General features: G+C 74.4%; 54 protein-coding genes (2 of these 54 only partly in view). 33 read left to right on the top strand and 21 right to left on the bottom strand.

All coding sequences use genetic code 11. From position 1 onward, the window contains the following. The 6 genes from K330_RS0107235 to K330_RS19815 form a co-directional block, all read left to right on the top strand. Nucleotides 1-55, top strand: partial view of an NAD(P)/FAD-dependent oxidoreductase gene (locus K330_RS0107235; RefSeq protein WP_022921172.1) — the final stretch only. The gene continues 1,148 nt to the left of window position 1, outside the view; 55 of the gene's 1,203 nt are visible here — the last part of the coding sequence; its start codon lies beyond the left edge, outside the window; its stop codon occupies nt 53-55. 302 nt (nt 56-357) lie between these two features. Beyond that, nucleotides 358-1,443, top strand: a complete 1,086-nt coding sequence (locus tag K330_RS0107230; protein WP_022921171.1) for a cell wall-binding repeat-containing protein — start codon at nt 358-360, stop codon at nt 1,441-1,443. A gap of 111 nt (nt 1,444-1,554) precedes the next feature. After that, nucleotides 1,555-3,066 carry a long-chain-fatty-acid--CoA ligase gene (locus tag K330_RS0107225; RefSeq protein ID WP_022921170.1) on the top strand — a complete coding sequence of 504 codons (1,512 nt, stop codon included), beginning with the start codon at nt 1,555-1,557 and terminating at the stop codon, nt 3,064-3,066. Nucleotides 3,067-3,187: 121 nt separating this feature from the next. Beyond that, a complete protein-coding gene (locus K330_RS0107220) occupies nt 3,188-4,132 on the top strand; it encodes a hypothetical protein (RefSeq protein ID WP_022921169.1) in 945 nt (314 codons plus the stop codon). Nucleotides 4,133-4,265: 133 nt separating this feature from the next. Then, nucleotides 4,266-5,549 carry a dicarboxylate/amino acid:cation symporter gene (locus K330_RS19820; RefSeq protein WP_084617271.1) on the top strand — a complete coding sequence of 428 codons (1,284 nt, stop codon included), beginning with the start codon at nt 4,266-4,268 and terminating at the stop codon, nt 5,547-5,549. A gap of 54 nt (nt 5,550-5,603) precedes the next feature. Further along, nucleotides 5,604-7,466, top strand: a complete 1,863-nt coding sequence (locus K330_RS19815) for a DUF429 domain-containing protein (RefSeq protein WP_022921167.1) — start codon at nt 5,604-5,606, stop codon at nt 7,464-7,466. Here K330_RS19815 and K330_RS19810 read toward each other — a convergent pair. From K330_RS19810 to K330_RS19800, 3 genes are all read right to left on the bottom strand, one after another. After that, nucleotides 7,463-8,737 carry a protoporphyrinogen/coproporphyrinogen oxidase gene (locus tag K330_RS19810; RefSeq protein WP_022921166.1) on the bottom strand — a complete coding sequence of 425 codons (1,275 nt, stop codon included), beginning with the start codon at nt 8,735-8,737 and terminating at the stop codon, nt 7,463-7,465. The two genes, K330_RS19815 and K330_RS19810, sit on opposite strands and share 4 nt — an antisense overlap. Nucleotides 8,738-8,837: 100 nt before the next feature. After that, nucleotides 8,838-10,208 (bottom strand): amidase, encoded by a 1,371-nt coding sequence (locus K330_RS19805; protein WP_022921165.1) that lies wholly within the window; start codon nt 10,206-10,208, stop codon nt 8,838-8,840. Continuing rightward, nucleotides 10,205-10,846: a helix-turn-helix transcriptional regulator gene (locus K330_RS19800; protein WP_022921164.1), complete on the bottom strand. Its 642-nt coding sequence runs from the start codon at nt 10,844-10,846 to the stop codon at nt 10,205-10,207. Before K330_RS19800 ends, K330_RS19805 begins: the two co-directional genes overlap by 4 nt. Before the next feature lie 88 nt (nt 10,847-10,934). Here K330_RS19800 and K330_RS0107190 point away from each other — a divergent pair, with 88 nt between their 5' ends. From K330_RS0107190 to K330_RS23630, 3 genes are read left to right on the top strand one after another with little or no spacing between them, the layout of a single operon-like run. Beyond that, nucleotides 10,935-12,119, top strand: a complete 1,185-nt coding sequence (locus tag K330_RS0107190) for a zinc-dependent alcohol dehydrogenase (protein WP_022921163.1) — start codon at nt 10,935-10,937, stop codon at nt 12,117-12,119. Beyond that, nucleotides 12,116-12,793, top strand: a complete 678-nt coding sequence (locus K330_RS23635) for a hypothetical protein (protein WP_022921162.1) — start codon at nt 12,116-12,118, stop codon at nt 12,791-12,793. Before K330_RS0107190 ends, K330_RS23635 begins: the two co-directional genes overlap by 4 nt. Continuing rightward, on the top strand, nt 12,790-13,323 hold the full coding sequence (locus K330_RS23630) for a pyridoxamine 5'-phosphate oxidase family protein (RefSeq protein WP_022921161.1): 534 nt from the start codon (nt 12,790-12,792) through the stop codon (nt 13,321-13,323). Before K330_RS23635 ends, K330_RS23630 begins: the two co-directional genes overlap by 4 nt. Nucleotides 13,324-13,371: 48 nt before the next feature. Here the strand turns inward: K330_RS23630 and K330_RS19790 are convergent, their stop codons facing one another. The 11 genes from K330_RS19790 to K330_RS19765 form a co-directional block, all read right to left on the bottom strand. Beyond that, on the bottom strand, nt 13,372-14,400 hold the full coding sequence (locus tag K330_RS19790; protein WP_022921160.1) for an SDR family NAD(P)-dependent oxidoreductase: 1,029 nt from the start codon (nt 14,398-14,400) through the stop codon (nt 13,372-13,374). A 9-nt stretch (nt 14,401-14,409) separates the two neighbouring features. Further along, a complete protein-coding gene (locus K330_RS22545) occupies nt 14,410-15,018 on the bottom strand; it encodes a CDP-alcohol phosphatidyltransferase family protein (protein WP_169448513.1) in 609 nt (202 codons plus the stop codon). A 70-nt stretch (nt 15,019-15,088) separates the two neighbouring features. Beyond that, nucleotides 15,089-15,664, bottom strand: coding sequence for an isopentenyl-diphosphate Delta-isomerase (gene idi, locus K330_RS0107165; protein WP_084617265.1), 576 nt, complete (start codon nt 15,662-15,664; stop codon nt 15,089-15,091). Then, nucleotides 15,661-16,422, bottom strand: coding sequence for a glycosyltransferase family 2 protein (locus K330_RS0107160; RefSeq protein WP_022921158.1), 762 nt, complete (start codon nt 16,420-16,422; stop codon nt 15,661-15,663). The genes idi and K330_RS0107160 overlap by 4 nt, the downstream gene beginning before the upstream one ends. Further along, nucleotides 16,415-16,930 carry a DUF2238 domain-containing protein gene (locus K330_RS19780; RefSeq protein WP_169448511.1) on the bottom strand — a complete coding sequence of 172 codons (516 nt, stop codon included), beginning with the start codon at nt 16,928-16,930 and terminating at the stop codon, nt 16,415-16,417. Before K330_RS19780 ends, K330_RS0107160 begins: the two co-directional genes overlap by 8 nt. Nucleotides 16,931-16,961: 31 nt before the next feature. After that, nucleotides 16,962-17,858: a prenyltransferase gene (locus tag K330_RS0107150; RefSeq protein WP_040657792.1), complete on the bottom strand. Its 897-nt coding sequence runs from the start codon at nt 17,856-17,858 to the stop codon at nt 16,962-16,964. A 2-nt stretch (nt 17,859-17,860) separates the two neighbouring features. Then, on the bottom strand, nt 17,861-18,172 hold the full coding sequence (locus K330_RS0107145; RefSeq protein WP_022921155.1) for a lycopene cyclase domain-containing protein: 312 nt from the start codon (nt 18,170-18,172) through the stop codon (nt 17,861-17,863). Then, the gene (locus K330_RS19775; RefSeq protein ID WP_022921154.1) at nt 18,169-18,501 is read right to left on the bottom strand and encodes a lycopene cyclase domain-containing protein; all 333 of its coding nucleotides are present in this window, start codon (nt 18,499-18,501) and stop codon (nt 18,169-18,171) included. The genes K330_RS0107145 and K330_RS19775 overlap by 4 nt, the downstream gene beginning before the upstream one ends. Further along, a complete protein-coding gene (gene crtI / locus K330_RS19770) occupies nt 18,498-20,183 on the bottom strand; it encodes a phytoene desaturase family protein (RefSeq protein WP_022921153.1) in 1,686 nt (561 codons plus the stop codon). Before crtI ends, K330_RS19775 begins: the two co-directional genes overlap by 4 nt. After that, nucleotides 20,180-21,055, bottom strand: coding sequence for a phytoene/squalene synthase family protein (locus K330_RS0107130; RefSeq protein WP_040657791.1), 876 nt, complete (start codon nt 21,053-21,055; stop codon nt 20,180-20,182). Before K330_RS0107130 ends, crtI begins: the two co-directional genes overlap by 4 nt. Then, nucleotides 21,055-22,230 carry a polyprenyl synthetase family protein gene (locus K330_RS19765; protein WP_022921151.1) on the bottom strand — a complete coding sequence of 392 codons (1,176 nt, stop codon included), beginning with the start codon at nt 22,228-22,230 and terminating at the stop codon, nt 21,055-21,057. The genes K330_RS0107130 and K330_RS19765 overlap by 1 nt, the downstream gene beginning before the upstream one ends. A gap of 234 nt (nt 22,231-22,464) precedes the next feature. Between K330_RS19765 and K330_RS0107120 the strand changes: the two genes are divergently transcribed. From K330_RS0107120 to K330_RS22540, 4 genes are read left to right on the top strand one after another with little or no spacing between them, the layout of a single operon-like run. Further along, a complete protein-coding gene (locus K330_RS0107120) occupies nt 22,465-23,439 on the top strand; it encodes a zinc-dependent alcohol dehydrogenase (protein WP_202804506.1) in 975 nt (324 codons plus the stop codon). A 43-nt stretch (nt 23,440-23,482) separates the two neighbouring features. Continuing rightward, entirely contained in the window at nt 23,483-23,866 is a 384-nt protein-coding gene (locus tag K330_RS0107115) for a 6-pyruvoyl trahydropterin synthase family protein (protein WP_022921149.1), read from the top strand. After that, complete coding sequence (locus K330_RS19760) at nt 23,863-24,936, top strand: glycosyltransferase family 4 protein (RefSeq protein ID WP_022921148.1); 1,074 nt, start codon at nt 23,863-23,865, stop codon at nt 24,934-24,936. Before K330_RS0107115 ends, K330_RS19760 begins: the two co-directional genes overlap by 4 nt. Continuing rightward, complete coding sequence (locus K330_RS22540) at nt 24,933-25,832, top strand: class I SAM-dependent methyltransferase (protein ID WP_022921147.1); 900 nt, start codon at nt 24,933-24,935, stop codon at nt 25,830-25,832. Before K330_RS19760 ends, K330_RS22540 begins: the two co-directional genes overlap by 4 nt. Here the strand turns inward: K330_RS22540 and ribA are convergent. Next, nucleotides 25,734-27,194, bottom strand: coding sequence for a GTP cyclohydrolase II (gene ribA, locus K330_RS19750; protein WP_022921146.1), 1,461 nt, complete (start codon nt 27,192-27,194; stop codon nt 25,734-25,736). The genes K330_RS22540 and ribA overlap by 99 nt on opposite strands. Before the next feature lie 191 nt (nt 27,195-27,385). On the opposite strand from ribA, the gene K330_RS0107095 reads away from it, so the two are divergent. The 6 genes from K330_RS0107095 to K330_RS0107070 are packed head-to-tail and all read left to right on the top strand — an operon-like array spanning nt 27,386 to nt 31,933. Then, entirely contained in the window at nt 27,386-28,450 is a 1,065-nt protein-coding gene (locus K330_RS0107095) for an ABC transporter ATP-binding protein (RefSeq protein ID WP_022921145.1), read from the top strand. After that, nucleotides 28,447-29,088, top strand: a complete 642-nt coding sequence (locus K330_RS0107090) for an ABC transporter permease (RefSeq protein ID WP_022921144.1) — start codon at nt 28,447-28,449, stop codon at nt 29,086-29,088. Before K330_RS0107095 ends, K330_RS0107090 begins: the two co-directional genes overlap by 4 nt. Then, nucleotides 29,085-29,774 (top strand): ABC transporter permease, encoded by a 690-nt coding sequence (locus K330_RS0107085; protein WP_029202418.1) that lies wholly within the window; start codon nt 29,085-29,087, stop codon nt 29,772-29,774. Before K330_RS0107090 ends, K330_RS0107085 begins: the two co-directional genes overlap by 4 nt. Before the next feature lie 20 nt (nt 29,775-29,794). Then, entirely contained in the window at nt 29,795-30,442 is a 648-nt protein-coding gene (locus K330_RS0107080; RefSeq protein ID WP_022921142.1) for an HAD family hydrolase, read from the top strand. 35 nt (nt 30,443-30,477) lie between these two features. Further along, nucleotides 30,478-31,440 (top strand): ABC transporter substrate-binding protein, encoded by a 963-nt coding sequence (locus K330_RS0107075; protein ID WP_022921141.1) that lies wholly within the window; start codon nt 30,478-30,480, stop codon nt 31,438-31,440. Between the two features lie 37 nt (nt 31,441-31,477). After that, nucleotides 31,478-31,933, top strand: a complete 456-nt coding sequence (locus tag K330_RS0107070; RefSeq protein WP_022921140.1) for a hypothetical protein — start codon at nt 31,478-31,480, stop codon at nt 31,931-31,933. 9 nt (nt 31,934-31,942) lie between these two features. On the opposite strand, the gene K330_RS0107065 is transcribed toward K330_RS0107070, so the two are convergent. Further along, complete coding sequence (locus tag K330_RS0107065; protein ID WP_022921139.1) at nt 31,943-33,304, bottom strand: cryptochrome/photolyase family protein; 1,362 nt, start codon at nt 33,302-33,304, stop codon at nt 31,943-31,945. Nucleotides 33,305-33,437: 133 nt separating this feature from the next. Between K330_RS0107065 and K330_RS0107060 the strand changes: the two genes are divergently transcribed. The 6 genes from K330_RS0107060 to K330_RS0107035 are packed head-to-tail and all read left to right on the top strand — an operon-like array spanning nt 33,438 to nt 37,606. Further along, complete coding sequence (locus K330_RS0107060) at nt 33,438-34,250, top strand: DUF4397 domain-containing protein (protein ID WP_022921138.1); 813 nt, start codon at nt 33,438-33,440, stop codon at nt 34,248-34,250. Between the two features lie 5 nt (nt 34,251-34,255). After that, nucleotides 34,256-35,062, top strand: a complete 807-nt coding sequence (locus K330_RS24510; RefSeq protein ID WP_268238265.1) for a class F sortase — start codon at nt 34,256-34,258, stop codon at nt 35,060-35,062. Continuing rightward, entirely contained in the window at nt 35,059-35,676 is a 618-nt protein-coding gene (locus K330_RS0107050) for an RNA polymerase sigma factor (protein WP_029202416.1), read from the top strand. The genes K330_RS24510 and K330_RS0107050 overlap by 4 nt, the downstream gene beginning before the upstream one ends. Continuing rightward, the gene (locus tag K330_RS22535; RefSeq protein ID WP_022921135.1) at nt 35,673-36,293 is read left to right on the top strand and encodes an anti-sigma factor; all 621 of its coding nucleotides are present in this window, start codon (nt 35,673-35,675) and stop codon (nt 36,291-36,293) included. Before K330_RS0107050 ends, K330_RS22535 begins: the two co-directional genes overlap by 4 nt. Nucleotides 36,294-36,322: 29 nt before the next feature. Continuing rightward, nucleotides 36,323-36,799 carry a DUF2867 domain-containing protein gene (locus K330_RS0107040; protein WP_022921134.1) on the top strand — a complete coding sequence of 159 codons (477 nt, stop codon included), beginning with the start codon at nt 36,323-36,325 and terminating at the stop codon, nt 36,797-36,799. 9 nt (nt 36,800-36,808) lie between these two features. Further along, nucleotides 36,809-37,606 carry a tryptophan-rich sensory protein gene (locus K330_RS0107035; RefSeq protein ID WP_022921133.1) on the top strand — a complete coding sequence of 266 codons (798 nt, stop codon included), beginning with the start codon at nt 36,809-36,811 and terminating at the stop codon, nt 37,604-37,606. Here K330_RS0107035 and K330_RS0107030 read toward each other — a convergent pair. After that, on the bottom strand, nt 37,575-38,072 hold the full coding sequence (locus K330_RS0107030; protein WP_229665725.1) for a DUF427 domain-containing protein: 498 nt from the start codon (nt 38,070-38,072) through the stop codon (nt 37,575-37,577). The genes K330_RS0107035 and K330_RS0107030 overlap by 32 nt on opposite strands. 277 nt (nt 38,073-38,349) lie before the next feature. On the opposite strand from K330_RS0107030, the gene K330_RS0107025 reads away from it, so the two are divergent. Both K330_RS0107025 and K330_RS19735 read left to right on the top strand, forming a co-directional pair. Further along, nucleotides 38,350-39,072 carry a CPBP family intramembrane glutamic endopeptidase gene (locus K330_RS0107025; RefSeq protein WP_029202414.1) on the top strand — a complete coding sequence of 241 codons (723 nt, stop codon included), beginning with the start codon at nt 38,350-38,352 and terminating at the stop codon, nt 39,070-39,072. Between the two features lie 7 nt (nt 39,073-39,079). Beyond that, nucleotides 39,080-40,096, top strand: a complete 1,017-nt coding sequence (locus K330_RS19735; protein WP_084617258.1) for an NAD(P)H-binding protein — start codon at nt 39,080-39,082, stop codon at nt 40,094-40,096. Here the strand turns inward: K330_RS19735 and K330_RS19730 are convergent. Both K330_RS19730 and K330_RS22530 read right to left on the bottom strand, forming a co-directional pair. Beyond that, complete coding sequence (locus K330_RS19730; protein WP_022921131.1) at nt 40,080-41,048, bottom strand: MerR family transcriptional regulator; 969 nt, start codon at nt 41,046-41,048, stop codon at nt 40,080-40,082. The genes K330_RS19735 and K330_RS19730 overlap by 17 nt on opposite strands. Before the next feature lie 132 nt (nt 41,049-41,180). Next, nucleotides 41,181-43,889, bottom strand: a complete 2,709-nt coding sequence (locus K330_RS22530) for a cell wall-binding repeat-containing protein (RefSeq protein WP_022921130.1) — start codon at nt 43,887-43,889, stop codon at nt 41,181-41,183. A 367-nt stretch (nt 43,890-44,256) separates the two neighbouring features. Here K330_RS22530 and K330_RS23625 point away from each other — a divergent pair, with 367 nt between their 5' ends. From K330_RS23625 to K330_RS0106990, 4 genes are all read left to right on the top strand, one after another. Further along, entirely contained in the window at nt 44,257-46,020 is a 1,764-nt protein-coding gene (locus tag K330_RS23625) for a peptidoglycan-binding domain-containing protein (RefSeq protein WP_022921129.1), read from the top strand. A 61-nt stretch (nt 46,021-46,081) separates the two neighbouring features. Next, nucleotides 46,082-47,182, top strand: a complete 1,101-nt coding sequence (locus K330_RS19725) for an App1 family protein (protein WP_022921128.1) — start codon at nt 46,082-46,084, stop codon at nt 47,180-47,182. After that, nucleotides 47,175-48,035, top strand: coding sequence for an Fpg/Nei family DNA glycosylase (locus K330_RS0106995; RefSeq protein ID WP_022921127.1), 861 nt, complete (start codon nt 47,175-47,177; stop codon nt 48,033-48,035). The genes K330_RS19725 and K330_RS0106995 overlap by 8 nt, the downstream gene beginning before the upstream one ends. Nucleotides 48,036-48,077: 42 nt before the next feature. Then, nucleotides 48,078-48,407, top strand: coding sequence for a rhodanese-like domain-containing protein (locus K330_RS0106990; protein ID WP_022921126.1), 330 nt, complete (start codon nt 48,078-48,080; stop codon nt 48,405-48,407). A 7-nt stretch (nt 48,408-48,414) separates the two neighbouring features. Here K330_RS0106990 and K330_RS24025 read toward each other — a convergent pair whose 3' ends face one another. After that, the gene (locus K330_RS24025; protein WP_022921125.1) at nt 48,415-49,017 is read right to left on the bottom strand and encodes a putative acetyltransferase; all 603 of its coding nucleotides are present in this window, start codon (nt 49,015-49,017) and stop codon (nt 48,415-48,417) included. A 191-nt stretch (nt 49,018-49,208) separates the two neighbouring features. Between K330_RS24025 and K330_RS0106980 the strand changes: the two genes are divergently transcribed. Further along, complete coding sequence (locus K330_RS0106980) at nt 49,209-50,417, top strand: ATP-binding protein (protein ID WP_022921124.1); 1,209 nt, start codon at nt 49,209-49,211, stop codon at nt 50,415-50,417. Here the strand turns inward: K330_RS0106980 and K330_RS24020 are convergent. Then, nucleotides 50,374-51,111 carry a FixH family protein gene (locus K330_RS24020; protein WP_156875719.1) on the bottom strand — a complete coding sequence of 246 codons (738 nt, stop codon included), beginning with the start codon at nt 51,109-51,111 and terminating at the stop codon, nt 50,374-50,376. The genes K330_RS0106980 and K330_RS24020 overlap by 44 nt on opposite strands. 159 nt (nt 51,112-51,270) lie before the next feature. Between K330_RS24020 and K330_RS0106970 the strand changes: the two genes are divergently transcribed. Then, nucleotides 51,271-55,832, top strand: the 5' portion of a protein-coding gene (locus tag K330_RS0106970; protein WP_156875718.1) for a cell wall-binding repeat-containing protein. Its footprint extends 2,827 nt past the window's final position; the window shows 4,562 of its 7,389 coding nt (coding positions 1-4,562); the start codon lies at nt 51,271-51,273; its stop codon lies off the right edge, out of view.

Genomic DNA, 55,832 nt, shown 5'->3' with positions numbered 1-55,832 from the left:
GGCGGCGCCGGAGCGGCTGCGCGACCCGGGTGTGCCGCTCGCCGACCTGGGCTGACGGTGCCGCGGAGGTCCGTGCGTCGAGCGTGACACGTGTTACGTCCGACACAAAGATTGGCCTGTGGGTCGGGCGAGCACGTACGCTGTCGGCCTCGCGGGGGCATGTCCCGGTCCCCGTGACACGTCCCCGTCCGGCGCCGAGCCGGTCGCAGCTCCAGGAGGCCGACGATCTCTTCTCGTCCCCGTTCCCGCTCCGTCCTGCTCGCCCTGGCTCTCCTGGCCGGAGGCAGCCTCACCCCCGCGGTCGCGCAAGAGGGCTCGCCCGCCCCGTCCGTCGCCACGGCCGGTGCCTCCGACGAGGTGGCCGTCCTGCCCCGGCTGGACCCCGGCCACGTGCAGCAGGTGCGCGACCGCGTCGAGCAGCTGCGTGACGCCCGGCCCTCGGGCCTGACCGTCACCGGCCCCGACGGGCCCGCCCTCCAGTCGGCCATGGAGAACCCCGAGGTGCTGCGCCATGCGGGGAGCGACCGCTACGCGACGGCCGCGGCGCTGGTCAACCACTGGTGGCGCGACTACCTGTGGGACGAGGACAACGTGCCGCTCGACTACGAGAAGGTCGTCTTCGTCGCCAGCGGGACGACCTTCGCCGACGCCCTCTCCGGTGGTGCCGCCGCGGCGGCGTGGGGCGGGCCGCTGCTCCTGACGAAGCCCGACCGGCTGTCTGCTGCGACCCACAAGACGCTGACCGACCTGAAGCCCGACGCGATCGTCCTGCTCGGCGGGACGGGGGCGGTCAGCACCGAGGTCGAGACGAGCCTGCAGGCGCTCGTCCCCCGCCCGGACAACGTGCACCGGGTCACGGGTGACAACCGCTACGAGGTGTCGGCCAACGTCGCCGCGATGAACGGCAAGGCGCCGGTGGCGGTGGTGGCCAGCGGCACCACCTTCGCCGACGGCCTGGCGGGCGGCTCGGTCGCCGGGGCGCAGGTGTCCCCGCTGCTGCTCACCCGCCCGGGCAGCGCCCCGGGACCCGTCCTCGCCGCGCTGCGCGACACCGTGCGACCCTCGCAGATCTACGTGCTCGGCGGCCCCAACGCCGTGAGCGACACGGTCATCGACCAGCTCGACGACCTCGCCCCCGTCACCCGGATCGACGGCCCCGACCGGTATGCCGTCGCCGAGAAGGTGGCGGGCCTGCTGCCGACCACCCACGGCGCGACGGTCGCCTCCGGCCAGGACTGGCCCGACGCGCTCGCGGGCAGCGCCTTCGCCGGCGTGATGCGCGACAAGCTGCTCCTGCTCAAGAAGGACGCCGTGCCCCTCGCGACCCAGCGCGCCGTGCACCAGCACGGGCTGGTCTACCTGGACGCCCTGGGCGGCCCGACCCCGCTGCCGGAGAGCGTCCTGGACACGTTGCGCAGCATGGAGATCGCCGTCGCGCAGTGACGTCCCCGCAGGCAGATCGCCGTGCGGGGGCCGTCTGGCCTTGTCGCGCGGGGCGCGACTGACCAAGATGAGGGGCGCACGCCATACCCCCGCTCCGGAGACGAGTCGACGATGACCAACCTCGCGCACAACCTGGCCCGCACCGCCGAGCAGCACCCCGACCGTCCGGCGGTCGTCCTCGACGACCTCAGGCTGACCTACGCCGAGATGGAGCACTCCGTGCGCCGGCTGGCGGGGTGGTTCCGCAGCCAGGGCGTCGGGGAGGGCGACCGGGTGGCGCTCATGCTGCCCAACGTCCCGTCGTTCCCGGTGGTCTACCACGCCGTGCTGCGCCTGGGCGGGGTCGTCGTGCCGATGAACCCGCTGTTCAGGCGACGCGAGATCGCGTTCTACCTGCAGGACTCCGGCGCCCGCCTCATCGTCGCGACGCCCGGTGAGGACGTGGAGTCGGCGGCCGCCGCGGAGGGCGCCCAGCTCATGGCGATCGGCCCGGAGGGGCTCAGCTCCTGGGTGCACGGCGCCGACGCCACCGAGCCGGTCACCGAGGTCGTCGAGCGCGCCGGCGACGACACCGCCGTCATCCTTTACACCTCCGGCACGACCGGCCGCCCCAAGGGCGCGGAGCTGACGTGCGACAACCTGCAGACCAACCTGGCGACCAGCACCGAGACCCTGCTGCACCTGGGCCCCGAGGACGTCGTCATGGGCTGCCTGCCGCTCTTCCATGTCTTCGGGATGACAGTGGCGCTCAACACCGCCGTCGCCACGGGAGCCGCCCTGACGCTGGTGCCCCGCTTCGACCCCACGAAGGTCCTGCAGGTCATGGAGCGCGACCGCGCCACCGTCTTCGCGGGCGTGCCCACGATGTATGGCGCGATGCTTGCCGCGGTCGGGGCCGTGCAGACCCGGCCCGACCTGTCGGCGCTGCGGGTGGCGGTCTCGGGCGGGGCCAGCCTGCCGCTGGAGGTCATGCGGCGGTTCGAGGAGACCTTCGGGTGCACCATCCTGGAGGGCTACGGGCTGTCCGAGACGAGCCCGGTCGCCTCCTTCAACCACCCCGACCGGGAGCGCAAGGCCGGCTCGATCGGCGTGCCCGTCCGCGGTGTGGAGATGAAGCTAGCGCTGCCGGAGGGCGGTGGCGACGTGCCGCCGGGGGACGGCGAGGCCATCGGCGAGATCTGCATCCGCGGCGAGAACATCATGAAGGGCTACTGGCGGCAGCCCGAGGCCACCGCCGCCGCGATCGACGAGGCCGGCTGGTTCCACTCCGGCGACCTGGCGCGGCGGGACGAGGACGGCTTCTACTTCATCGTCGACCGCACGAAGGACATGATTATCAGGGGCGGGCTCAACGTCTACCCGCGGGAGATCGAGGAGCTGCTCTACGAGCACCCCGCGGTCGCCGAGGCGGCCGTCATCGGGGTGCCGCACGCCGAGCTCGGCGAGGAGGTCGCGGCCTACGTCGTGCTCCGGCCGGGCGCCGAGGCCACCGAGGCCGAGCTCGTCGAGCACGTGCGCTCGCAGGTCGCGCCATACAAGTACCCACGCACCGTGACGCTCATCGAGGAGCTGCCCAAGGGTGCGACCGGCAAGATCCTCAAGCGGGAGCTGCGGGAGCGCTGACGTGTCCGTGTGGTGACCCCGTGCTGCCATGGCGACACGGGGTCACCACACCGGCCGTCCCCGCTCGGGGCCTGTGGACGACCGCGGGCCTCGGCACGGCGAGCCGGACAGACTGGGCGGCATGTCGTCGGTGACCACGCGGCGCGCGGCCCTGGAGCGGGGGGTCAGCCTGGCCGCGCAGCGCCACCGCCTGGCGCGAGGGGACTGGCAGCGCGTCTTCCCCGGTGTCTACGTGACCCACGGCTCGGGGGTGACCTGGCAGGAGCGCGTGGAGGCGGCCACCCTGGCGCGAGGCCCCGGGGCACGGGCCGGCCTGCACTGCGCGCTGCATCTGTGGGGGCTGACGGACGTCCGGCCGCAGGTCATCACCCTGGTCGAGCCCGCCTCCGTCCATCGACGGCGGACGCTTCCGGGCGTCCGCGTCCGGCGCCGGCGCCGGGTGGCTGTCGCCGTGCGTCACGGCATTCCCGTGACCTCGGTGGCGCAGACAGTGCTCGACGTCCTGGCACTGCCGCACACGACGACCGACGAGCTCATGGCGCTGGTCGCCCGGGCGACCCGGGCTCGGACGACCGCAGCGCAGCTGCGCGAGGAGCTGACCTACCACCCGTGCCACCCGCGCAGGGGACTGCTCGAGGAGGTGCTGAGGGCCGCCGAGGAGGGTCTGGAGAGTGCCGCGGAGCTGCGCTACGCCCGGGACGTGGAGCAGGCGCACGGACTGCCCGCCATGCAGCGGCAGGCGCCGGTGGACGGCTCCGCGGCCGCGGGGCACCGACGGTCTCGACGGGTGGACTTCCGTGACCCGGCCCGCGGCGTCGTCGTGGAGATCGACGGCGAGCTCTACCACCGCGACCGTCAGCACCAGGACAGGGCACGCGACCGGCAGGCCGCAGGTCGGGGTGACGTGGTCCTGCGCGCGGGATGGGTGGACGTCGTGGCCACCCCCTGCGAGCTCGCGGGCGACGTCGCGGGCGTCCTGGCCGCCCGTGGCTGGACCGGTCGTCCTCGCCCGTGCTCCTCCGCGTGCAGCCTGGCGCGTGAGGACAGCCGACGCAGATCCGCCTGAGCCCGTGGCCGGGGTCCGTGGTGACCCCGTGCTGCTATGGCGACACGGGGTCACCACACGAGTGAGGGCAACAGCGGGGCGAGGGGCGCCCGGGCGGTGACCCGGGCGGAGGCAACAACCGGCACGTGACTTCGTGGTAGCGCCGCGCCGGTGCCATCATGCGCCTGTGAAGAAGCCCGGCCTCCTGCTCCGCATCGTCCTCGCGATCCTCCTGGGCATCGTCCTGGGCCTGTTCCTGCCCGAGGCGGTGGTGCGAGTCTTCGTGACCTTCAACGGCCTCTTCGGCAACTTCCTGTCCTTCATCATCCCGCTGATCATCGTGGGGCTGATCACGCCGGCGATCTCCGAGCTGGGCAAGGGCGCCGGCAAGTGGCTGGGCATCACGGCGGCGATCGCCTACGGCTCGACGATCTTCGCCGGGCTGATGGCCTTCCTCGTGTGCATGCTGGTGCTGCCGCGGATGCTGACCGAGGGCTCCTACGACGAGGTGAGCAACCCCGAGGAGGCGCTGCTCACGCCCTACTTCACGGTGGAGATGCCCCCGGTCTTCGGGGTGATGACGGCCCTGCTGGTCGCCTTCGTCGTCGGCATCGGCCTGACGCTGCTGCGGACCGACACCCTGCACAAGGGCTTCGTCGAGCTGCGCTCGGTGGTCGAGATGGTGATCTCGGCGGTCATCATCCCGTTCCTGCCGCTCTACGTCTTCGGCATCTTCCTCAACATGACCCGCGCCGGGCAGGTCTGGGACGTCGTCACCACCTTCGCCGGGGTGATCCTGCTGGTCTTCGCCCTGACGCTGGGGCTGCTGCTGCTGCAGTACACCGTCGCCGGCGCCATCACCGGCCGCAACCCGCTCCGGGCGCTGCGGACGATGCTGCCCGCCTACGCGACGGCGCTGGGCACCTCCTCCTCTGCCGCGACGATCCCGGTCACGCTGCGCCAGGCGGTCGAGGCGGGCGTCAGCCGCCCGGTGGCCTCCTTCGTCGTGCCGCTGTGCGCGACCATCCACCTGGCCGGGTCGACCACCAAGATCGTCTCCTTCTCGCTGGCCGTGATGCTGCTGTCGGGCATCGAGATCAACGTCGGGATCTTCATCGGCTTCATCTTCATGCTCGGCATCACGATGGTCGCCGCGCCGGGCGTGCCGGGCGGGGCGATCGTCACGGCGGCGGGCCTGCTCACCTCCATGCTCGGCTTCACCGAGCCGCAGGTCGGCCTGATGATCGCCACCTACATCGCGATCGACTCCTTCGGCACGGCCACCAACGTCACCGGTGACGGCGCGATCGCGATGGTCGTCGACAAGCTCAGCGGCAAGGAGCTGCACCGCGAGCACTTCGTCGAGACCGAGGAGGGCGACCTCGTCGCCGTGCCCGACGAGGGGGAGCCCTACCTCCAGGACGACGACCGGGGCTGAGGACCGGCCGCGTCTGACGGCGCGGCTGGTGCTCCGACCGGGCAGAGTAGGCCCATGCACTACGTCGGCGTCGACCTCGCCTGGGGCGAGAAGAAGCCCACGGGCGTGGCGGTCGTGGACCCCGACGGCCGGCTCGTCCACGTCTCGACCCAGCGCACCGACGAGGACATCGTCGCCGCGGTGCGGCCGTGGACCGGCGAGAGCTGTCTCGTCGCGATCGACGCCCCGCTGGTCGTGACCAACGCCACCGGCAACCGCCCGGCGGAGGCGGCCCTCAACCGCGACTTCGCCCGCTTCGACGCCGGTGCCCACCCCTCCAACACCGGCAAGCCCGAGCTCTCCGGGACCCCGCGCGGCGCCCGCCTCGCCAGGCTCCTCGGCCTCGACATGAACCCCTCCTCCGGGCGCGCCCGACGCGCGATCGAGGTCTACCCCCATCCCGCCACGGTCGTCCTCTTCCGGCTGGGGCGCACCCTGAAGTACAAGCACAAGCCGGGCCGCTCGCTGGAGACCCTCCGTGCCGCCCTGCTGACGCTCGTCGAGCACCTCGAGCGCCTGGCCGAGGCCGACCCCCCGATGCTGCTGACCGGCAGCCGGCAGTGGCGGGACCTCGTCGAGAGCATCCGCGCGGCCACCCGCAAGAGCGAGCTGCGCGTCGCCGAGGACCAGGTCGACGCCGTCCTGTGCGCCTACGTCGCGAGGTATGCCGTCGCGCACCCCGGGCGCACCACCACCTACGGCGACCTGGCGACCGGCTACATCGTCACGCCCGCCCTGCCCGCCGACCTGAGCCCCACACCCAGGGGAAAGACGGAGGACGCCGCCACCCTGGCCGGCGCACCGCATACCTCGTCGGGGGGTGAGCCGTCCGAGGGCGGGAACGACCGCGTGCGGGCGGCCGTGCGCGCCTACGAGACCGCGCGGCCGCAGGTCGAGGAGGCGACGCGCGGCTACGTGCAGCTGGTCACCGACCTGCTCGACGAGGCGGGTATCAACTACCTGGCGGTGACCGGGCGGACCAAGAGCGTCGAGTCGTTCGCCGGGAAGGCGGCCCGCAGGGTCGACGGCGAGCTGGCGTTCCCGGACCCGCTGCAGCAGATCACCGACCAGATCGGGGTGCGGGTGGTGACCTACGTGCTGGCCGACGTCACCGCCGTGGCCCGCCTGCTCGGTGACCAGCTGCGGGTGCTCGACGACCGCGACATGGGTCAGGAGACGGCGCAGGAGGGGCGGTGGGGATACTCCAGCCGGCACGTGCTCGTCGAGCTGGACGACGGGCGGGCGGCCGGTCCCGAGTGGGCGGCGCTCGCCGGACGGACTGCGTCGGTGCAGGTCAGGACGGTGCTCCAGCACGCGTGGGCGGAGTTCGAGCACGACATCCGCTACAAGGGGACGGTGCCCGAGGAGCACGCCAGCGACCTCGACCGGCGGTTCACGCTGGCTGCCGGTCTGCTGGAGCTGGCCGACCGCGAGTTCCTCATGATCCGCGACCGGCTGCGCGAGAGCATCGTCGACCAGCAGCCGCCGGAGGACGCCGACCCGCGGATCGAGGCCAAGGACCTGGCAGCGTTCCTTGCCGGGCGGTTCCCCGACGCCGGCTGGTCGCGGACCGACCACTACTCGTGGGTGTCGGCGCTGCTGCTCGAGCTCGGCATCACCTCGCTGGGCGAGCTGGGCCGGGTGCTCCAGCAGGTCGACCCGACCGCGGTCAACGAGCGGATGGACTACCGCTACCCGCCCGGTGCGGTGCGGCGCCTCGACGACGCGCTGCTGGCGGCGTTCGGGGAGCGCTACGTGACGCTGCACGGCAACGCCCACCGCGTCGAGCTGCTGCAGGCGCGACTGGGGCGGCTGCGCGCCGCCGGCGCGGAGGGGTCGTCGGGAGGAACGCCCGTGCAGGAAGAGCCTGGGGCCTAGCCGGGCAGCAGCTCGGAGTCGTCGTCCAGCAGGCCGCGGCGCTGCAGGTAGCCCTCGGCCGCCCGCCGACCGCTGACCATCGCACCCTGCACCGAGGCGGTGTCCATGTGGTCACCGGCCACGATGAGACCGTCGGCGACCTCCATGCGGCGACGCTCTACGAAGGGCGCCGGCTGGGCCGGCACCGCGTAGGGGATGTCGTCACGGCGGATCAGTTCCCACGCCCGGGTGCTCACGCCATACATCTCGCCGACGTGGCGCAGCACCTCGTCGTCGCCCACCGGGTCCTGGCCCGGGCGCAGCAGGCTGCTGGCCGAGACGAGGTGCATGCCCTCGGGGGCGTAGGTGGGCTGGACGTTGCTCATCACCACGGTGCTCACGACAGGCCCGCGCGTCTCACGGACGTCGACGACGATGGAGCGGAAGTCGGTCGGGGCGTCGGGCACGGCATACCAGTGGGTGGTCTGACCCTTGCCCTCCGGTGCCGGGCGGCCCGTCAGCCTCTCCGCCGTCTGCGGGTCGGTGGCCACGACGACCAGGTCGGCCTCGATGTGCTCGCCGTCGGCGGTGCGCACCGAGCGGGGGGCGACCTCGGCGACCGGGGTGTTGAGCTCGACCGGCCGCTCGAGACGGGCCGCCAGCTGCTCGGGCAGCGCCTGCATGCCGCCGGCCGGCAGCTTGGGCGTGCCGGAGACGAAGCTCTTGACCACCAGACGCGTGTAGGCCGAGGAGGTGCTGCCCTCGTCCTCGAGCAGGACGCCCGCCAGGACCGTGTCGACGATCCGGCGGAGCGGGCCGAGCAGCCCGGCCGCGTCCATGGACTCGCGCCGGGTGACGTCCTCCTCCTCGCCCTCGCCGCCGAGCATCGCGTCGACGGTCGGGGAGGTCCAGCGCGCCAGCGACGCCAGGCTCGCGGGGTGCAGCTTGCCCGACATGAGCGTCTGCGGGATGAGCTGGGGCTCGCGCCGCGGGTCGGCGACGATCTGCAGCGTGTCGGTGCGTGCCGAGCGGATCGCCAGCCCGGCGGTGAACTTGCGCACGTCGAGCGCCTTGAGGTCGACGTGGTTGCGCACCATCGGGTAGCCGGGGTCCAGCACGTGGAAGCCGCGGTCGAGCTGGTAGCCGTCGACCACGTCCGTGCGGATCCTCCCCCCGACGGCGTCACCGGCCTCGAGGACCCGGGCCGGCACGCCATGGTGCTGAAGGGCAAGTGCGCAGGTCAGGCCGGTCAGGCCGGCCCCCACGATAACCACGCTGGTGTCACGGGACATGCGGGACAGCCTAGGCCGAGGGCACGCGATCTTCCTGCTGGGGTGGGACGGGCGCCGTGCCGGTACGCCACCTCGTCCTCACCGCTGGCCGGCCTCCGCGTCAGCGCCCCTCGAGCCAGCCCATCGCTCGCAGCACCCCGACGTCGTCGAAGGCCCGGCCCACCACCTGCACGCCGACCGGCCGACCGTCCGGCATCGCCCCGGCTGCCACCGTGCCCGCCGGCTGCCCGGTCATGTTCCACGGCATGGTGAAGTTGATGTGCCACATGCCCCGCCCGCCGTCGGGGTAGGGCATCGGCTGCTCCGCCGGGAAGGCCGCGCACGGCGCCACCGGCGAGACCATGAGGTCGAGCCCGGCCGCCTCCCAGGCGGCGACCGTGCGCGTCTGCACCTGGCCGAACGCGTGGTAGGCGTCGACCACCTCCGTGCCGCTCAGCCCGCTCGCGGCCCGCACCCATTCCGCGATGAAGGGCAGGACCAGCTCCTGCCGCTGCGGGCTCAGCCGGGCGAAGTCCGCCCACGACCGCGCCTGCCAGAAGCGGTTGACCCCGTCGAGCAGGTCCTGCGTCAGCCACGGCCGCACCTCGACCACCTCCGCGCCCGCGTCGGCGAGGAGGTCGGCGACGGCCCGCGTCGCTGCGACGACCTCGGGCCCGGGCTCCACGCCATACCCCGCCTGCGTCCACACCCCGACGCGCAGCCCGGCGACGTCCACGCCGATGCCGACCGACCCCCAGTCGAGCTCCTGCGCCGGCAGGCTGGTCCAGTCCACCGGGTCCGGCCCGGAGAGCACCGACATCAGAGCCGCGCAGTCGGCGGCGGTGGCCGCCATCGGCCCCGCCGCACGCCCGAGGTATGGCGCGTGCAGGGGTATGCGGCCCGCGCTCGGCTTGAGCGTCGACAGGCCCAGCCAGGTGCCGGGCAACCGGATCGAGCCGCCGATGTCGGTGCCGACGGCCAGCGGGGCGTAGCCGGCGGCCACGCTCGCCCCGGCGCCCGAGCTCGAGCCGCCGGTCGTCCACCGGGCGTCGAGCGGGGAGCGGGTGATGCCGTGCCGGCTGGAGACTCCGGAGGAGAGCATGCCCCAGTCGGGCATCACCGTGGAGCCGAGCACGACCATCCCGGCCGCGTCCACCCGCGCGGCGGCCGGGGAGTCGACGGTCGGCACGACGGGGTCGACCGCCGCCGACCCGGCGGGCATGGGGACACCGGCGCGGGCGACGTTCTCCTTGAGGGTGACGGGGACACCGTCGAGCGGACCGTGGGGCCGGCCCTGCTCCCACCGCCGGGCCGACTCCGCGGCCCGGGCGAGGACCTGGTCGGCCGGGTCGCGCACCCACATCGCGTTGACGACCGGCTCGCGCTGCTCCATGCGCTCCAGCGCGGCCCGCGCGACGTCGACCGGGCTGAGCGCGCCGGCGCGGAAGCCGGCGGCCAGGTCGGTCGCGGTCGCCGTGGTGGCGGCCGTCACGGGACGCTGTCCGCGGGCCCAGGAAGCATGCCGTGCTCGATGCCCCACCGCACGGCCTGCGACCGTCGGGTGACCTCGGCCTTGAGGTAGGCCGACCGGATGTAGGTCTTGACGGTGTTGATCGACAGGTTGAGCCGCCGGCCGATGTCCTCGTTGGTCAGCCCCTGGGTGATGAGCGCCAGCACCTCCGCCTCGCGCATGGACAGCCCGGCCTCCTGACCCGGCCACCGGCACTGCCGGGGCTCCCCGCCGGCCTGCGCCGGGGGCGGCACGACCGGACGGCGCCCGGCCGCGGTCTGCTCGATGGCACGGACCAGCTCGGCCGCGGTCGAGGACTTGTCGACCACGCCCGCGCACCCCCGCTCGAGGGCGGAGCGCACGTCGTCCGGGCCGAGGTTCCAGGAGTAGAGCAGCACCCGCCCGGCCAGGGGGTCACCCAGGATCCGGTCGCCGTCCTCACCCATCAGCGAGGCCGCGGCGAAGGTGTCGTAGAGGGTGACGTCGACCGGCTCGTTCGGCACCTGCCGGACCCCCAGGCCGGCCACCTCGACGCGGTCGGCGTAGGGCTGCAGCATGGCGTCCAGCCCGCGCACGACGACGGGGTAGTCGTTGACGAGAGCGACACGGAGGGTTGCCACGGTGCGACTCTAGCGCCGCCGCCCCACCCCCCGACGACAGCCTCCGCTTCACCGTGCGCCGCGCCGCGGCCGCCCCTAGCGTGAACGCATGCGAGCACTCACCTGGCAAGGCCTGCAGGACGTCAAGGTCCAGGAGGTCCCGGACCCCCGGATCGAGCAGCCCACCGACGCGGTGGTGAGGGTCACCTCCACCGCGATCTGCGGCTCCGACCTGCACCTCTACAACGTCCTGGCGGCCTACCTCAAGCCCGGCGACGTCCTCGGGCACGAGTTCATGGGCGTCGTCGAGGAGGTCGGTCCGGGGGTCGAGCGGCTCTCCGTCGGCGACCGCGTCGTCGTGCCGTTCACGATCAGCTGCGGCTCGTGCTTCATGTGCGACCGCCAGCTGTTCTCCCAGTGCGAGACCACGCAGAACCGCGACACCGACAAGGGCGCCAGCCTGTTCGGCTACACCAGCCTCTACGGCTCGGTGCCCGGCGGCCAGGCCGAGCGGGTGCGCGTGCCGCACGCCGACTTCGGGCCGGTCAAGATCACCTCCGACCTGCCGGACGAGCGCTTCCTCTACCTCTCCGACATCCTGCCCACCGCCTGGCAGGCCGTCGCCTACGCCGACACCGAGGAGGGCGGCACGCTCGCCGTGCTGGGCCTCGGCCCGGTCGGCCAGCTGTGCATCCGGTCGGCCAGGCAGATGGGTGTCCAGCGGATCATCGGCGTGGACCGCGTCCCCGAGCGCCTGGCCCTGGCCCGGGCGCACGGGGCCGAGGTCGTCGACGACTCCGAGGTCAAGGACGTCGCCGCCACGCTCAAGGAGATGACCGACGGCCGCGGGCCCGACAGCGTCGTGGACGCCGTCGGCATGGAGGCGCACGGCAGCCCCGTCCTGGGTGCCGCCGTCGCTGCGGCCAAGCGGCTGCCCAAGCCGATCGCGCGCAAGGCCATCGAGACCGCGGGTGTCGACCGCCTCGCGGCGCTGCACACCTCGATCGAGGCCGTCCGCCGCGGCGGCACCGTCTCCCTCAGCGGCGTCTACGGCGGCATGGCCGACCCGATGCCGATGATGCAGCTCTTCGACAAACAGGTGCAGATGCGCATGGGCCAGTGCAACGTCAGGCGCTGGACCGACGAGCTCTACGACCTGGTCAGCGGCGCCGACGACATCTTCGACCTGGAGAACCTCGCCACCCACCGGGTCCCGCTCGAGGAGGCCGCGGAGATGTACCAGACCTTCAACGACAAGGCCGACGGCTGCATCAAGGTCGTCCTCAAGCCGTGAGGCCGGCGGAGCCGGTCGCCCGAGCGGCCGGGGAGCTGCTGGCCGCGGCGTCCGGAGCGACGGCCCGGCTCCGCGGCACGCGCGCGCTGCACCCGGTCGGGGTATGCGGCACCGCCTCGCTCAAGGTGCGGCCGGGCCCGGCCAGCGGCGTCGCGCTGCTCGACGACCCCGGTCCCCACCCCTGCCTCGTGCGCTGGTCCCGGGCCACGGGACGCCAGGAGGGCCTGGACATCGAGGGCCTGGCGCTGCGGGTCGAAGGACGGGCAGCGGGGGACCTCCTGCTGGCCGGCACGGGCACCGGCGTCGTCGGCCGGCACCTCCTCGTGCTGCGGCGTCCCGAGCAGCACGGGACGCTGACCACGCTGCTGCCGCTGAGCACGCCGCGCGGCCCCCTGCTGCTGCGCCTCGACCCCCTCGACCCCGGAGGCGCGAGCGCCGACGTCCCGCCCACGGCATACCGGCTGCTGGTCTCCGCGCCCGGGCGCCCCTGGCACGAGCGGGGCACGCTCGCGATCACCTGGACCGACCGGGACTGCACCCGGCGACACGACCCCGTCGGGCACCCGCCCGCCGGTGCCTGGACGCACCCTCTGTGGGCGCGGCTGCGCGACCCGTCCTACGCCGCCTCCCAGCAGGTCGCGGCCGACCCCACCACCCCCGAGGAGAAGCCATGACCGAGCACCACGACACCCACCCCGCCGACCCGGTGACCGTCAGCGACGACCCGCAGGAGGTGGCCAAGGTCCACGAGATCATCTCCGGCATGGACATCGCGATGCTGACCACGGTCGACGCCACGTCGGCCTCGGGCCGGCTCACCAGCCGGCCGCTGTCGACGCAGCGGGCCGAGGAGGACGGCGACGTGCTTTTCCTCGTGCGCGCCGCCAGCCCGGTCGTCCGGGACGTCGAGGCCAACCCGCAGGTCAACGTCGCCTACTCCTCCGCCAAGGCGTGGGTCTCGCTCGCCGGCACGGCGTCCGTCGTGCGCGACCGGGCGCTCGTGGAGCAGCTGTGGTCCAAGGGCGCGTCCGCCTTCATGGACGGCGGCCCGGACAACCCCGACAACGTGGTGCTCAAGGTCTCCGGCGACACCGCGGAGTACTGGGGCGGCAGCTCGCTCGTGGGCACCGTCGTCAGCACGGTGAAATCGATGGCGGGCAGCAAGGACGAGGACGCCGGGCCGACGGTCGTCGAGCTGCCCTGACGCCACGCGACCGCACCGGCCGGCGTGCACCGGCGGGGAGCCTCCCCCTCACTCCGAGGCGGCGAACTCCTTCTCCTCCTCGGTCCCGCGGATGGCCGTCGGGCCGCGCTGGTTGAGCTTCTCGGCGGCACGGCGCCCGAGTACGGTCAGCCGGTGCACCACACCCGTGCCCAGCCGGGCGGCGGACTCCCGCCCGGGCCGGGCCACCGAGTCGTCCGGGAGGCCGGGGGCGTCGGGCAGGAAGTGCACGACCGCCTTGACGATGCGCACGGTCGTGGCGGGCGCCAGCCCGTGGAAGCGCGTGCCGAGCACGGTCAGCGGCGTCAGCTCCAGCACCGGCTTGCCGGCCAGCACGGCCCTGACCATCGCGCGGGCCGCCAGGTGCGGGTCGGTCGTCAGCAGCGGCAGCGAGGCCGAGGGGGCGAACCAGGCGTACTCCCCGTCCCGGTCGCCCGTGAACAGCGCGTTCTCCGGCGAACCGGTGCGCATGAAGCCCGGCACGATCGTCGTCGCCGTGACCCCGGTGCCGACGAGCTCGGCGCTCAGGGCCTCGGTGAAGCCGACGGCGCCGAACTTGGCGGTGGTGTAGGGCAGCATGTGCGGCGACGGCAGCTTGCCGCCGATGCTCGTCACCACGCCGATCCGCCCGTGGCGCCGCTGCCGCATGCCGGGCAGCACCGCCCACGCGGTGTTGATCGGACCCATGAGCATCACGCCGATCGCGTCGTCGAAGTGCTCCAGGGTGTTGGTCTCGGCGGGCCCGACCTGGATGATCCCGGCCACGTGGATGAGGACGTCGACGGGGCCCAGGTCGCGCTCGACGTCGGCGACGAGGCGCCGGACGTCGTCGCGGTCGGACACGTCGCAGGAGTATGCGGTGACGCGGCCGGCGCCGGCCCCCGCGGCGGCGCGCGCGTCCCGCTCGGCGACCTGGGCGCCCTCGGCGGCGGCGGCCCGGTCGCGGGCGCAGATCGCCACGTCGTGCCCCCGTTCCGCGAGCTCCTGGGCGACGAGCAGGCCGAGGCCGCGGGAGCCTCCGGCGACGAGGGCGACGGGGCGTGGGGAGGTCTGGTCCATGTGCTGACGCTAGGAGGCGCGGGCCGCCGGCGCGACCGCAGCGGCCCGTTCGAGCCACCGCACGTCGACGAGGAAGGACCACGCCACCAGCAGCACCGCCAGCGCCACCGCGACCTGGACCGCCACGACGGGCCAGAACGGTGCCGCGGCGATGGCCAGCGTGCCGGTCAGCGTGCCGCCGGCGATCTTGCGCCGCGGGCTGTGCGGCAGGGTGCGCCGCCAGGAGGGCCGCCACGCCTGGACCAGCAGGAAGGCCGGCCACAGCAGGCCGCCGACCAGTGCCCAGGGGGCGCCCCCCACGTGGGCCAGCGACAGCGCCAGCACCAGGCTGCCGTCGACGCCGGAGTCGAGCAGGGCGCCGCGGTCGCTGGCGGTGCCGGTGCGGCGCGCGACATACCCGTCGAGGGAGTCCAGGGCCCAGACGACGATGCCGACCCAGGCCACCCACCAGGTGCGGGTCGGCTCAGCCGCGAGGAGGGCGTCGCCGAGCACGAGGGCCAGACCCACCACGAGCAGCCCGCGGAAGGCGGTGACGAGGTCGGCCGGGCCTGGTGGGGCGGGCCGGGGGCGGGCCTGGACGAGCGGGTCGGCGCGGGTCACACCCGGTATACGGATCACGGGGCCCCTCCGGATGGCGCCCCGCCGGCACCGGGCGCGTGGACCACTGTCCGCGGCGCCCGTCCGCGGGTCACCGGCCCAGCTGGTCCAGCTGCTCGCGCAGCCACGGGCTCAGGGCCCAGGGGGCGGCCGACGCGGCCGCGCGCAGCTGCTCGGGGGTGACCCAGACCAGCTCCATCACCTCGTCGGGGTCGGGCACCGGGGCCGTGGTCGTGCGGGCGGTGAAGACCGGGCAGACCTCGTTCTCGACCGTGCCGCTCGCGTCGACCGCCCGGTAGCGAAAGTCGGGCAGGAGCGGCGCGAGGTCGGTGATGTCGATCCCGAGCTCGGTGCGGGCGTGGCGGCGCACGGCGTCCTCGAGGCTCTCACCGGGACGGGGGTGCCCGCAGAAGGCGTTGGTCCACACCCCGGGCCAGGTGCGCTTGGCCAGGGCGCGCCGGGTCAGCAGCACCCGGCCCTCGTCGTCGGAGAGGTGGCAGGAGAAGGCGAGGTGCAGCGGGGTGTCTGGGCCGTGCACGGTCGCGCGCGGCGCGGTGCCCACGGGCCGGCGGTCGGCGTCCAGCAGGACCACCTCGTCGGGCACGTCGCGCAGGTCGTGGAGCTCGCTGCCGGTCGGTCCGGCGGTGCGGCTGGCGGCAGGGGTCATGTCGTCTCCTGTCGGGGGGAGGGGCTGAGGGCGGGGCGCGTGAGCCGGGCGGCCCAGCGGTCCCAGGGCGGCGCGTCGCGCCAGTTGACCTCGAGCGTGCGGAAGGCGCGGCGCATCCGTCGGCGCCACTGGGCGGCGCCGCGGAGGGAGCGGGCGGACACGCCGACGGCCAGGCCGGGCACGAGCGCGATCCGGGCGGCCGGGCCGAGCACGAGGGCAAGGTCCATGTCGTCGTGCAGCTCGGGGTCGTCGCGGTGGACCACCGCGGCCACCCGTTCCCAGGCCTGCCGGCGCACGGCCATCGACGAGCCCCACAGCACGTGGTGGCCGGCGGCGAGGTGGCCGAGGGCGTAGTAGCTGCCGAGGTAGAGCACCGCCTGCACCTGGCGCAGCACCGGGGGCGAGTCGCGGAAGACGCCGACGCCGGTGACCGCGACCACGTCCGGGCGGCGGGCCAGGGCGTCCTGGACACGCTCCACCCAGTCGGGCGGCGGGAGGGAGTCGGCGTCGAGCCGCGCGATCACCGCACCGACGGCGGCGTCGTAGCCGGTCGCGGCGGCAGCCGGGATGCCGACGCGCGGCTCCTCGACCACCCGCGCGCCGCGGGCTCGGGCGACGGCGGCGGAGTCGTCGCGGGAGCCGTTGTCGACCACCACGACCTCCAGCGGCGCGACGGTCTGCCGGGCCAGGGCGTCGAGGCAGCGCTCGAGCAGGCGGGCGTCGTCCCGGACCGGGATCACCACGCTGACCTCACTCATCGCGACCCCCGCCGACCGCCAGCGCGACGCCCGCGGCGAAGGAGCCCAGGGTGCCGCACACCAGGTCACCGACCGTGTCGTCGTAGCCGACCCCGATGCCGTCGTCGAGCATCGTGTGGCCGAACCACTCGCCGGCCTCCCACACGACCGCCAGCAGCGCACCGAGCGCCGTCACGACGAGCACGGTCCCGCCGGCCGGGAGCCGGTGCGGGAGCAGGCGAGCGGTCTGCATACCCACGAGCGCGACCGCCGCGAGCAGGCCGTTGGCGACGGCGTGCACGACGATGTCGAGCCAGGGCACCGCGACGTACCAGTCCAGCGTGGCGCCCCACGCCCCGAGGACCAGCGTCGCGCCGGTGGCCGCCTGCAGCCAGCCGGGCATCCGGACCAGGCGCGGCACCACGAGGCCGAGCAGCACGAGGGCGAAGAGCGCGACGACGACCAGGTCCCACCAGAACGCCGCGACGAACGAGGCCAGGCCTGCGACGGCGACCAGGTCGGTGGCCACCCGCGCCCACGCCGGCCCCGGCACCCGCAGCTCAGGAGGCAAGGGTCATCCAGATGAACAGCTGGGTGACCAGGAAGCCGGTCACCAGGTTGAGCCAGATGAAGCGCCGCCAGCCGGCGTTGGCGCGCTCGCAGTCCGCGTCGGCCAGCGACAGGTATGGCGCCACGCTCGCGGCGTAGGGCAGCACCAGCACGGCGGCCAGGGCCGCGGGCCACCCGGTGGGCAGCAGCAGGACGCCCGCGACGAGGTAGGCGACGAACGCCGCGCGCACCGTCGGGGCCGCACCCAGCCAGGTGGCGATCGAGGAGATGCCGGCCTCGCGGTCGGCCGCGATGTCCTGCACCGCGCCGAAGGCCTGCGAGGCCATGCCCCAGACGAAGAACGCGGCCAGCGCCAGCACGACCGGCGTGGTGAAGGCGGCGTCGGCCAGGGCGAGGCCGAAGACCGCCGGGCTGACGAAGTGCGTGCTGGAGGTGACCGAGTCGAGCACCGGGCGCTCCTTGAAGCGCAGGCCGGGGGCGGAGTAGGCGATGACCGCGAAGACGCTGACCGCGAGCACGAGCGTCGAGGCCAGGTCGCCCAGCAGCACCAGCGCCACGACGAACGGCAGGTTGGTGAGGGCGGCCGCCCACAGCGTCAGCCGGTGCCACCGCCGCGACAGCACGACCCCCTCGAGCCCGCCCTTGCGGGGGTTGCGCAGGTCCGACTCGTAGTCGAAGACGTCGTTGACGCCATACATGAGCAGGTTGTAGGGGATGAGGAACCACAGCGTGCCGATGACCAGGGCCGGGGTGATGCCGCCGCCGGCGAGCAGGTAGGCGGCGGCGAAGGGGTAGGCCGTGTTGACCCAGCTGACCGGCCGCGAGGAGCCGACCAGCTGGCGAAGCGCCGCTGTCCGGTCGGCGGCGGGCGCGGCGGGGTCGGTCATGGTCACTCGCTCGTCTCCCTCGGGTCGAGAAGCTCCCGGAGGGCGGGGAGCAGGAGCCCGGCCGCCAGCGGCCAGGCCAGGTCCTCCACCGGAGCGTGCCACAGGCGCACGCCCAGCAGCGAGCTCTCGTCGAAGCGGAACAGGTCGGAGATGATCATCAGGCTGTCGAAGACGACGGTGAGGACGAGCAGCACGGCCACCGTCACCGCGGTGGTGAGCCACCACCGCGCCGGGAGCCGGCGCACGACGGCGACCCCGGCCGCCACGGCGGCGGAGAGCCCGACGAAGACGAGGGCGAGCCCGGCGTAGGTCATCGCGTGCCCGCCCCCGCCCGGTCCAGCGCCAGGCCCACGAGCCCGTGCAGCACCAGCGTGAGATAGCTCAGGAAGGTGATGAAGAGCAGCTCCTCGACGGGCAGCTCGGGAGCGAGCATCAGCCCGGTCATCGCCTCGCTCTCGCCGCGGTGGTAGAACCCGAGCGCGATGGCGACGACGTCCCAGAGCAGGAAGAAGGCGATGCCGGCCGTGAGCACCAGGGCGCTGCGCCGGGGCGCGCGCCACAGCACCAGTCGGAACCGCGCGTCGAGCAGCGCCATGCAGCAGGTCGCGGCCAGCAGGCTCGCGCCGTAGAGGAGCGCGGTCACCGCCCGCCCACCGCCAGGTCCGCCGGGCGGGCAGGAGCAGCGTCGGCCGGCTCGGGCGACGGGCCGCTGGAGGTGTCGCCGCGCAGCTGCTTGAGCACGAGCTCGGCGCTGATGAGGCACATCGGCAGGCCGATCCCGGGGATGGTGCTGGACCCGGCGTAGAGCAGGCCGTCCACGCGGCGCGAGCGGTTGCGCGCGCGGAACATCGCGCTCTGGCGCAGCGTGTGGCCCGGCCCGAGCATGCCGCCGCGCCAGGCGTTGAGGTCGGCGGAGAAGTCGCCGGGCCCGATGGTGCGGCGCACGACGACCCGCTCGGCGAGGTCGGGGACCCCGGCCCACCGGGCCACCTGGTCGATCGCCGCGTCGGCGACCGCCTCGACCGCCGGGTCTCCCCGGCCGTCGGCGCCGCCCCGCCCCAGGCCGGGGTCGGCGGGCACGGGCACGAGGACGAAGAGGTTCTCGTGACCCTCCGGTGCGACACCGGGGTCGGTCGCCGAGGGCTTGCACACGTAGGCCGACGCCGGGCTGGGCACCTGCCCGGCGAAGATCGCGTCGAAGTTGGCGTGCCAGTCGGAGGTGAAGAACAGGGAGTGGTGCGGCATGGTCGGCAGCTCGCCGCGCACGCCGAGGAGCACGAGGACGGCGCCCGGCCCGGAGGAGCGGCGGTCCCAGTAGCGCTGGGGGTAGGTGCGCAGGTGCTCGGGAAGCAGGCGCGTCTCCAGGTGGTGCAGGTCACCGGCGCCCACCACGACGTCGGCGCGGTGCTCGTGCTCCACGCCGTCGGCGTCGCGCCACCGCACGCCGGTCGCCCGGGCCCGCGGCCCCCGCCCGCGCAACCGGCTCCGGAGGCCGCGGCGGCCGGTCGGCGTGAGGTCCTCGGTGCCGACCCCGACCACGGTGGCGCCGGTGTGGATGCGGGTCCCGTGCCGGGTGGCCTGCTGCGCCACCGCCTCGATGAGGCGGGTGAAGCCGCCCTGGGGGTACATCACCCCGCCGGTCAGGTCCAGCCCGCTCATCAGGTGGTAGAGGCTGGGCGCCCGGTCCGGGGAGGAGCCGAGGAAGACCGCCGGGTAGCCCAGGACCTGGCGCAGGCGCACGTCGGTGAACCTGGCGGCCACGAAGTCCTCGAGCGAGCGCACGAGCAGCGGCAGCAGCCGCGGGAGGCGGCGCAGGACGTCGGGCGAGGCCAGCGCGAGGGGGGAGGTGAAGCTGGTGTAGAGGAAGTGGCGCAGCGCCACCTCGTAGGCCTCCGAGGAGGACTCCAGGTATGCCGCGAGGCGCGCCCCGGCGCCGGGCTCGACCGCCTCGAAGGTGGCCAGGTTGGCGTCGGTGTCGGCGACGACGTCGAGGGGCGGTGGCTGCTCGCCCCCGGGCTCGCCCTCGTAGAACACGCGGTAGGCCGGGTCCAGGACCCGCAGGTCCAGCTGCTCCTCGACGGTGGTGCCGAGCAGCCGGAAGAAGTGCTCGAAGACCTCCGGCATGAGGTACCACGACGGTCCGGTGTCGAAGCGGAAGCCGTCGACCGCGACCGACCCGGCGCGCCCGCCGACGGTGTCCTGCTGCTCGAAGACGTCCACCTCATACCCCTCGGCCGCGAGCAGCGCCGCGGTGCCGAGGCCGGCGATGCCGCCACCGATGACGGCGACCCGGCGGCCGGCCGCCGGGGTCGTCTCCGCGGTCATCGGGCGGCCACCAGGCTGCGGGCGACGAGCTGGGCCTTGACGCGGTCGGGGACGCGGACCCGCTCGCGCGCGATCTGCTCGGCCGGGGTGCGGCGCAGGCGCTGGGACAGCTCGGCGAAGAGGGCGTGGGCGCAGTGGACGGCGCACCGGCTGCTCGGCGGCAGCTGCGGGATGACGGCGGCCGCGGCCGCGAGGTCGGCGTCGATGTCGTCGAGCAGGAGGTCGCGCTCGGTGTCGGTGAAGGTGGTCAGGTCGACGCCGGGGAAGTAGGTGCGCCCCAGCACCTGCTGGTCGTCGCATAGGTCGCGCAGGAAGTTGACCTTCTGGAAGGCCGCGCCGAGCCGGCGCGCGCCGGGGGCCAGCGCGTCGTAGCGCCGCTGGTCGCCGTCGACGAAGACGCGCAGGCACATCAGCCCCACCACCTCGGCGGAGCCGTAGAGGTAGCCCGACAGGCTCTGGGGGTCGTGCACCTGCACGGACAGGTCGGCCCGCATGGAGTCGAAGAAGGGGTCCACCAGGTCGCGGCCGATCCCGTGCTCGGCGGAGGTGAGCGCGAAGGCGTGCACCACGAGGTTGGCGCTGCCCCCGGTCTCCAGCGCCCGGTGCGTCTCGGCCTGCAGGCCGTCCAGGAGGGCGGCCCGGTGGGCGCGGCTCCAGGGCTGCCGGTCGTCGTCGACCAGCTCGTCGGCGACCCTGACCAGCGCGTAGATCGAGCGCACGTGCGTGCGGACCGGCTCGTGGAGCAGCCGGGTGGCCCACCCGAAGGAGGTGGAGTACTCGCCGATGACCACCGCGGCGCTGGCCCGTGCCGCGCGGTCGTAGGTCGACGAGCACGGGGGCCCGGCGGAGCGGCGCGGGGGCCGGAGGAACATCACGCCGCGCCCCGGGCGGGGGCCGGCGCCGGGCCGGCGAGCGCGACGTCGTCCGCCGCGGGCAGCACCGGTGCGGTGGCCAGCAGCGAGCCGGGCAGGTCGGTCTGGGTGGGCTCGACGGGGACCAGCCGGTGGACCATCGCGCGCAGGGCGTCGGCCGCACCGGCGGGCAGCCGTCGCGTCGCGGAGATGGCGGACGCGGCCAGCTCGGCCGCCATGGCCTCGACGGCCGAGCGGGCGCCGCACGCGACGAGGATCTGCCGCGCGCGGGCGGCGCCCTCCTCGGTGAGGTGGGGGTCGCCGACGTACCGGGCCAGCTCGGGCCACAGCCGGCTGGACCGGGCGAAGGCCACGAGCGCGGTGCACTTGCCCTCGCGCAGGTCGCACAGGGGGTCCTTGCCGGTCTGCTCGGCCGTGCCGAAGACGCCGTCGAGGTCGTCGCGCAGCTGGAAGGCCAGGCCCAGGCAGCGCCCGGCCTCGCCCAGCGCCTCGACGACCTGCTCGTCGGCGTCGGCGAGGATCGCGGCCGCCTGCATCGGCAGCTCGAAGGAGTAGGCGGCCGTCTTCCAGCAGGCGATGTCGCGCGTCTCCTCCAGCGAGGCGTCGCCGGTCAGGCTGACCCGCACGTCGGCGAGCTCCCCGGCGGCGCTGCGGTGCAGGACCTCCTCGAGCAGGTCGAGCAACTGCACGACCTGCTCGGGCCGCGCCCCGCAGAGCGCGACCTCCCGCACCGCACCCGCCAGGGCCAGGTCGCCGGCGAGGATCCCCGCGGCCTCCCCGTAGTGCCGTGCCCGGTCGGGGGTCGCGCCGGCCGTCACGGCCCGGGCGGTGAAGGTGCCGGTCACGTTGGGCCGGCCACGGCGCACGACGTCGCCGTCGATCACGTCGTCGTGGACGACGAAGGCGGTGTGCAGCAGCTCGACGGCGTCGGCCACCCGGGCGGCCGCGCGACGGTCGGTGCCGCCGAGCGCCTCGTGCATGCGCAGGAGCAGGGTGGGGCGGAAGCGCTTGCCGCCCTCGGTCAGGCCGGAGAGGGCGTCCCACAGGACGCCGTCGTGCTCGTCGACGACCTGGGCCCGTCCGGTCGAGAAGAAGCGGGCGTGCGGCTCGGGGTCGGGCGCCGCGGGCGCGGTCGGCGCAGCGTCCGGGTCGGGTGCCGTCGTTCCTGTCGTCATCTCGAGCTCGTCTCTGTGGCGGGGCTGGCGGCCTCGGAGGATCCCCCAGCGTCGTCGGAAACCCAGCATGCCACGCTGAACAAACCTTTGACAACTACCTTGGACACGCGAGGTCGCCCTCCGCCTCGAGCGTAGAGGACGCACGGGCCCCCGGCGAGGGGTTCGTGCGCACGGGCGGGCCGGGTCGGCGGTCCAGGACGGCGGGCGCCCGCCCGGCGGGACACAATGGCGCGCATGCGTGCCCGTGCCTACTGGACCGTCGCCCCCGGCCACGGGGAGATCCGTGGCGAGGACCTGCGGGCCCCCGTCCCCGGTGAGGCCCTCGTGCGCGCGACGGCCTCGGGCGTGAGCCGGGGCAGCGAGCTGCTCGTCCACCGCGGCGGCGTGCCGTCGTCCGTCGCCGGGCGGATGCGCGCCCCCTTCCAGGTCGGCGACCTGACCGGGCCGGGCCCGGTCAAGTACGGCTACCTCTCCGTCGGGGTCGTCGAGGACGGGGACGCGGAGTGGGTCGGTCGCCGGGTCTTCTGCCTGCACCCGCACCAGGACCGGTATGTCGTGCCCGTCGAGGCGCTCACCGCCCTGCCGGACGCCGTGCCCGACCGGCGCGCCGTGCTGCTGGGCACCCTCGAGACGGCCGTCAACGCGCTGTGGGACGGACGCCCCCTCTACGGCGACCGGGTGGCGGTCGTCGGCGGTGGCATGGTCGGTGCCAGCGTCACCGCCCTGCTGGCGCAGCTGCCGCTGGAGCGGCTCGAGCTCGTCGACCCCGACCCGGACCGCGTCGCGCTCGCGCCGCACCTCGGCGCCCGGGGGGTCTCCCCGGACGACGCCACCGGGGGGTGCGACCTCGTCTTTCACTGCTCGGCCACCGCCGCGGGCCTGGGGCGTGCGCTGTCGCTGCTCGGTGACGAGGGTGAGGTCGTCGAGCTGTCCTGGTACGGCGACCGCCCCGTCTCCGTCGACCTGGGGTCCGACTTCCACGCCCGGCGGCTGCGGGTCCGCGCCAGCCAGGTGAGCCGGGTCAGCCCGCACCGCGCGGCCCGCCGTGACCACGCCGGCCGGATGGGGGTGGCGCTGCGGGCCGCGCAGGACCCACGGCTCGACCACCTCCTGGCCGGCCCCACGCCCTTCGAGCAGCTGCCCGCCCTGATGGGCCGCCTGGCCGCCGGCGAGCCCGGGCTCTGCCACGTGGTCGGCTACGACACCTGACGATCGGCCGGCACCCACCACCACCCACCCTGGAGGTCCATCCGTGTTCACGCTGACCGTCCGCGACCATCTGATGGTCGCCCACTCCCTGCCCGACCCCTTCTTCGGGCCCGCACAGGGCCTGCACGGCGCGACCTTCGTCGTCGAGGCGGGCTTCGAGCGGGCCGGGCTGGACGAGCACAACGTCGTGCTCGACATCGGGGCCGCGACCGAGGCCCTGTCCGCGGTGCTGGGACGCCTGTCCTACCGCAACCTCGACGAGGTGGAGGAGTTCGCCGGCGTGCTCACCACCACCGAGTACCTCGCCCGGTGGGTCGCCGAGCGCCTCGTCGAGTCCGTCGACACGACCGGGCTGTCCGCCGTGGAGGTGGTGCTGCGCGAGCACCCGGACGCCTGGGCCTCCTTCCGGCTCGCGCTGCCCGCGTGACCCTGACCCTCGTCGTCCCCGACCGGCCGGCGCAGGTGCCCAGCGGGGGGGACAGGTATGACGCGGCGCTCGTCGCGCGGTGGCGTCGCCTCGGCCGTCGGGTCGAGGTGGTCGCCGCGGCGGGCGGGTGGCCCTGGCCGAGCGCCGACGAGACGGCGCGCCTGGACGAGCGGCTCCGGGCGGCGGGCGGCGGCCCGGTCGTCCTCGACGGGCTGGTCGGCTGCGCCGCGCCGGAGGTGGTGGCGACCTCGGCGGCCGTGCGGCCGACCGTCCTGCTGGTGCACTCCCTCCTCGCCGACGGCGCCGGGGCCGAGGCCGGAGCTGCCCGCGAGCTCGACGAGCGGGAGCGGCACGCCCTGCGCGCGGCGACGGCCGTCGTGACGACCGGCACGTGGGCGCGGGAGCGGCTCGCCGCGCGGCACGGTGTGACCGACGCCGCGGTGGCGCTCCCCGGCACCGACCCCGCACCCGTCGCCCCCGGCAGCCTGGGCCCCACGGGCACGCCCGGGCTGCTGTCGCTCGGCGCGCTCACCCCGCTGAAGAACCATGCCGTCCTTCTCGCTGCCCTGCAGCAGGTGGATGACCTGCCGTGGAGCCTGGTCGTGGCGGGGCCGGCCCCGGACGTCGACCACCTGAGCGCCCTCGTCGCGGACGCGGACGACCGTGGCCTCTCGGGGCGGGTGCGGTGGACGGGCGCCCTGGCGGGGGACGCCCTGGAGGCCGTCTGGGCCGGCACGGACCTGCTGGTGCACCCGTCGCGCTCGGAGACCTACGGGATGGTCGTCGCCGAGGCGCTCGCGCACGGCATACCCGCCGTCGTGGGCGCTGGGACCGGTGCGGTGGAGGCGCTGACCGGTGACCTGGAGGCACCGCGACGGCAGGGCCGGCCGGGCGAGGTCGTGGCCCCGGACGGCCCCGCGGAGCTCGCGGCGGTGCTGAGGCGGTGGCTGGCCGGGCCCGCGCTGCGGGCGACCTGGCGGGAGGCGGCGCTGGAACGGCGTGCCGCCCTGCCGGGCTGGGGGAGGACCGTCGAGCGGATCGACCGGGTGCTCGGCAGGATCGGCGCATGACGACGCAGGAGCCGACCGGGCGGCACGGCCAGGGGCCCCCGTCGAGGGCGAGCGCCGACTGGCTGACGCTGCGGCGCGAGGCGGACACCGAGGCGCGCGACGCCGGTGCCACCGTCCTGCTCGAGCGGCTCGTCGACCACCTCAGGGCCGGCGGGACCGCCCCCGTCCGGGTCGTCGACGTGGGGGCCGGGACCGGCGCCAACCACGCCTACCTCTCCCCCCGGCTGCCGCTCGCCCAGGACTGGGTCGTGGTCGACCACGACCCCGACCTGCTGGGGCACGCCGGCCACGGGGACGCGGTCCGGGTCCGGGCGGGGGTGCGCGACCTGGCTGCCGTGCTCGAGGACCTGCTCGACGCTGACGGCGCCGATGACCGGCCCACGCTGCTGACCTGCACGGCCCTGCTCGACGTGCTCACCACCGAGGAGCTCGGCCAGCTGGCCGACGCGGTGGCGCGCACCGGCGGTCCGGCGCTGTTCGCCCTGTCCGTGACGGGGGAGGTGCGGTGGACGCCGTGCGACCCGGCGGACGGGGCGGTGGCCGGGCTCTTCGACGCGCACCAGCGACGGGGCGGGCGGCCGGGGCCGCTGGCCCCGTCGGTCCTCACCGAGCAGCTGGTCGCGCACGGTCTCGCGGTCGAGCGGGCCCGCACGCCGTGGGTGCTCGACGCGCGCCGCCCGCAGCTGCTGGAGCGGTTCCTGGTCGAGCGCGCCGACGCCGCGCGCGAGCAGGCGGGGCAGGAGGAGTCCCGCCGGCTGGTGGACCGGTGGCTCACCGACCGTCTCCGGCAGGTGCGGTCAGCCGGTCTGTCCGTCCGTGTCGGGCACGTCGACCTGCTCGTCCTGCCGCACCGAGCGGAGGGCGTGGCGGGCCGGCCCGGAGAGGGCGGGGGCTGACGGGGCGGGTGACCCGGTGAGGTCGAACTCGGTGACCACGTCCTCCCCGAGCACCCAGCGGCGCACCGGCGGCCGCAGCGCGTCGGCGAGGCGGTCGGTCCCGCCCACCCGCAGGCCGGGCACGCCGTCGCCGATGAGGAGCGGGGCGGTCGTCAGGTAGAGGCGGTCGACGACCCCTGCCGCCACGAAGGCCGAGACCAGCCGGCCCCCGCCCTCGACGAGCACCCGGTCCAGGCCGCGGCCGCGGAGCATCGCGAGGAGCGCCGCGGGCTCCATCGGGCCGTCCCGGTGCCAGCGGAGGACCTCCACGTGCGGCGCGGGCGCGGACGCGTCGGCGTGGGGCCCGACCACCCACAGGGTCGGCGCGGTGCCGTCGGTGAGCAGCGCGGAGCCGACCGGGAGCGTGCCCCGCGGGTCGAGCACCACCCGCACCGGGTGCCGGCCGGCCACGGCGCGGACCGTGAGGCGGCAGTCGTCGGCGGCCGCGGTCGCCGCCCCGACGACGACGGCGTCGACCAGCGCCCGCAGCCGGTGCAGGTGCTCGCGGTCCGCCTCGCCCGTGACGAAGACCGCGTCGCCGGTCCGGCTGGCGATGAACCCGTCCAGGCTCTGGCCCAGCTGGGCCAGGACCGCGGGACCGTCGGGACGCACGAGGTCGCCGTAGCGCTCCGAGAGCACGCCGCCGCTGACCTGCCCGCCGGCCAGCAGCAGCTCCCACTCGCCGACGTCGGCGGGGTCGTGGCCCATCCGGTCACGCTTGGTCCGCAGGTAGTGCTCGTTCTCCGGCCGGGCCGGCACGACGAGCGGCCGGCGGGCCACCACGTCCACGCCCAGCCCCGCCAGGGCGACCTCCTTGGCGGGGTTGGAGGAGAGCAGCCGGATGCGCCGCACCCCCAGGTCGGCCAGGATCGCCGCGCTCTGGTCGTAGGTGCGGGCGTCGGCCGGGTGGCCCAGCCTCAGGTTGGCGTCAACGGTGTCCACGCCGGTGTCCTGGAGGGCGTAGGCGCGCAGCTTCTCCACCAGGCCGATCCCGCGGCCCTCGTGCCCCCGCACGTACAGCACCGCCCCCCGGCCGTCGCGGGCCACCAGGTGCAGCGCGTGCTGCAGCTGCTCGCCGCAGTCGCAGCGGCGCGACCCCAGCGCGTCACCGGTCAGGCACTCGGAGTGCACCCGCACCAGCGGCGGGCGCGCGTCCGCCGGGTCGTCGTCACCGATCCCCATGCTCAGCGCGACGTGCTCCTCGCCGGAGTCGTCCCGGTATGCGGTCATCCGGAAGGTGCCGTGCCGGGTCGGCAGGAAGGTGTCGGCGAGGCGCTGCACGGTGCTCGGAAGCCCGTCCTCGTGCGCCGGTTCGCAAGCCATGCTCCGAGTATGACCGCAGGTCGGGCCGCACACCCGCTCCCTTCACCCGGGGGCACCGCGACGACACCGCACCGACCGGCGTGCGCGACGCGCGACCTCACCGCATACCCCCGGGGAGGGTGCCGTTGTGCGCGCCGGGAGATGCACGGGGCGGGGGCCTCACGGGCCCGCTGCGCATAGTGTGGGCGTCGATGATCCGCTTCGAGAGTGTCACCAAGAGGTATGCCGACGGCACGGTCGCGGTCGACGGCCTCGACCTGGAGGTGCCCGGGGGCGGCATCACTGTGCTCGTGGGTCCTTCGGGCTGCGGCAAGACGACCAGCCTGCGGATGATCAACCGCATGGTCGAGCCGAGCTCGGGCCGCATCCTCATCCACGACCGGGACGTGGCCGACCGGCCCCCGGCGCAGCTGCGGCGCAGCATCGGCTACGTCATCCAGCACGCCGGCCTCTTCCCGCACCGCACCGTGCTGGCCAACGTCATGACGGTCCCGCGGCTGCTCGGCTGGGACCGCGGCCGGGCGCGAGCGGCCGCGATGGAGTCGCTGGAGAAGGTGGGCCTGACGGCCGACCAGGCCCGGCGCTACCCCACGCAGCTTTCCGGCGGCCAGCAGCAGCGCGTGGGCGTCGCCCGCGCCCTGGCCAGCGGCCCCGAGGTCGTGCTCATGGACGAGCCGTTCAGCGCGGTCGACCCGATCGTGCGGGCCGAGCTGCAGGACGAGGTCCGCCGGCTCCAGCGCGAGCTCGGCATCACGGTCGTGCTGGTCACCCACGACATCGACGAGGCGCTGAGCCTCGGTGACATGGTCGCCGTGATGCGCCAGGGCGGACACCTGGCGCAGTTCGCCCACCCCGCCGAGCTCCTGGCCGAGCCGGCCGACGACTTCGTCGCGACCTTCGTCGGGCGCGACCGCGGCTACCGTGCGCTGGGCTTCGTCGACGTGGCCGTGACCCCCAGCCCGGTCCTGACCGCCCGGCTGGGCGAGTCCGTGCCCGCAGGGACCGGGTGGGTGCTGGCCGTCGACGAGGTCGGCGCGCCGATCGGCTGGGCCGACGCCACCGGCTGGGGCGGCCCCCTGACCGACTCGCGGCTGCACCGGCTCGGCACCCTCGCCCCCGCGGGCGCGAGCGCGCGCACCCTGCTCGACGCCGTCCTGTCCTCCCCGAGCCGCCGCGGCGTCGTCGTCGAGGACGGCCGGGTGGTCGGCACGGTCGGGGCCGACGAGGTGCTCCGGGCGCTGGGGACCCTCCGATGATCGACAGCGTCGGCTGGGGCACGCTCGGGGAGCTGGCCCTGCGCCACCTCTACCTGGCGGGCGTGCCACTGGTCGTGGGCCTGCTCATCAGCCTCCCGCTGGGCTGGCTCGCCCGCCACGTGCGCTGGCTGGGCCCGCCCCTCGTCGCGGGCACCGGCCTGATGTACACCATCCCCTCCCTCGCGCTCTTCATCCTCCTGCCCCTGGTCCTGGGCACCCGGATCCTCGACGACGCCAACGTCCTCGTCGCCATGACGATCTACACCGTCGCGCTGCTGACGCGCACGGTCGCCGACGGCTTCGCCTCGGTCCCGTCGCACGTGAGCCAGGCGGCGACCGCGATGGGCTACGGCGAGCTGCGCCGCGTGGTCGCCGTCGACCTGCCCCTGGCCGTCCCCGTCGTCGCCGCCGGCCTGCGCGTCGCCGCGGTGAGCAACGTCTCGATCGTCTCCATCGCCGCGCTCGTCGGCGTCAGCCAGCTGGGGTCGCTGTTCACCGACGGGTTCAACCGCAACGCGATGGGGCCCATCGTCGTGGGCGTCGGCGCGTGCGTGGCCCTGGCGCTGCTGCTCGACGCGGCCATCGCCCTGCTGGCCCGGGCCGTGACCCCGTGGCTGCGTCGGGGGGTGCCGGCATGATCGTCTCGGTGTGGGAGTGGCTGGTCGACCCGGCCAGCTGGAGCGGGCCCGGCGGGATCCTGGCGCAGTCGCTGGCGCACCTGCGCTACTCCTTCATCGCCCTCCTGGTCGCCGCGCTCGTCGCCGTGCCGGTCGGGCTGTGGGTCGGTCACACCGGCCGCGGTCGTTGGCTGGCGGTCAACATCGCCGGCGCCTTCCGGGCCATCCCGTCGCTGGGGGTGCTCTTCGTCGCGGTGCTCCTCCTGCTGCCGCGGCTGCGCGGCGAGCTCGCCTTCGAGCTCCCGGCGCTCATCGTCCTGGTGCTGCTCGCCGTGCCCCCGATCCTGTCGGGCACCTACGCCGGGGTGCAGGCGACCGACCCCGCGGCCCGCGACGCGGCCAGGGGTATGGGGATGACCGGCGCCCAGGTGCTCCGCCAGGTCGAGGTCCCGGGGGCGATGCCGCTGATCATGTCCGGCCTGCGGGCGGCCATGCTCCAGATCATCGGCACCGCCACGATCGCAGCGGTGGTGGGGATGGGCGGGCTCGGCCGGTTCCTCATCGACGGCCAGGCCAGCCGTGACTACGCGCAGATGGCCGGTGGTGCGCTCGTCGTGGCCGCCCTGGCCCTGGCGGTCGACCAGGCCCTCGCCCTGGTGCAGCGGGCCCTCGTCTCGCCCGGGCTGTCCACCGCGTCCGCGCGCTGAGCCGCCCGCACAATGGGGCCATGCGCTCGGTGATCTGGGACCTCGGCGGCACGCTCGCGGACACCTACCCCGACGTGGACCGGGCGCTGGCGTCCGCGGTCCACGGCGACGGGCGCCCGCCCACGGACGCGGAGCTGCACGAGGTCGCGCTGCTGACGCGCATCTCCAGCGGCCACGCCGTCGAGGTGCTCGCCGAGCGGCACGGCATGTCGTCCGAGGCGCTGCGCTCGGCCTACGAGGCCACGAAGGAGCTGTGGCGCACCGACCCTCCGCCGGTCATGGACGGGGCACGAGAGGTCATGGAGGCGGTCCGCCGGCAGGGCGGGCTCAACCTCGTCGCCACCCACCGCGACCGCGAGAGCGCGACCCAGCTGCTCCACACCCTGGGGCTGGCGGTCGACGACATGGTGTGCGCGCCGGACGGGTTCCCCCGCAAGCCGGACCCCGCGATGGTCCTCGAGCTGCTGCGCCGGCACGACCTCGCGGCCGAGGACGCGCTGGCCGTCGGTGACCGCCCCGGCGACGTGCTGTCGGCGCAGGCCGCGGGGGTGCGCGGTGTGCTGCTGGAGACACCGGGCATCCCGCTCGAGGCCGAGGGGGTCGAGCGGGTGACCGCCCTCGCCGAGATCCTCCCGCTGCTCGGCGTGCGGGGCGGCGGTTCTTCGTGACACTCTTGGCGCCACGCCTACCCGGGAGGAACCTCATGCGTCGCATGCCCGCCGTCCTGCTCGCCCTGACCGCCACGCTGGCGCTGTCCGCCTGCGGCGGCGGCGACCCGCTCGACGCCGACGAGGGGGCCGGCGACACCCCCAGCGGGGGCACGACCGACGACAGCGGCGAGACCGAGGGCGGCGCGTCCTCCGGCGACGTGGGCTCCGTGGTCGTCGGCTCGGCCAACTTCCCGGAGAACGAGCTGCTCGCCGAGATCTACGCCGCGGCCCTGTCCGACCAGGGCGTCGAGGTGTCCACGACCCTCAACATCGGCAGCCGCGAGACCTACATGGCCGGGCTGGAGGACGGGTCGATCGACCTCATCCCGGAGTACACCGGAGGCCTGGCGACCTTCCTCAACCCCGAGATCACCGCCACCTCCTCCGAGGAGGTCCTCCAGGAGGCGCAGGACAACCTGCCCGAAGGCCTGCAGCTGCTGGAGATCAGCGAGGCCGAGGACAAGGACGCCCTGGTCGTGACGAGCGAGACCGCCGAGGAGCTCGGCCTCACCTCGATCGCCGACCTCGAGGGGCAGGCCGGCGACCTCGTGCTCGGCGGCCCGCCGGAGTTCGAGACCAGGCCCAACGGCGTGGCCGGCCTGGCCGAGGTCTACGGCGTGGAGTTCGGGCAGTTCCGCTCGCTCGCCGCCGGGTCCAACCTCACCGTGCAGGCCCTGGCCAACGGCCAGGTCGACGCCGCCAACATCTTCACCACCGACCCGGCGATCGAGGAGAACGACTTCGTCGTGCTCGAGGACCCCGAGTCGCTCTTCGCGGCGCAGAACATCGTGCCGCTCATCAGCTCGGAGGTCGTCAACCCCACGGTCGAGGACGCCCTCAACGCGGTGTCCCGCGCGCTCACCACCGACAACCTCACCGAGATGATGGTCCAGGTCGTCAGCGAGGGCCAGGACCCGGCGGAGGTGGCCAGGGAGTTCGTCGACGCCAACCTGTGAGCGAGCGGGCGGGACGGCGTGCGTCTACCTTGACGGCATGAGCGACGACGACCGCACCGGCCGCGACCTCGACCCCGAGCACGCCCGCCCTGCGGGTGCGACCGACGCCGAGGTCGAGGCCGCCGGCACCATCAGCGAGGCGCTCGAGAAGGTGGAGCGCGCCCGTGGGCACCTCTACTCCTTCCACCAGCTCATCGGTGCGGCCGACTTCGGCTTCGGCGACGGCGCCGACCAGCTCGAGGCCAGCGGTCACCGCGAGCTCGCCGAGCGGCTGCGGCAGGAGCTGATCGGGCTCAACGTCATCGCCGGCCGGTGGAGCTTCCAGGTCGTCGAGGACTTCGACGACGGCTACTGGGCGACCGCGCGCGATCTCGACCGGGCGGTGCGCGAGGAGGTCACCGACGGGCGCCGGCACGTCTTCGAGGCCGAGCTGAAGCAGCAGCGGCGCACGCACGGCCGGCCCGGGCACGAGGCGACTCCGGGCGACCTCTGAGCCGGTCGCCTACCGCACCGCCTCGTAGCGCCGCAGCGCCTCCTTGCGCTCCTCGGCGTGGTCGACGATGCGCTCCGGGTAGCCGTGCGCGTAGCCCTCGGGGTGCTCCCAGGGCTCGTGCACGGCCCGCCCGGGCAGGTGCGCCAGCTCGGGGACCCACCGGCGCACGTAGTCGCCGTCGGGGTCGAACCGCTGCCCCTGCGTCACGGGGTTGAACACCCGGAAGTAGGGGGAGGCGTCGGTGCCGGTGCCGGCCACCCACTGCCACCCGTGGTTGTTCGACGCCAGGTCGCCGTCGAGGAGGTGGTCCAGGAAGTGGCGGGCACCGACGGGCCACCACACGTGCAGGTCCTTGGTGAGGAAGCTGGCGGTGATCATCCGCAGCCGGTTGTGCATCCAGCCGACCGCCAGCAGCTGCCGCATCCCCGCGTCCACGACCGGATAACCGGTGTGCCCCTGCTTCCACGCCTCGATGGCGTCCTCGGGCTCGTCGTAGCGCAACGACCCCAGGGCCTCGCGCAGGTCGTGCCAGGCGCTGTGCGGCTGGTGGTGCAGCACGTCGGCGTAGAACTCCCGCCACGCCAGCTCGGTGGCGTAGGTCTGCGCGCCGCGCCCGCTGCGCCCCGCCAGGTCCGCCAGCAGCGTGCGCGGGTGCACGGCACCGACCTTGAGGTATGGCGAGAGGCGGCTGGTGCCGTCGAGGTCGGGTCGGTCCCGGCCGGCGTGGTAGTCGCCCAGCGTCTCCTCGAGGAACTCGCGCCACCGCTGCAGCGCCGCGGCCTGACCCGCCGCGGGCAGGCGCGGCAGGTCCTCGACCGACAGGGCGTCGTCCAGCGCCCGCTCGGCCGCGTCGTCCGAGGGCGCGTCCACTAGGTCGAGCCTGCGCGGGGTGGGGGCCGGGTCCGGCCAGCCGTGCTCGCGCCAGGCGCGGGCGAAGGGCGTGAAGACCCGGTAGGGGTCGCCGGAGCGGTTGTGCACCAGACCGGGCCCCACGGCATACGGCGTGCCGGTCTCGACCCACTCGACGTCATCCGTCTCCAGCGCGGTGCGCACCCTGGCGTCGCGCCGGGCCCCCGTCGGGGTGGTCTCCCGGGTCACGTGCACCGACGTCGCGCCGAGCTCGCGCGCCAGCCGGGGCACCACCTCGCGCGGGCTGCCGCGTCGCAGGACGAGCCGTCCGTCGAGCCGGTCGGCGACGGCGCGCACCGAGGCGGCCAGCCAGGCCCGGCGCACCGGCCCGCCGCCGTCCCACAGCAGGGGGTCGACGACGAAGCACACGGCCAGCTCGCCGTCCGCCGCGTCGCGGGCCGCCAGCAGCGCCGGGTGGTCGGCGGTGCGCAGGTCACGACGGAGCCACAGCAGCGAGGTCATGAAGCCCAGTCTAGGCGGCTACAGACAAACCTGTGACAGAAATTTGACAAAGGTTGAATCCGCGGGCGGGTCGGGGCCCGTAGTAGTGGGTGAGGGCGGAAACGATCCGCCCCGGACACGAGGAGAAACTCCGATGCGCAAGACCACCACCACCGCAACGGCGCTGCTGGCCGGCGTCTCGCTCGCCGCCTTTGCCGCGCCCGCCTCCGCCGACGACCACGAGTCCACGGTCTCCGTGCTGCACGGCGTGCCGGGTCTGACCGTCGACGTCTACATCAACGGCGAGGAGGCGCTGCCGGACTTCGCCCCGGGCACGCTGACCGACCCGATGATGCTGGCCGCCGGCAGCTACGACATCGAGGTCTACGCCGACGGCGACACCCCCGACTCCGCCGAGCCGGCCATCTCCGCCGAGGGCCTGGAGGTCCCCGGAGGCGCCAACCTGACCCTCGCCGCCCACCTCGGTGAGGACGGCACCCCCATGCTGAGCGCCTTCGCCAACGACGTGTCCACCACCGAGGCGGGCCAGGCCCGGCTGACCGTGCGCCACGCCGCCGCGGCCCCCGCCGTGGACGTGCGTGCCGGCGGCAGCCCGGTCATCGAGGGCCTGACCAACCCCGACGAGAAGGTCCTGAACCTCGACGCCGGCAGCGTCTCGGCCGACGTCGTGCTCGCGGGCACCGACGAGGTCGTCCTCGGCCCGGCCGACGTCAACCTCGCCGAGGGCACCAACACGATCGTCTACGCGTGGGGCTCTGCCGAGGACGGCACGCTCGACCTGGCGGTCCAGACCATCGACGGCCTGCACAGCGCCCCCGAGGGTGTTCCCTCGGGCCAGGGTGGCCTCGCAGACCAGGGTGCCCTCCTCGTCCTGGCCCTGGCCGGGGCCGCCGGCGCGGTCGTCGCCGGGCGTCGAGTGATCCGCGCGAACGTCACTGCTGCGTGATCTCGATGCGCCCGCGATCCCGGCGACGGACACGTCTCGACATCGTCGCCCTCCTGGTGACCGTCGTGTGCGTGGCCGTCGCCGGGTGGGCGCTGCGGGGGCTGCTGTCCAGCCCCGTCCCCCAGGCGGCCGACTTCGGCACCGACAGCCCGGTCAGCACGGCCCAGGCCGCCCCCTCCTCTGACACCCCCGCGGCGGACGACGCCTCCGGCGCCGCAGCCACTGAGGCCCCGGAGTCGCCCGTGGCCGACCGGTCGGCGGACGACGGCCGACCGGCCCCGCAGGCCGCGGCCCCCGCCGCCGGTTCCGTGCCCACCCCTCCGGCCCGCAGTTCGGCGGCCCTGGCCGACCGTCCGGACCCCGCGCCGGCCCCGGTCCGCCTGCGGGCCCCCTCCGTCGACCTCGACGTCCCGCTCGACGCGGTCGGCGTCGCCGCCGACGGCCAGATGGAGATCCCCGAGGACGCCGACCGTGCCGGGTGGTACCGCCACGGACCCGCCCCGGGCACCGACAACGGCTCGGCGGTCATCGCCGGGCACGTGGACGACAGGTCCGGCCCCGGAGCCTTCCTGGCCCTGACCGAGGCCCGGGAGGGTGACGAGCTCGAGGTCGACCTGGCCGACGGCAGCACCGCCACCTACCGGATCGTGTCGCGGGTGTCGGTCGCCAAGCCCGAGCTGGCTGTCGACGACCTGTTCCGCCGGGACGGCTCCCCCACGCTGCACCTGGTGACCTGCACCGGTGAGTGGTCACGGCAGACCGGCCACTACACCGACAACCTCGTGGTCACCGCGGAGCCGGTGCAGGGATGACCACCTTCGTCGCGAGCGCGCCGGCCCCGCCGGCGCGCCGTGACGCCGGGCGTCAACTAGATTCGGTGGCCATGAGCAGCGCCGCGCAGGAGGAGCAGCTGGCCTCCGCGTGGGCCGGCGGCGACGAGAGCGTGGTGCAGCACGCCTACGAGCGATGGGGAGGACTGGTGCACGGCCTGGCGAGACGGGCGGTCGGCCCGGCCGACGCCGACGACGTCACCCAGCAGGTCTTCCTCGCGGCGTGGCGCCGGCGCGAGACCTACCGTCACGAGGAGGGCCCGCTGGGAGCCTGGCTCGTGGGCATCACCCGGCGCCAGATCGCCGAGCACCTGCGCACCCGGCACCGGGCGGCCGAGGTGCCGACCGCCGCGGAGGAGCTGCCCGGCGCGGCGTCGCCCGCCTGGAGCGCGGCCGACGCGGACGACCTGCTGGCGATCTACGAGGAGCTCGAGCGCATCGGGGAGCCCCAGCGCCAGATCGTGCTCATGGCCTACGTCCAGGACAAGACCCAGCGCGAGATCGCCGAGGAGCTCGACCTGCCCCTCGGCACCGTCAAGACCCACACCACCCGGACCATGGCCCGGCTCCGCACGCTCGTGGGAGGTGCCCGATGAACGACCTGGACCACGCTCCCGCCGGGCGCCCCGCGGAGCTGCTGCGCCGTGCGGGAGACGTCGACGACGCACCCCCGCCGCAGGTCTGGGAGGCCCTCGCGCGCGCCCTGCGCGAGGACGGACGGCATACCTCGGAGGCACCCGCCTCCCTCCACCGGGCACGGTCACGCCGCGAGGCGAGGCGGGGAGGCGGAGCGCGGGGTGGTGGCCTGCGCCTGGTCGCCGCCGCGGCCGCCGGCGCCCTGCTCACCTGGGCCGGGATCGCCCTCGCCGAGCGTGAACCGGCGCAGGTGGTCGCCAGCGGTGACCTCGCGGTCCTCGCCGAGGGCGGGGCCGAGGGCCGCGCGGAGGTCGTCCAGGTGGACGGCCAGTCCCGGCTGCGCGTCGAGCTGGAGGACGTCCCGGACGCCGGTGACGGCTACCTCGAGGTGTGGCTCCTGCGGCCCGACGTCTCCGGCATGGTCACGCTCGGGGTGCTGGACGGGCAGACGGCCGAGTTCCCGCTGCCCGAGGGCCTCGACCTGGTCGAGTACGCCGTCGTCGACATCTCCCGCGAGCACGTGGACGGTGACCCCGGCCACGGCGGGGACAGCCTCGTGCGCGGCGAGGTGGGGTGAGGGCGGCCCGCGCCTGGAGGTCAGAGGCCGTGCACGAACGACGCGAGACGCACGTGGCGGCCCCGCCCTCCGTCGTGTGGGGCTGCGTCGCCGACCTCGGCGGCCCGCACGGCTGGTATGCCGCCAACACCCTGTGGCGGCTGCGCTTCGCCCTCGACCGGGCGGTCGGCGGACCGGGGCGCCGCCCGAGGCCGCTACGCCCGCTGCGCCTGGGTGACCCCGTCGACGGGTGGGTCGTGTCGGGGCTCGAGCCGGGACGTCGCCTGACGCTGACCTCCTGGCAGCGGCTGCCCGGCACCGCCGTGCTCACCTACGAGGTGCTCGCGGACCCCGACGGCGGGCCGGGCGCCCGGCTCGTGCAGCACCTGCTGTGGCGACCGCACGGGCTGCGGGGGCGACTGCTGTGGGCCGCCGAGCTGCCCGCGCACGTCCTGGTCATGCGGGCGATGCTGCGGGGGGCGGCCCGCGAGGCGCAGCGCCGGGCGGGGCCGGAGGGCCGTGTGTAGCCTCGCAGGATGAGCACCCTGCGCCGCGACCAGCTCCTGGTGACCCTCTCCGCGATGGTCTGGGTGGTCGGGACGCTGATCGGCACCGGCCTGCTCGGCGGCGGTGGCGTCGAGGAGCAGGGCGGCGGGTCCTTCTCCGACGAGGCCACGCTCATCGCGCCGGACGGGCCGGCGTTCTCCATCTGGTCGGTGATCTACCTCTTCCTGGCCCTCTACGTGGTCTGGCAGTGGCTGCCCCGCGCGGCCGGGTCGGTGTGGGCGGCGCGCACGCGCCTGCCGGCGGCCGCGTCGCTGGCGCTCAACGGCATCTGGCTGCTCGTGGTCTTCGCCGGCTGGATCCTGGGCTCGGTGGTCGTCATCGCCGGCATCGCGGCCGCCCTGGGCGTGATCCTGCGACGCACGGCCGACCTGCCCGACGAGGGCTGGCTGCCGAGGGTCGCCGTCTCCGTCACCTTCGGGCTCTACCTCGGCTGGATCTGCGTGGCCACCTGCGCCAACGTCGCGCTCTGGCTCGTGGGCCTGGGGGTGCCGGCGGAGGGCACGGTCGCGACCTGGACCACGGTGGCGGTGCTGCTGGTGGTGGTCGCGCTGGCCGGCTACCTGCTCACGCGCACCCCGGACCGGGTCGTGCGCACCGCCTTCACCGCCGCCGTCACGTGGGGCGTCGCCTGGGTGGCGGTCGGCCGGCTGGCGAGCGAGCCGGCCAACACGGTCGTGGGGTATGCCGCGGTCGTGGCCGCCGTGCTCGTCGTCGGGCTGTGGGCGGCGCTGACGCTCACCAGAGCAGGGTCCCCGGCGCGCCCTTGAACGGGCCGGTCACCCGCGAGGTCACCCAGCCGCCGTAGAACCCGCCCTCCTGGGCGACGACGCGCTCCCCGTCGACGAAGCAGCCGTCGTCCGCCTCCGTGGCACCGTCGAGGAGGCCCGGCATCAGCGCCACGTGCCCCCGCAGCTGCTCGAAGCCCGGCAGCGGCCGGTCGTAGCTCCAGCCCGCCCGGGCCAGGCGCAGCCCGTCGAGGACCAGGTCCCAGTAGTCGGCCGCGCCCTTGAACTCGCACACGGTCCTGCGCCCCTGCTCCGCGGGCCGCAGCACCCCGGGCGCGAAGGCGTCCCGGGGCAGGTAGTAGGTGGGCGGGTGGGAGGTCTCCAGGACGCGCAGCGCGCGGTCCGTGCTCGCCACCTCCCGACCGCCGAGGACGACCTGCACACGCTCCCCGCCCCGGGTGTCCACGGCGGGGGGCCGGGGATAGTCCCAGACGGACTCGACGGTCACGGTCGCGCCTCGCAGGGGCAGGTCCCCGGCCGGGCTCGCAGGGCACGTCGTCGCCCGGCCGGGGCGGCAGTGGCGGTCACGGAGCGGAGGGTGCGACCGCGGGCGGGGGCCGTAGGCGCCGTCGTCGTCACCGTTCGTTCCTCTCCAACAGGGTCGCGACCGCCTGCCGGTCCACCTGCACTCTCCATGCTGCGCCGGGTGCACAATGTTTGTCAAGAGATCGTCAGGAGTTCGTCTGGAGGTGACGTAACGCGTGGTCCACGGCAGGGTGGGATCCGTGAACCCGGTGACCGAGCTGCGTGCCTTCGTGCGCGCCGCCCTCGTCACCAAGGTCCCCCGCACCCGGCGCGACCCGGCGCACGTGCTGCGACGCCGCCGGGTCGTGGCGGCGGTCACGCTGGTCGTGGGCGCGGCGCTGCTGTGGTGGTCCCTGCGGCTCGAGCCGGGGGACCCGCTCTTCTACGCCGGGACCGCCGCGCTCGCGGTCACCTGGGCGGCCGGGGCGCTCCTGGGCGGCCCGCTCTACCTGGGGCGGGCGCACACCCGCGCGGGCACCGCATACGCCCGGCCCGTCGTGCAGTCCCTGGCCCTCGGCCTGCTGCTCCTGGCGGTGTTCCTGGCCGGGGCGCTCCTCGTCGCCCAGGTGCCCGCGCTGCGCGGGCCGGTCGACGACCTGCTCGACCACGCCCGCTTCGGCTCGCTGCCGCTGGTCCTGGCCATCACCGTGGTCAACGGCCTCGCCGAGGAGATCTTCTTCCGCGGCGCGCTCTACGCCTCCATCCCCGAGCGCTGGACCGTGGCCGCCACGACCGTCATCTACGCCCTCACCACCGTGGGGTCGGGCGTCCCCCTCCTCGTGCTCGCCGCCGTCTGCGTGGGTCTCGTCTGCGCCCTGCAGCGACGGGTCACCGGAGGCGTGCTCGGCCCGATGATCACCCACGTGACGTGGTCCTCGGGCATGCTCCTGCTCCTTCCACCGCTCCTGTCCGCCCTGAGGTGATCCCATCATGAACGACCCATCACGCACCGCACTCGTCACCGGCGCCACCGGCTACGTCGGCGGGCTGCTGGTCCCGCGGCTCCTGCAGGCGGGGTATGCCGTGCGCGTGCTCACCCGCTCGGGGAACCTGCCCGCGGCCTGGGCCGACCGGGTCGACGTCGTGCGCGGGGACGCCGGGGACGACGACGACCTGCGCCGCGCGCTGCAGGGGGTCGACGTCGCCTACTACCTCATCCACTCGATGGACGGTGGTGGCGACTTCGTCGGCCGCGACCGTCGGCTGGCGGAGCGGTTCGGGGCCGGCGCCCGCGAGGAGTCGGTCTCCCGCATCGTCTACCTCTCCGGGCTGCACCCCGACGGTGAGCTGTCCACCCACCTGGCCTCCCGGGTCGAGGTGGGCCGGATCCTGCTGGACTCCGGCGTCCCCACCGCCGTGCTCCAGGCGGCGACCGTCATCGGCCGGGGCTCGGCCAGCTTCGAGATGCTGCGCTACCTCACCAGCCGCCTGCCGGTCATGGTGGCACCGCGATGGCTGGGCAACAGGATCCAGCCGATCGGGATCGAGGACGTGCTCCACTGGCTCGTGGCCGCCGCTGGGCTGCCCGCCGAGGTCAGCCGGGAGTTCGACATCGGCGGGCCCGACGTGCTGACCTACGAGCAGATGATGCAGGTCTTCGCTGAGGAGACCGGTCAGCGCAGGCGGCTGATCTACACCCTGCCGGTGATGACCCCCTGGCTGGCCAGCCACTGGGTGGGCGTCGTCACGCCGGTGGACGCCGGTGTGGCCAAGCCGCTCGTGGGCTCCCTGGTGCACGAGGTGGTGTGCCGCGAGCGCGACCTGGAGGAGCTTGTCGGACCCCCGCCCGGCGGGGTGACGTCCTACCGGGACGCCGTGCGGCAGGCCATGCGGGGGGTCGACCCCGACCCCCGGCACGCGGTCCGGTGGGTCGGCACGGGGGCGGCGGCGCTGCTGGTGGCAGTGCTGGCCGGAGCCGTGGCGGGGCGCCTCAGGTCGCGAGGCTGACGGCGAGGTCGTGCGCGCTGCGGGTGACCGAGCCCTGCAGCACCGTGGCCGGCTGCTCCTCGCCCCAGCCGGCGCAGCCCCGGCCGCCGGCGAAGATGCGCAGCGTGGGGTCGGCCTCGGCGAGCGCGCGCACCAGCTCGGCCGCCGCCTGCTCGTCCGCAGGGCGGGGCACCGAGATGGCGACGGCGGCCGGCTCGAGCCGTCGGGCGGCCGACACCCAGCTGGCGACCGGCAGGTCGGCGCCCAGGTAACGCACGTCGACCCCACGGCGCCGCAGGCAGGTGGCCAGCGCGAGCGCCGCCAGCTCGTGCATCGTCCGCGGCGGCAGCCCGACCATGACGACCGGGGCGTTGACCGCCGTGCCGGCGGCCTCGAACGCCTGGCTCAGCCGCCGGTGGACCGCCGCGCTGACGAAGTGCTCGCCCGCCACGCTGATCTCCTCGGCCGCCCAGCCCTCACCGACCCGCACCAGGGCCGGCGTGAGCCACTCGTCGAAGACCGTCTCGAACGAGCCGGCCGCCATCGCACGGTCGAGCGTGCGCTCCAGGGCGGCCCGGTCGAGGTTCCGGGCCGCCTCGGCCAGGGCGTCGACGGGGGGCAGTGCCGACGGGGGGAGGGCGGCCGGCGTCCACCCCAGCTCGGCGCCTCCTGCGGGGGTGCGGTGCCCGTTGCCGGAGGTCTGCGGCCCGTCCGGCGAGGCGGTGGTCCCGCCGTCGAGGTCAGGCGGGCTCTCGGCCACCACCTGCTCGGCGGCGAGGGACGCCGGGGCTCCTCCGGCGACGAGCTCGGCCATGCGGCGCAGACGGGCCACGTCGTCGTCGCCGTAGAGGCGGTAGCGCGAGGCCGTCCGGCGCGGGGACACGACGCCGTAGCGCCGCTCCCAGGCGCGCAGCAGATCCGTGGAGATCCCCGTGAGCTGGCTGACCTGCTTGACCGTGTAGCGCACCGGCACCGTGCCTCCTGGCCCGATCGGATGTTGATCGTCCAACCATAGCGCAAGTCTGGACGGACCTTGTACAAACAGTGCGGGGGCCGCCACCGGTCGGTGGCGGCCCCCGCGGGGTCGGACGTGCCTAGGTCAGGCTCACAGCCCCGTGACGCGGTCGCCCGGTGCGGTCAGGCCCGGGTTGGCGTCGAGGTAGGCGACCAGTGCCGCCAGGTCCTCGGGACCGCCGGTGAGGTTGGTGCCCTCGGTGAACGCCGTGAAGTTGTCACCGCCCTGCTGCAGGAAGTTCAGCGTCGAGACCCGGTAGGTCGCGTCGAGGTCCAGCGGGGTGCCGTTCAGCGTCATCCCGCTCACCTTGCTGCCCTGCGGCTGGGTGTCGTCCCAGGTGTAGGAGAAGCCCTCGCTCACGCCCAGCGCCAGGTACTGCCGGCCGCGGGTGGGGACGAACTGCTGCTCCAGGGCCGCCTTGACCTGCGCGCCGGTCATGTCGACCGACACCAGCAGGTTGCCGAACGGCATGACGTTGTAGGCCTCCTCGTAGGTGACCTGGCCCGGCTCCTCGCCGTTGGTGACCTGGTCGACCAGCAGGCTGGCCCGGACCCCGCCGACGTTCATGAAGGAGATCTGGGCACCACCCTCGTCGGCGCCGTCGGTGGCCGCCAGGATGACGTCGGCGATGAGGTTGGCCATCGGCGTCTCGATGCCGCGGTCGCCACCGGCGTCGCCGGTGATGTCCTCGGCGACCGTGCCGACCACGCGACCGGCCAGCACCTCGGCGCGGGCCGTCCACTTGGCGACGACGTCGACCATCTCCGGGTCGTCCGCGACGGACTGCAGGACCAGGTGGTTCTCCGAGCGGACGCGGTCGCGGATGACGTCACCGGTGCTGCGGCTGACCGTCAGCGCGGTCTCGGTGACGACACGGCCGTACTGGTTGGCGCTGGTGACCGTGCGGGGCTCACCGGCGGGGTCGTCGATGCTGCAGATGTAGGGCTGGTGGGTGTGCCCGGTGACCACGGCGTCGATGGCCGGGTCCAGGTTCTCGGCGATCTGGACGATCGGGCCGGAGATGCCCTCGCAGCCGTTGTAGGTGCCGGCCTGGGCGCCGCCCTCGTGCAGCAGCACCACGATCGACTCGACTCCGCGGGCCTGCAGCGCCGCGGCCTGGGCGTTGGCCGTCTCGACCTCGTCGCGGAACTCGACGGTGGCGACGCCGCCCGGGCTGACCAGGCTGGGGGTCTCCTCCAGGGTCATCCCGATGAAGCCGACGTCGACGCCCGCGACCCGGCGCACGTCCGTGGCGGGCAGGATCGGCTCGCCGCTGGTGCGGTCGATGACGTTGGCCGCCAGCCACTGGAAGTCCGCGCCGTCGTAGGGCTCGTCACCGAACTGGCCGAGCTCGGGGTGGTTGCCGCCGTGCTGCATACGCAGCAGCTCGGTGACGCCCTCGTCGAACTCGTGGTTGCCCACGCTGGAGATGTCCAGGCCGGCGACCTCGAGCGTCTCGACCGAGGGCTCGTCCTGGAACAGGCCGGAGAGGAAGGTCGAGCCGCCGATGAGGTCACCGGCCGCGACCGTCAGGCTCTGCTCGTCGTAGGAGCGGGTGCGCAGCATGTCCAGGGTCGTGGACAGGTTGACCGCGCCGCCGACGAGGTGCTGGTCCGGGTCCTGCTCGGCCGTCAGCGTGCCGTTCTCCTCGGCGATGTGCCCGTGGTAGTCGTTGAAGGACAGCATCTGCACGACGAGCTCGTCGAACCACGTCGGCAGCGCGATCTCCAGCATGTCCACCACCGCCGGGTTGACGGCGCCGGGCCCGCCGAAGGCCACCACGCCCTGGGGGGAGAGGACCTCCAGGGAGGTCGCCGTCGCGCTGGGGAGCAGGTCGGGGCGGGTCAGCAGGAGGGGTCCGCCGTGGTGGCCCGCGAAGGCGCCACCGGTCAGCCCGTCCGGGAAGGCCCGGCCGCTGGCCAGGAAGGCCACCGTGTCCGCCTCGTAGGAGCCGGCGACCGCGGCCGCGGTCTCGTAGCGGTTGGTGCCTCCGACGCGGGTGGTGTCCGGCACGATCGCCGCGATCGACTCGACCACGGTCTCCGAGACGGCACCGTCGCCGCCGACGACGACCACGGACTGCGGCGCGAGCGCCTCGATCGTGCTGGCCGTGACGGAGCGCAGGCGCGTGGGGTCGGTGAGCAGCACCGGCACGCCCTCCTTGCCCGCCAGCGCACCGACCGAGAGCGCGTCGGCGTAGGTCCGGCCGGTGGTGACGTAGAGGACCGGGAGCCCGGAGGGGTAGGAGCCGGCCACCGCGGCCGAGGTCTCGTAGCGGTCGATGCCGGAGAGGCGCTGCACGCTGGCGGCATAGCCGCCGAGCTCGGCCTGGACCGCACCGGAGACGGCGGCGGTGCCGCCGACGACGACGATGCGGCTGGGGCGCAGGTCCTCCAGCGCGGCGCGGGTGGCGTTGGGCAGCCGCTCGGGCTGGGTCAGCAGGATCGGCACGGGGGCTCCCGCTGCCTGGTCCTCCCCGAGCGTCGCCCCGGTCACGGAGGCGGGCAGCTGGGCGGACAGGGCGTCGGGGAAGTCGGTGCCGGAGGCGATGACGACCGTGCGGGTCGCGTCCGCCGGGTAGTTGCGCGCGATCTCGGCGGCCGTCTCGTAGCGGTCGTCGCCTGAGAGGCGGTGGACCTGGGTCGGGTCGGGCAGGACGGGGGTATGGGGTGCCGGTTCGACGTCGGGCCCGTCAGGCGCGGACGAGGCGACCTGGGCACCTCCCGCCACCAGCATCAACGCCGCGCTGGCGGCCACGAAGGCCCGGCGGTTCGATCTGTCTCGGGGGGACAGGGACATGGCGATACTGCTCCTCACAGGCGATGAACGACTCGACGTCGAGCCGTTGTCATGCAAGGTAGTGCATGTGCCGCCCCGGGTGGGAGGAACCGGCAGGACCGAGGGCCCGCACAGGGTGGATCTGGGGCGGGTGTGACGCGTGTGGTGAACCACCTTCAGACCGGGAGACGAAATGTGGGCCAGGGCATTGTCCAGCCGCTCCCGGCGGCATAGAGTCGTCGCACGCGACCGCCGCCGCAGGGGGCTGCGAGAGCGGATCCGACGATGGGTCGAGGACAGGAGCAGTCGGGACATGCGACGCAACGGGGGCGCGCGCCACAGGGGTAGTGGCGCGGGCGAGCGGGCGACGCGGTGGAGCGCAGCAGCCGTGCTGGCTGGGGTCATCGCCGCGGGCGGCGCCCTGCCGGCGCTGGCCGACGACCCGCCGGTCGAGGGTGACCAGGGGGCCGGCCCGGCGCCGGCGGCTCCCGCCGTGCCGGGACCGCGGACAGGATTCACGCCCAACGGGGGCTTCGGGGGGTCCGCGAGCTTCGTGCCGGTCCCGGCCGACCCCGACGTCGTGCCCGAGCCGCCGACCCGTGAGGGGCTGCCCGAGCAGGTCGACGAGAAGGGTCCGTTCGCCCAGCAGATCTCCTGCGACCCGGCCACCCGCCCGGGTGTCACCGCGTTCGCGCTGCTGGTCAGCAGCCACTACGACCGGCCCAGCTTCTCCGGGGCCCGGCCGTGCATCGACTACGCCTCCTTCCACCACGACGGACGCGCGCTCGACTGGCCGCTGAACGCCTGGGACTCGGCGGACCGTCAGATCGCCGACGCCGTCATCTCCTGGCTGGTCGCCGACGACGGTGAGGTGGCCAAGCGGTTCGGCATCGAGTACCTGATCTGGAACGGGCTGATCTGGGACAACAACAGCGGCCGGTGGAGCTACTACACCGGCAACCCGCACACCGACCACATCCACTTCTCCTTCACCTGGGACGGTGCCCAGATGCGCACCTCCTGGTGGACGGGGGTGGCGGTCACCGAGCCCGACCTGGGCCCCTGCGACGTGACGCCGCGGCAGTATGCCGCCCTGCACCAGGCGCCCCGCACGAGCGCCTGCGACGCCGCCACGGTCGCCGCGGTCCCCAGCACCGGGCTGGCCCGGGTCCGGCCCGGGGAGTCGGGGTCGGGGGTCGCCATGCTGCAGGAGGTGCTCGAGCTGGAGCCCACCGGTGTGCTCGACGAGGCCACGCGCCGGGCCCTGGTGGAGTGGCAGGAGGAGCACGACATCCCGGCCACCGGGGTCGCCGACGAGTTCTCCTACGCCGTGGCGACCGGCCAGGAGCTCGCGCCCTTGCCCCCCGACGCCCTCGCGGTCCCTCGTCAGGAGTGGCAGACGACCGCGTTCACCCCCCACCTGCGCACCACGCTCACCCAGGGTGACGAGGGGGAGGCCGTGACGGTGCTGCAGGAGGCGCTCGGCGTCGAGGCCGACGGGTCGTTCGGGCCGCTGACCGCGAAGGCGCTCACCGAGTGGGAGCAGACGGTGCCGGTGCTCAAGGTCCAGGCGTCGCGGCGCGGTGACGCCCCGGCCACGGTGACCCCGCTGACCTGGGTGCTGCTGGAGCGGGCGGCCCACCCGACCCTGGTGATCCGCGACGTCGAGCTGGAGCACGGTGACCTCGACGAGCAGGCCGACCCTGACGGGGAGCTGGCCAAGCGCGCGACCGTCGAGGGTCGCAGCGACAGCCCCTACATGGGCGGCGCGGTGACCCTCCTGCAGCAGCTGCTCGGCGTCGACGACGACGGCAGCTTCGGCCCCGGGACCGAGGCAGCGGTCATCGAGGTGCAGAAGGCCGCCGAGCTCGAGCCGACCGGTGTCGTCGACGGGCCCACCTGGGCCGCTGTCGAGGCACAGGCCCTCGAGGCGGGCCGCGTCGACGGCGCCCCCGGTGCCACGGCCACGGCCGAGAAGAAGGCGGCCGAGAAGAAGGCCGCGGAGAAGAAGGCGGCCGAGAAGAAGGCGGCCGAGAAGAAGGCGGCCGAGAAGAAGGCCGCGGAGAAGAAGGCGGCCGAGAAGAAGAAGGCGGAGAGGGAGGCGCAGGAGCGCGCCCGGGCCTGGGAGACCGCGGTCCAGGGCGCGAGCTGACCTGCACGGGCAGACGGCCGGACGACCCGGCGAGGGCCCGACGCGGATAGTGTGTGTGCCTATGGCGCGTCCCCACATCGCCGCCCGGTTCGAGGACTCCGTCCGTCGGCGCATCGAGTCCCGGTTGCGGCGGCAGGGCTGGCACGAACGCGTGGCGGGCTACACGGGCTACGCCACCCTCGACCGGGCCCGGGTCTTCGCGCGCGTCACGCTGTCGCGGACCGAGCCCGAGGAGCGGCGCACCGCGCTGACCCACGCGCACGACTCCTTGCTGGACATCGCCCAGCGCGGGTGGCGGGTGTTCCTCACGGCCCCGGCGGGCCAGGTCCCGGTCACCGTGCGGATGGGCGAGGCCGTCGTCCACGGCTCGAGCGACCGGGGTGGCTACGTCGACCTCGACGTGCCCGGGCACGGGCTGGGTCCCGGCTGGCAGGAGGCCACGATCGGCCTCGACAACGGCGACTCGGTGACGCTGTCGGTGCTCGTCGTCGACCCGGAGGTCGAGGTCGGCCTCGTCAGCGACATCGACGACACGATCATGGTCACCCACCTGCCCCGCATTCTCATCGCCGGCTGGAACACCTTCGTGCGCTCGGAGATCGTCCGCGAGAAGGTGCCGGGGATGGGTTCGCTCTACCGCGCGCTGGTCGCGGAGGAGCCCCGGATGCCGGTGTTCTACCTGTCCACCGGCGCCTGGAACACCGCCCCGGCGCTCACCCGCTTCCTGCGTCGGCACGACTACCCCCTGGGCCCGATGCTGCTCACCGACTGGGGGCCGACCAACACCGGCTGGTTCCGGTCGGGGCAGCAGCACAAGGAGTCCGAGCTGCGCCGCCTCGCCGAGGAGTTCCCGCAGATCCGCTGGATCCTCGTCGGCGACGACGGTCAGCACGACCCCGTCATCTACGGCGAGTTCACCCGGGACCACCCGCAGGCCGTCTCGGCGATCTGCATCCGCGAGCTGACGCCGGCCGAGCAGCTGCTCTCCAGCGGTCTGCCGGTCGCCACCGACGAGCTGCTGGGCAAGCGGACCGACGCCCCGATGCTCAAGGCCCCGAACGGCTACGGGTTGCACCAGCTGCTGGTCGCGGCCCGGCCCCCGTCGGTGGAGGCGGACGGCATACCCGAGGAGCGCGACGGGCAGGAGCCCCGCAGTGCCTGAGCTGCCCGAGGTGCAGGCGCTCGCCGACTTCCTGGGCGGGCGGATGACCGGTCGGGTCGTCACGGACGTCGAGCTGGGCTCGATCGCGGTGCTCAAGACCTTCGACCCGCCCCCGGACGCCCTCGTGGGGCGCCCCGTGGACGGCGTGGGGCGCCACGGCAAGTTCGTCGACGTCGACGTCGACGGCACCCACCTGGTCTTCCACCTGGCCCGGGCAGGCTGGCTGCGCTGGTACGAGGAGGTGCCCGCCACACGCATCCGCCCCGGCAAGACCCCCATCGCGCTGCGCGTGCGCCTCGACGACGGCTCGGGCTTCGACCTCACCGAGGCCGGCACCAAGAAGGGCCTGGCGGCGTATGTCGTGCCCGACCCCACCGCGGTCCCCGGCATCGCGTCGCTGGGCCCGGACCCGCTCGCCGACGACTTCGACCTGACGCAGTTCGCGGCGCTGCTGGCCGGTCGCCGCACCCAGGTCAAGGGGCTGCTGCGCGACCAGTCCGTGCTCGCCGGTGTGGGCAACGCCTACTCCGACGAGGTGCTCCACGCGGCGAGGCTCTCGCCGTTCGCGCTGGCGGCCTCGCTGACCGAGGAGGAGGTGGCGCGGCTCTACGAGGCGCTGCGGACCACCCTGGCCGCGGCCGTGCTGGCCGCCGAGGGCAAGCCGGCGGCCCAGCTCAAGGACGCCAAGCGCGCGGGGATGAACGTCCACGGCCGGACCGGGGAGACCTGCCCGGTGTGCGGCGACACCGTGCACGAGGTGTCCTTCGCCGACTCCTCGCTGCAGTACTGCCCGACCTGCCAGACGGGTGGCAAGGAGCTGGCCGACCGCCGGATGTCCCGGCTGCTGCGCTAGGACGGGCGGCGGGCGGGCGCCGTCGGTGTCAGGATGAGGGGCATGAACCACGTTCCTACCGTCTCCGTCTCCGAGTTGCCCGACGACGCCGTGCTGGTCGACGTCCGCGAGCCCCAGGAGTGGGCCGCCGGTCATGCGCCCGGTGCGGTGCACATCCCGATGGGCGACGTCCCGGCACGTCTGGACGAGCTGCCGGTCACCGACGACCCGCTGCCGGTGGTCTGCCGCAGCGGCGGCCGCTCGGAGCGGGCGGTGCAGTGGCTCGTGCAGCAGGGCTTCGACGTCGTCAACGTCGCCGGGGGGATGCGCGACTGGCACCGGTCGGGCAAGCCCATGACCAGCGACTCCGGCCAGGAGCCGACCGTCCTGTAGCGCCCGGTCAGGCCGGTGGGGTGAAGATCCGAGCCTGCCACCCGGCCGCGCGGGCCGCGGCCACCCGGTCGGGCCGGTCGTCGGTGAGGCGCACCTGCGGCCGAGCCAGCTCGCGACCGAGCCGCTGCTCGACGCCGCCGTGGACCGCCGCGTAGTCGGGCGCCAGGTCGGAGGGGGCCGCCACCTCCAGGAGGAGGGGCACGACGCCCTCGAGGCCGGCGCGCGCCAGGGCCTGCGGACCGCGACCGGAGCCGTCCGCGAGGACGACGACCGGGACTCCGGACCCGCGGAGCGCGTCGACGAGGGTGGCCACGGCCGACGGTGTGCCGTCGCCCCCGTCGGTCAGGAGCAGGCCGTCGTGGCCGAGGACCGCGACGCCGGCGCCGCGCAGGAAGGTGTCGATGCGCCAGGGTGCCGGGCGCACGCGCCGGTGCACCACCACCGAGGCGAGGAGCACGCGGACCTGGCCGCGGCGGGTCTGCAGCGTGACGCTCGTCTCGTCACGCGCCGACAGGACACCGACCGCGTCGGTCGCGCGGCCGTCGGGGAGCCGGTGCCGCACGGTCACCCGCTCGCCCAGCGGGACCGAGCTGAGGTCCGATGTGCTCATCTGCCTCACTCTAGTGCGGTCGCTAGAGGCGCACAGACGACCCGATCACCCGACAATCATCGTGTCTACCGTTATCTAAGGTCTGACTAAGACATCGGCATAGTGCGAGATCGAACCGGTGGTGCGCGTGGTCGATGACGGTCTCTGCGTGTCTCTGCTGCTTTCGCTAGACGACGCCATACAGTCCGAGCGTGGATCCCATCCGTAACCCCTACGCCCCCGGCGCGGGCCAGCGTCCGCCCGAGCTCGCCGGCCGCGACGAGCAGCTCGACCGCTTCCGGGTGGTGCTCGAGCGCATCCAGCGAGGCCGGCCGGAGCGGTCGATGATCCTCACGGGCCTGCGGGGCGTGGGCAAGACCGTGCTCCTCAACGCGCTGCGCTCCACGGCGGTGCGGGCGCGGTGGGGGACCGGTAAGTACGAGGCCCGGCCCGAGCAGGGGATGCGCCGGCCGATGGCCGCCGCGCTGCACGTGGCCGTGCGCGAGCTGGGCCATCCGCAGGGCGACGAGGTCGACCACGTGCTCGGGGTCATCAAGGCGTTCGCGCAGAAGGACCAGCCCGGTGCCAAGCTGCGCGACCGGTGGAACCCGGGCATCGACGCACCCGCGGTGACCGGGCGCGCCGACTCCGGCGACATCGAGATCGACCTGGTCGAGCTGTTCACCGACGTCGGGGGCCTGGCAGCGGACGTCGGCAAGGGGGTCGCGGTGTTCATCGACGAGATGCAGGACCTGGGCCCCGAGGACGTGTCCGCGATCTGCGCCGCCTGCCACGAGCTGAGTCAGTCGGCGCTGCCGGTCATCGTCGTCGGCGCGGGGCTGCCCCACCTGCCCGCCGTGCTCTCGGCCAGCAAGTCCTACTCCGAGCGGCTCTTCCGCTACACGCGCATCGACCGGCTCTCCCGCGAGGCGGCCGAGCGCGCCCTCCAGGCTCCGGCCGAGGACGAGGACGCCGAGTGGGCGCCGGACGCCCTCGAGGCGATGTACGTCGCGACCGGTGGCTACCCCTACTTCATCCAGGCCTACGGCAAGGAGGTGTGGGACCTGGCACCCGCGTCCCCGATCAGCGCCGAGGACGTGCGGGTGGCCGCGCCCGAGGCGGAGGCCGAGCTGGCCGTGGGGTTCTTCGGCTCGCGCTACGAGCGGGCCACCCCGGGGGAGCGGGAGTACCTGCGGGCGATGGCCGAGCTGGCGGTGCAGTATGCCGAGAACGGCCAGGAGGTCGACGAGGTGGGCTCGGTGGCGACCGCCGACATCGCCACCCACCTCGACCGCAAGCCGCAGTCGCTCTCGCCCGCGCGGGACGCGCTGCTCAAGAAGGGCCTGATCTACTCCGGGGAGCGCGGTCGGATCGCCTTCACCGTCCCGCACTTCGGGCGTTACCTGCGCGCGCAGACCTGACGGACCCGGCGCCGCGGCGCAGGGTGCGGACCAGCAGCAGGACGCCCAGGCCCAGGGCGAGGAGGACGCCCACGGCAGGGACGACCACGGGCAGGCCGGAGGAGGCGGCCTCGGCGCCGACGGCCCCGGTCCCGGCGTCGGGCGGGTCATCACTCTGGACCTGCTCGACGGTCGTGACCGCCGGGTCCGCTGCCGGAGGGGCCGTGCCGGCCGCCGCGTCCGTCGTGGTGGCGTCGGCCCCGTGGTCCTCGACCGGTTCGACGGCACCGCCGACGATTTCGGTGTGCGTCAGCTGCGCGACCGGGCGCAGGGAGCTGATGCGCAGCTCCCACTCGCCCTCGTCGGCGAGGTCGACCGCGCCGCGGTAGACGCCGTCCTCATCGGTGGGCTCCAGGACGACCGGCTGCAGCACCGCACCCTCCGGACCATCACCGGCCACGGTCACCGCGGCGCCCACGGCCGGGTGGCCGTCCTCGCTGTAGCGCAGCTCGACCGTGACCTCCAGGCCTGCTTCCGCGTCCTGGACCTCGAGCAGGGTGAGGCGGCCCGTGTCGTCGTGCGCGAGCGCGGCCGGGCCGGTCATGGCGGAAACGGCCAGTGCCAGCGAGGCAGCCAGGGCCCAGGCGACCACCCGGGCGCACCACGCGAGCCGGCTGCGTCCTGCTCCGGCAGCTGGTCCGCGGTGTTCGCGCATGCCGCTCACCCCCTGGGGCCAGCCTGCCATGAAAGGCGGGAAAGAAGGTAAAGAAGTGGTAAAGAGAAATGCCGCAGGCCCTTCCCCCCCGAGCCTCTTTGGCGCTAGCGTGACTGGCCAGGTCAGCAATGACCATTCTTGGCTGCAGGGGAGTGCACCATGAACGCAGGGGTATTCGGCGTGCCCGGAACCGGACGGTTCGGGCCGGGCGCGGTGGGAATGGCGGCGGTCGCCTGCGCGGGGGCGGCAGGGACCGCCTGGCTCGCGCTGGCCATGGACCCGCTCGCCGCGGCGGCACCGGGAGCGGTGGGGGCACGCGCCGTCGGGTTGGTGCCGGCCGTGCTGCTGGGGCTGCTCGCCCTCCGGGCGCTGCGGCCCTGGCTGGGCCGCCGGCTGCCCGGTGCGGCCGTGCTCAGGGGGGCGCTGCAGGTCGTGGCCGTCACGGTCGTCGTCGTCGCGGCGACGATCGTGCTGTCCGTCGTCGCCGGGGCGCTGCGCACCGGAGCCCACGAGCACGGCGGTGGCGCGGGGCATCCGGCCATGGCGGAGATGGGCCTGCTCCAGCACGCCGTGCACGAGGGCGCGGTCGTGGCGCCGTCCGCCCTGGTCGTGATGTCCGGGCTCGCGCTGCTGGCCGCTGCCCTCTCCACCGTGGCCGGGACGGTCCGGAGGGCAGGGCGGGCCGGTGCGGCCGTCGTGCGGCGCCGCGCGGTGGCCGTGACCGCGGGCACGGCCACGATGGCCAGCGGGCTCCTCGTGGCGCTGCCCGCGCTGCCCAGCTCGGCGGCCCCCGTGCCCGCCACCCCCGCGTGCACCGCGCAGAGCGCCGTCCGGTCCTACGACGTCGCCGCGGTCAACGTCTTCATCCCCTACAGCCGCTGGGACAACGACCGGGGGGAGCCGGCGATCGACCCGGTCACCGGCACACCGCACCTGACCGACGGTGACCCCGACGGCATGATCTTCGCGCTCGAGCAGGACGTCGCGGCCCTGCAGCACTGGCACGTGCCGCTCGCCGACGACCCGGCCGCCGACCCCGCCGGCAACCGGCGGCTGCGCCCCCGCCCGCTCGTGCTGCGCGCCAACGCCGGGGACTGCGTGGAGATCACCCTCCGCAACGGACTCGACCCGGCGCAGACGCCCGCCTGGCTGCCGCAGGTGGACCCGCACGTCTCGCTCCAGGCCTTCGGTGTCTCCTACAACCCGCAGGCCTCCGAGGGCAGCAGCACCGGCCGCAACGCGGACAGCACCGTGGCGCCGGGGGAGTCGCACACCTACTACTGGGTCGCGCCGCAGTCCGAGGGCCTCTACCTGTTCCGTGACATGGGGATGCCCGTCGGGGCCGACGGTGACGGTGGCGCGGCGGAGCACGGCCTCTACGGCGGGCTCGCCGTGCAGCCGGCCGGTGCCCGGTGGTACGACCCCGTCAGCGGCGCCGAGCTGTCCTCGAGCGTGCCCGACGCCCAGTACGCCTCGGTCGCGACGCAGAACGGTGACCTCTACGTCGACGCGGTGATCACGGTCCCCTACGGCGGTGCGACGCTGCGCTACCGCGAGAGCGTGCTGGTCAGCCAGGACGTGGTCCCCTTCCTCCGCCCGCCCGACGAGACACCCGGCGAGGAGCTCTTCGAACGCTTCAGCATCAACTACGGCTCCGAGCCCGAGTACAAGCGTGCCGACTGGAACAAGACCGGTGAGGTCTGGTGCGAGGAGTGCACCTCGGAGGAGACGGTGCTCTCCTCCTGGGTCTACGGCGACCCCGGGGCGGTCAAGCTCGCCTCGGGCAGCGGCCCCTGGCTGCCGACCGAGCCCGACTGGGGCGGCGTCGACCCGCTCACCTCCCCGGGGGGACTCCCCGCGGGCAACATCGAGGACTGCGGTCTGACCCTGACCGTCGACAGCACGACGCCGCTGTCCTGCTACGTCGCCAACGTCACGCGTGCCTACCAGGGCGACCCGATCAAGTTGCGCTTCGGTCAGGCGGGCGTCTACGAGACCCACGTCTTCCACCTGCACGCCCACACCTGGCCCGCTGAGCCGGACGAGACGGGACCCGCCCAGAGCATCCCTCCGCGCCCGACGCCGTACGCGCAGTCCCGGGCGACGACGATCGACTCCCAGACGTACTCGCCGTGGACCGCCTTCACCGCCGAGCTCAACTACGGCGCGGGGGGCCGGGCCGGCACCGTGGGCGACTCGATCTACCACTGCCACCTCTACACGCACTTCTCCTGGGGTTTCTGGTCCCTCATGCGGGTGCACGACACCTACGAGGACGGGAGCACGGCCCTGCCGGACGGCATCCGGGTCAACCCCTGGCTCGCTCTGCGGGAGGTCGCGCCCGACCAGGCGGCGCACGACCGGGTGCCACCGGTGAAGAACGCACCGACCCTGGAGAACCCGGGGTATCCCCGGTTCATCCCGGGGGAGTTCGGCTCCCGGGCCCCGCAGCCGCCGCTGGGGGTCTGGCAGCGTGAGTTCGACGCGGACGGCACCGTGGTCCTCGACGAGCAGGGGAACCCGGTCGACGCGCCGGTCATGCGCAGCGTCGGGACGACGCCCCTGGACCCGGCGCTGCTGGAGGCGACCCAGGAGGTGACCGTCGTCGACGCGGCGCAGGACCTCGCCCTGTCCTTCGGCGGGACGACCACCGAGCCGGTCCCGCCCGACGCCACCGCCGCGCAGGTGGAGTCTGCCCTCGAGGCGCTCGAGGGGGTGCAGGCCGTCACCGTGACCGGCGAGGCCGGCGGCCCCTGGTCGGTGCAGCTCGGCCTGTGGACCTCCACGCCCGACCTGACCGTCGGCGGCACCAACGTCACCGTCACCCCGGCCGAGGGCTTCGACCCGGCCGACCCGGCCGTGGCGCGGACGGCGCACCGGCTGGCCCTGGAGCAGCAGGTGACCCGCGCCTACCACGACCCGGACTACGTCTTCGGCCAGGAGCTCGACCCCGACAACCAGCCGCTGCCCGGCGCGCCGGTGGTCGACCCGTGCGTGCCGGGGGCCCGGGAGGTGACCTACCGGGCCTCGGTGATCCAGCTGCCGCTGACCTACGTCGAGGGCGACCAGGCCAACCCCCAGGGCTGGCGCGACGTGCAGGGCCGGATCATCGTCGCGGACGAGGACGTCGACGCCGTCCTCGCAGGACAGATCGAGCCCGCGCCCTACTTCTTCCGGGTCAACGCCGGGGACTGCATCAACTTCGAGCTGACCAACCGCACCCCCAACTGGATCGGTGACGACGCCTACCAGCAGCTGGTCATGACCAACATGGTCGGTGCGCACATCCACCTGGTGAACTTCGACGTCCTCGCCTCGGACGGCTCCTCCAACGGCTGGAACTACCAGCAGGCCGCCTTCACCCAGGAGCAGGCCGAGCACACCCGCAGCGTGCTGGCGGGCGAGGTCACCTGCGTCGAGGGCCAGGCGTGCCTGCCAACCGCCCCGGTCGACCGCGACCCCGTGGCGGAGGCCGCGGACGCCCGGGGGAGCTGGCTGTCGGACGGGCAGACGATCAAGGAGCGGTGGTACGCCGACTACGAGCTGCGCACCGCCTTCATGCACGACCACCACTTCGCCGGCACGCTGCAGAACCGCGGACTGTTCTCCGCGCTCGTGGTCGAGGGGGAGGGCTACGACAGCCGCGACCCCGTCACCGGGGAGTTCTACCAGCCGGTGAACACCCCCGGTCGCGGCGTGCCCGTCTGCGAGGACGCCTGCGTCGGCACCGCGCACGGCAGCGCCATGGACCTGATCGGCCCGGCCGGCCAGGACGACTTCCGGGAGTATGGCGTCGCCGTCGCCGACTTCGTGCCGGTCTTCCAGCGCTCCTCGACGCACGCCGACATCCTCGACCGCCGCAACGGCGTGGCTCCGCCCGTGGCCCCGCTCCCCGCGGCGCAGGGCGACCAGGGCGGGATGGGCATCAACTACCGCAGCGCACCGATGAGGCTGCGCCAGTTCGCCGGTGCCGGCGTCGGTCCGGTCACCGACCCGCAGGCCCCGGCCCCCACCCGTGAGGAGCTGCAGGCCGCCGGCTGGGTCGACCCCGCCTACACCTTCAGCTCGCGGGTCTGGGGCGACCCGGACACACCGGTGCTCATGGCCAACCGCGGCGACAACGTGCGCTTCCGGCTGATCCAGGGCTCGCACGAGGAGATGCACAACTTCTCGGTCCACGGGGTGCGGTGGCGCCGGGACGCGCTCGACCCCGCCTCGCCCTACGTCAACGTGCGGCACATCGGTGTCTCCGAGGCGTTCAACATCGACGACGTGGGTGTGGACTGCGGGCTGGCGGGCACGGTGGTGTGCCCGACACCGCCGCTGGGCAGCCAGCCGCGGGTGGCCGACTTCATGTACGGCGGCACCGGGCTGGAGGACCTGTGGTTCGGCGCCTGGGGCGTGATGCGCGTCTTCGACCAGACGACCGGCAACCCGCTGCTGCCCCTGCCGGACAACCAGCCCGCGCTGGTCACCGGCTACCCCCTCCCGGCGCCGGACCCGGACGCGGTGATCCCGCGAGCCCAGCAGCCGCTGCCGGCCACCTGCCCCACGGGCGCCCCCCAAAAGGTCTTCGAGGTCTCCGCCATCGACGCGGACATCCGCTACAACCGGTACGGCGACCACGACCCCTACGGCCTGGCCTACGTCCTGCGGGAGGACGTCGCCGCGGTCCGCGCGGGCGAGAAGGAGCTGGAGCCGCTGGTCATGCGCGTCAACGA

This window comes from Ornithinimicrobium pekingense DSM 21552 (assembly GCF_000421185.1).
Classification (GTDB): Bacteria; Actinomycetota; Actinomycetes; order Actinomycetales; family Dermatophilaceae; genus Ornithinicoccus; species Ornithinicoccus pekingensis.
This window is presented reverse-complemented; position numbering and strand designations above follow the sequence as displayed.

What these genes read in the sequence shown, in the direction of transcription:
- K330_RS19765 (WP_022921151.1), bottom strand. Translation starts at nt 22,230, where the DNA reads ATGACGACAGGAACGACGGCACCCGACCCGGACGCTGCGCCGACCGCG.
- K330_RS0107160 (WP_022921158.1), bottom strand. Translation starts at nt 16,422, where the DNA reads ATGAGTGAGGTCAGCGTGGTGATCCCGGTCCGGGACGACGCCCGCCTG.
- K330_RS19790 (WP_022921160.1), bottom strand. Translation starts at nt 14,400, where the DNA reads ATGGACCAGACCTCCCCACGCCCCGTCGCCCTCGTCGCCGGAGGCTCC.
- K330_RS22530 (WP_022921130.1), bottom strand. Translation starts at nt 43,889, where the DNA reads ATGTCCCTGTCCCCCCGAGACAGATCGAACCGCCGGGCCTTCGTGGCC.
- K330_RS22535 (WP_022921135.1), top strand. Translation starts at nt 35,673, where the DNA reads ATGAACGACCTGGACCACGCTCCCGCCGGGCGCCCCGCGGAGCTGCTG.
- K330_RS19725 (WP_022921128.1), top strand. Translation starts at nt 46,082, where the DNA reads ATGGCGCGTCCCCACATCGCCGCCCGGTTCGAGGACTCCGTCCGTCGG.
- K330_RS0107075 (WP_022921141.1), top strand. Translation starts at nt 30,478, where the DNA reads ATGCGTCGCATGCCCGCCGTCCTGCTCGCCCTGACCGCCACGCTGGCG.
- K330_RS0106990 (WP_022921126.1), top strand. Translation starts at nt 48,078, where the DNA reads ATGAACCACGTTCCTACCGTCTCCGTCTCCGAGTTGCCCGACGACGCC.
- K330_RS0107095 (WP_022921145.1), top strand. Translation starts at nt 27,386, where the DNA reads ATGATCCGCTTCGAGAGTGTCACCAAGAGGTATGCCGACGGCACGGTC.
- K330_RS0107120 (WP_202804506.1), top strand. Translation starts at nt 22,465, where the DNA reads ATGCGTGCCCGTGCCTACTGGACCGTCGCCCCCGGCCACGGGGAGATC.
- K330_RS24020 (WP_156875719.1), bottom strand. Translation starts at nt 51,111, where the DNA reads ATGCGCGAACACCGCGGACCAGCTGCCGGAGCAGGACGCAGCCGGCTC.
- K330_RS0107050 (WP_029202416.1), top strand. Translation starts at nt 35,059, where the DNA reads ATGACCACCTTCGTCGCGAGCGCGCCGGCCCCGCCGGCGCGCCGTGAC.
- K330_RS0107035 (WP_022921133.1), top strand. Translation starts at nt 36,809, where the DNA reads ATGAGCACCCTGCGCCGCGACCAGCTCCTGGTGACCCTCTCCGCGATG.
- K330_RS0107080 (WP_022921142.1), top strand. Translation starts at nt 29,795, where the DNA reads ATGCGCTCGGTGATCTGGGACCTCGGCGGCACGCTCGCGGACACCTAC.
- K330_RS0107220 (WP_022921169.1), top strand. Translation starts at nt 3,188, where the DNA reads ATGTCGTCGGTGACCACGCGGCGCGCGGCCCTGGAGCGGGGGGTCAGC.
- K330_RS0107225 (WP_022921170.1), top strand. Translation starts at nt 1,555, where the DNA reads ATGACCAACCTCGCGCACAACCTGGCCCGCACCGCCGAGCAGCACCCC.
- K330_RS24510 (WP_268238265.1), top strand. Translation starts at nt 34,256, where the DNA reads ATGCGCCCGCGATCCCGGCGACGGACACGTCTCGACATCGTCGCCCTC.
- K330_RS24025 (WP_022921125.1), bottom strand. Translation starts at nt 49,017, where the DNA reads ATGAGCACATCGGACCTCAGCTCGGTCCCGCTGGGCGAGCGGGTGACC.
- K330_RS19815 (WP_022921167.1), top strand. Translation starts at nt 5,604, where the DNA reads ATGCACTACGTCGGCGTCGACCTCGCCTGGGGCGAGAAGAAGCCCACG.
- K330_RS0107090 (WP_022921144.1), top strand. Translation starts at nt 28,447, where the DNA reads ATGATCGACAGCGTCGGCTGGGGCACGCTCGGGGAGCTGGCCCTGCGC.
- K330_RS0107145 (WP_022921155.1), bottom strand. Translation starts at nt 18,172, where the DNA reads ATGACCTACGCCGGGCTCGCCCTCGTCTTCGTCGGGCTCTCCGCCGCC.
- K330_RS19735 (WP_084617258.1), top strand. Translation starts at nt 39,080, where the DNA reads ATGAACGACCCATCACGCACCGCACTCGTCACCGGCGCCACCGGCTAC.
- crtI (WP_022921153.1), bottom strand. Translation starts at nt 20,183, where the DNA reads ATGACCGCGGAGACGACCCCGGCGGCCGGCCGCCGGGTCGCCGTCATC.
- K330_RS23630 (WP_022921161.1), top strand. Translation starts at nt 12,790, where the DNA reads ATGACCGAGCACCACGACACCCACCCCGCCGACCCGGTGACCGTCAGC.
- K330_RS0107150 (WP_040657792.1), bottom strand. Translation starts at nt 17,858, where the DNA reads ATGACCGACCCCGCCGCGCCCGCCGCCGACCGGACAGCGGCGCTTCGC.
- K330_RS0107070 (WP_022921140.1), top strand. Translation starts at nt 31,478, where the DNA reads ATGAGCGACGACGACCGCACCGGCCGCGACCTCGACCCCGAGCACGCC.
- idi (WP_084617265.1), bottom strand. Translation starts at nt 15,664, where the DNA reads ATGACCCCTGCCGCCAGCCGCACCGCCGGACCGACCGGCAGCGAGCTC.
- K330_RS19810 (WP_022921166.1), bottom strand. Translation starts at nt 8,737, where the DNA reads ATGTCCCGTGACACCAGCGTGGTTATCGTGGGGGCCGGCCTGACCGGC.
- K330_RS0107085 (WP_029202418.1), top strand. Translation starts at nt 29,085, where the DNA reads ATGATCGTCTCGGTGTGGGAGTGGCTGGTCGACCCGGCCAGCTGGAGC.
- K330_RS0107060 (WP_022921138.1), top strand. Translation starts at nt 33,438, where the DNA reads ATGCGCAAGACCACCACCACCGCAACGGCGCTGCTGGCCGGCGTCTCG.
- K330_RS0107190 (WP_022921163.1), top strand. Translation starts at nt 10,935, where the DNA reads ATGCGAGCACTCACCTGGCAAGGCCTGCAGGACGTCAAGGTCCAGGAG.
- ribA (WP_022921146.1), bottom strand. Translation starts at nt 27,194, where the DNA reads ATGGCTTGCGAACCGGCGCACGAGGACGGGCTTCCGAGCACCGTGCAG.
- K330_RS0107130 (WP_040657791.1), bottom strand. Translation starts at nt 21,055, where the DNA reads ATGTTCCTCCGGCCCCCGCGCCGCTCCGCCGGGCCCCCGTGCTCGTCG.
- K330_RS0107065 (WP_022921139.1), bottom strand. Translation starts at nt 33,304, where the DNA reads ATGACCTCGCTGCTGTGGCTCCGTCGTGACCTGCGCACCGCCGACCAC.
- K330_RS22540 (WP_022921147.1), top strand. Translation starts at nt 24,933, where the DNA reads ATGACGACGCAGGAGCCGACCGGGCGGCACGGCCAGGGGCCCCCGTCG.